This is a genomic window from Micromonospora sp. TSRI0369 (genome assembly GCF_001905625.1).
Taxonomy (GTDB): Bacteria; Actinomycetota; Actinomycetes; order Mycobacteriales; family Micromonosporaceae; genus Micromonospora; species Micromonospora echinospora_A.
This window is the reverse complement of sequence record NZ_LIVU01000005.1, coordinates 675,435-733,105: the sequence shown is the minus strand read 5'-3', so window position 1 is coordinate 733,105 and position 57,671 is coordinate 675,435. Positions and strand designations below refer to the sequence as shown.

General features: G+C 73.5%; 35 protein-coding genes (2 of these 35 cut by a window edge). 23 read left to right on the top strand and 12 right to left on the bottom strand.

Annotated features, from left to right (window positions below; translation table 11 throughout):
• Nucleotides 1–593 carry the 3' portion of a maleylpyruvate isomerase N-terminal domain-containing protein gene (locus AMK25_RS20610; protein WP_073829947.1) on the top strand. It extends 28 nt beyond the left edge of the window, so the window shows 593 of its 621 coding nt (coding positions 29–621); its start codon lies off the left edge, out of view; its stop codon occupies nt 591–593.
• A gap of 4 nt (nt 594–597) precedes the next feature.
• Here AMK25_RS20610 and AMK25_RS20605 read toward each other — a convergent pair whose 3' ends face one another.
• Nucleotides 598–1,533, bottom strand: a complete 936-nt coding sequence (locus AMK25_RS20605; RefSeq protein WP_073829946.1) for an LLM class flavin-dependent oxidoreductase — start codon at nt 1,531–1,533, stop codon at nt 598–600.
• Nucleotides 1,534–1,589: 56 nt separating this feature from the next.
• On the opposite strand from AMK25_RS20605, the gene AMK25_RS20600 reads away from it, so the two are divergent.
• The 3 genes from AMK25_RS20600 to AMK25_RS20590 are packed head-to-tail and all read left to right on the top strand — an operon-like array spanning nt 1,590 to nt 3,838.
• Complete coding sequence (locus AMK25_RS20600; RefSeq protein WP_073829945.1) at nt 1,590–2,762, top strand: acyl-CoA dehydrogenase family protein; 1,173 nt, start codon at nt 1,590–1,592, stop codon at nt 2,760–2,762.
• Nucleotides 2,755–3,201 (top strand): acyl-CoA thioesterase, encoded by a 447-nt coding sequence (locus tag AMK25_RS20595; RefSeq protein ID WP_073829944.1) that lies wholly within the window; start codon nt 2,755–2,757, stop codon nt 3,199–3,201. The genes AMK25_RS20600 and AMK25_RS20595 overlap by 8 nt, the downstream gene beginning before the upstream one ends.
• Nucleotides 3,191–3,838 (top strand): carboxymuconolactone decarboxylase family protein, encoded by a 648-nt coding sequence (locus tag AMK25_RS20590; RefSeq protein ID WP_073829943.1) that lies wholly within the window; start codon nt 3,191–3,193, stop codon nt 3,836–3,838. Before AMK25_RS20595 ends, AMK25_RS20590 begins: the two co-directional genes overlap by 11 nt.
• An 11-nt stretch (nt 3,839–3,849) precedes the next feature.
• Here AMK25_RS20590 and AMK25_RS20585 read toward each other — a convergent pair whose 3' ends face one another.
• A complete protein-coding gene (locus tag AMK25_RS20585) occupies nt 3,850–4,518 on the bottom strand; it encodes a GntR family transcriptional regulator (RefSeq protein ID WP_158070672.1) in 669 nt (222 codons plus the stop codon).
• A gap of 133 nt (nt 4,519–4,651) precedes the next feature.
• Between AMK25_RS20585 and AMK25_RS20580 the strand changes: the two genes are divergently transcribed.
• The 8 genes from AMK25_RS20580 to AMK25_RS20545 all read left to right on the top strand — a co-directional run bounded on the left by AMK25_RS20580 (nt 4,652) and on the right by AMK25_RS20545 (nt 11,773).
• On the top strand, nt 4,652–5,815 hold the full coding sequence (locus AMK25_RS20580; protein ID WP_198937595.1) for an acyl-CoA dehydrogenase family protein: 1,164 nt from the start codon (nt 4,652–4,654) through the stop codon (nt 5,813–5,815).
• Nucleotides 5,812–6,642 (top strand): SDR family NAD(P)-dependent oxidoreductase, encoded by an 831-nt coding sequence (locus AMK25_RS20575; RefSeq protein WP_073829941.1) that lies wholly within the window; start codon nt 5,812–5,814, stop codon nt 6,640–6,642. Before AMK25_RS20580 ends, AMK25_RS20575 begins: the two co-directional genes overlap by 4 nt.
• An 18-nt stretch (nt 6,643–6,660) precedes the next feature.
• Nucleotides 6,661–7,509, top strand: a complete 849-nt coding sequence (locus tag AMK25_RS20570; protein ID WP_073829940.1) for an amidohydrolase family protein — start codon at nt 6,661–6,663, stop codon at nt 7,507–7,509.
• 12 nt (nt 7,510–7,521) lie between these two features.
• Nucleotides 7,522–8,991 (top strand): class I adenylate-forming enzyme family protein, encoded by a 1,470-nt coding sequence (locus tag AMK25_RS20565; protein ID WP_073829939.1) that lies wholly within the window; start codon nt 7,522–7,524, stop codon nt 8,989–8,991.
• 406 nt (nt 8,992–9,397) lie between these two features.
• Nucleotides 9,398–9,913: a hypothetical protein gene (locus AMK25_RS20560; RefSeq protein ID WP_073829938.1), complete on the top strand. Its 516-nt coding sequence runs from the start codon at nt 9,398–9,400 to the stop codon at nt 9,911–9,913.
• A 289-nt stretch (nt 9,914–10,202) separates the two neighbouring features.
• Nucleotides 10,203–10,688: a hypothetical protein gene (locus AMK25_RS20555; RefSeq protein WP_073829937.1), complete on the top strand. Its 486-nt coding sequence runs from the start codon at nt 10,203–10,205 to the stop codon at nt 10,686–10,688.
• A 121-nt stretch (nt 10,689–10,809) separates the two neighbouring features.
• On the top strand, nt 10,810–11,274 hold the full coding sequence (locus AMK25_RS20550) for a hypothetical protein (protein ID WP_073829936.1): 465 nt from the start codon (nt 10,810–10,812) through the stop codon (nt 11,272–11,274).
• A gap of 82 nt (nt 11,275–11,356) precedes the next feature.
• Entirely contained in the window at nt 11,357–11,773 is a 417-nt protein-coding gene (locus tag AMK25_RS20545; protein ID WP_073829935.1) for a hypothetical protein, read from the top strand.
• A gap of 49 nt (nt 11,774–11,822) precedes the next feature.
• On the opposite strand, the gene AMK25_RS20540 is transcribed toward AMK25_RS20545, so the two are convergent.
• Nucleotides 11,823–12,086: a TetR/AcrR family transcriptional regulator gene (locus tag AMK25_RS20540; protein WP_073829934.1), complete on the bottom strand. Its 264-nt coding sequence runs from the start codon at nt 12,084–12,086 to the stop codon at nt 11,823–11,825.
• A 280-nt stretch (nt 12,087–12,366) separates the two neighbouring features.
• Here AMK25_RS20540 and AMK25_RS20535 point away from each other — a divergent pair, with 280 nt between their 5' ends.
• Nucleotides 12,367–13,116 (top strand): alpha/beta fold hydrolase, encoded by a 750-nt coding sequence (locus tag AMK25_RS20535; RefSeq protein ID WP_083664774.1) that lies wholly within the window; start codon nt 12,367–12,369, stop codon nt 13,114–13,116.
• A 41-nt stretch (nt 13,117–13,157) separates the two neighbouring features.
• Here the strand turns inward: AMK25_RS20535 and AMK25_RS20530 are convergent, their stop codons facing one another.
• The 9 genes from AMK25_RS20530 to AMK25_RS20485 all read right to left on the bottom strand — a co-directional run bounded on the left by AMK25_RS20530 (nt 13,158) and on the right by AMK25_RS20485 (nt 39,981).
• Nucleotides 13,158–14,057 (bottom strand): GlcNAc-transferase family protein, encoded by a 900-nt coding sequence (locus AMK25_RS20530; protein ID WP_073829933.1) that lies wholly within the window; start codon nt 14,055–14,057, stop codon nt 13,158–13,160.
• Complete coding sequence (locus tag AMK25_RS20525) at nt 14,054–14,986, bottom strand: hypothetical protein (RefSeq protein WP_073829932.1); 933 nt, start codon at nt 14,984–14,986, stop codon at nt 14,054–14,056. The genes AMK25_RS20530 and AMK25_RS20525 overlap by 4 nt, the downstream gene beginning before the upstream one ends.
• A gap of 122 nt (nt 14,987–15,108) precedes the next feature.
• A complete protein-coding gene (locus tag AMK25_RS20520; protein WP_073829931.1) occupies nt 15,109–16,032 on the bottom strand; it encodes a hypothetical protein in 924 nt (307 codons plus the stop codon).
• Nucleotides 16,029–16,523: a type VII secretion system-associated protein gene (locus AMK25_RS20515; protein ID WP_073829930.1), complete on the bottom strand. Its 495-nt coding sequence runs from the start codon at nt 16,521–16,523 to the stop codon at nt 16,029–16,031. Before AMK25_RS20515 ends, AMK25_RS20520 begins: the two co-directional genes overlap by 4 nt.
• Nucleotides 16,520–16,897, bottom strand: coding sequence for a hypothetical protein (locus AMK25_RS20510; RefSeq protein ID WP_073829929.1), 378 nt, complete (start codon nt 16,895–16,897; stop codon nt 16,520–16,522). The genes AMK25_RS20515 and AMK25_RS20510 overlap by 4 nt, the downstream gene beginning before the upstream one ends.
• A gap of 64 nt (nt 16,898–16,961) precedes the next feature.
• Entirely contained in the window at nt 16,962–17,285 is a 324-nt protein-coding gene (locus tag AMK25_RS20505; protein ID WP_073829928.1) for a YrhB family protein, read from the bottom strand.
• Between the two features lie 77 nt (nt 17,286–17,362).
• On the bottom strand, nt 17,363–38,662 hold the full coding sequence (locus AMK25_RS20500) for a DUF6531 domain-containing protein (protein WP_158070671.1): 21,300 nt from the start codon (nt 38,660–38,662) through the stop codon (nt 17,363–17,365).
• Between the two features lie 27 nt (nt 38,663–38,689).
• Nucleotides 38,690–39,574, bottom strand: a complete 885-nt coding sequence (locus AMK25_RS20490; RefSeq protein WP_073829925.1) for a WXG100 family type VII secretion target — start codon at nt 39,572–39,574, stop codon at nt 38,690–38,692.
• Nucleotides 39,571–39,981, bottom strand: coding sequence for a YbaB/EbfC family nucleoid-associated protein (locus tag AMK25_RS20485; RefSeq protein WP_073829924.1), 411 nt, complete (start codon nt 39,979–39,981; stop codon nt 39,571–39,573). The genes AMK25_RS20490 and AMK25_RS20485 overlap by 4 nt, the downstream gene beginning before the upstream one ends.
• A 254-nt stretch (nt 39,982–40,235) precedes the next feature.
• On the opposite strand from AMK25_RS20485, the gene AMK25_RS20480 reads away from it, so the two are divergent.
• From AMK25_RS20480 to AMK25_RS20435, 10 genes are all read left to right on the top strand, one after another.
• Nucleotides 40,236–40,556 carry a WXG100 family type VII secretion target gene (locus AMK25_RS20480; RefSeq protein ID WP_073829923.1) on the top strand — a complete coding sequence of 107 codons (321 nt, stop codon included), beginning with the start codon at nt 40,236–40,238 and terminating at the stop codon, nt 40,554–40,556.
• 39 nt (nt 40,557–40,595) lie between these two features.
• Complete coding sequence (locus tag AMK25_RS20475; RefSeq protein ID WP_073829922.1) at nt 40,596–40,898, top strand: WXG100 family type VII secretion target; 303 nt, start codon at nt 40,596–40,598, stop codon at nt 40,896–40,898.
• Nucleotides 40,899–41,030: 132 nt separating this feature from the next.
• The gene (locus AMK25_RS20470) at nt 41,031–41,870 is read left to right on the top strand and encodes a hypothetical protein (protein WP_073829921.1); all 840 of its coding nucleotides are present in this window, start codon (nt 41,031–41,033) and stop codon (nt 41,868–41,870) included.
• A gap of 42 nt (nt 41,871–41,912) precedes the next feature.
• On the top strand, nt 41,913–44,789 hold the full coding sequence (locus AMK25_RS20465; RefSeq protein WP_073829920.1) for a hypothetical protein: 2,877 nt from the start codon (nt 41,913–41,915) through the stop codon (nt 44,787–44,789).
• 2 nt (nt 44,790–44,791) lie between these two features.
• Entirely contained in the window at nt 44,792–45,190 is a 399-nt protein-coding gene (locus AMK25_RS20460) for a hypothetical protein (protein ID WP_073829919.1), read from the top strand.
• On the top strand, nt 45,151–49,146 hold the full coding sequence (eccCa, locus tag AMK25_RS20455; RefSeq protein WP_198937612.1) for a type VII secretion protein EccCa: 3,996 nt from the start codon (nt 45,151–45,153) through the stop codon (nt 49,144–49,146). The genes AMK25_RS20460 and eccCa overlap by 40 nt, the downstream gene beginning before the upstream one ends.
• Nucleotides 49,147–49,159: 13 nt before the next feature.
• The gene (eccD, locus tag AMK25_RS20450) at nt 49,160–50,569 is read left to right on the top strand and encodes a type VII secretion integral membrane protein EccD (protein WP_073829917.1); all 1,410 of its coding nucleotides are present in this window, start codon (nt 49,160–49,162) and stop codon (nt 50,567–50,569) included.
• Between the two features lie 6 nt (nt 50,570–50,575).
• Entirely contained in the window at nt 50,576–51,931 is a 1,356-nt protein-coding gene (gene eccB, locus AMK25_RS20445; protein WP_073829916.1) for a type VII secretion protein EccB, read from the top strand.
• A gap of 7 nt (nt 51,932–51,938) precedes the next feature.
• Nucleotides 51,939–55,004 (top strand): hypothetical protein, encoded by a 3,066-nt coding sequence (locus tag AMK25_RS20440; protein WP_073829915.1) that lies wholly within the window; start codon nt 51,939–51,941, stop codon nt 55,002–55,004.
• A 4-nt stretch (nt 55,005–55,008) separates the two neighbouring features.
• Nucleotides 55,009–57,671, top strand: partial view of a right-handed parallel beta-helix repeat-containing protein gene (locus tag AMK25_RS20435; protein WP_073830071.1) — the 5' portion only. Its footprint extends 619 nt past the window's final position; 2,663 of the gene's 3,282 nt are visible here — the first part of the coding sequence; the start codon lies at nt 55,009–55,011; its stop codon lies beyond the right edge, outside the window.

Here is a 57,671-nt window from a genome sequence, read left to right as displayed (position 1 = left end):
ACCTGTGGCGGGTCTGGGGCGCCTGGGGCGCGGACCTCGACGAGGCGCAGTGGACGGCGCCGACGCGCTGCGCCGGCTGGGACGTGGCCGCGCTCTACGCCCACGTCTCGCAGGGCGTCGGCGGGCTGACGGCGCTGGCGCAGCGGCGCCGGGCCGAGGGACCGCCGGAGCACGGCGACGCCGTGGCCCTGCTGCGTGCCCTCAAACCGGACGGGCGCGTGGCGGCGGATCTCGCCGCCCGCAACGCGGATGCGGCGGTGGCGGACGCCCGCGCGGCCGGTACCGCGGAGCTGGTGCGCCGGCTGGCCGTGGACGGCCCGGCGGCGGTGGCGCTGGCCGCGGCCGGGCCCGACCAGACGGTCGAGTACTTCCGCCGGGGCACCACGACAGTGCGCGCCGCGGCCGTCGTGCGGCTCGTGGAGGCCACCGTCCACCTGCTCGACCTCGCGGTGGCGCTGAGCCGCGAACCGGATCTGCCGGACGGGGCCACCGAGCACACGCTGCGCTTCCTGACCGGCATGGCGCCGCCACTCGCGCTCATCGAGGTGGCCACCGGCCGGCGGGCGCCGGACATCTTTCCGGTGTTCGGCTGACGGGTCAGCGCAGCGCCGGCACGACCTCGGCCGCGAGCCGGCGCAGCTGCCCGCGCGGGTCCGGCCCGGCGATGTTGAACACGACGTCGGTCATGCCGGCCTCGACGTACGGAGCCAGGTACTCGCGGATGTCGTCGGCGGTGCCGTAGGCGCTGTACCGCTCGAAGCTGTCGAACGGCAGCCCGTACGCCGTGGCGAGGTGGGTCGACACGGCGTCGCGGGCCGCCTCGCGGGTGTCGGCGATGGTGGTGAAGAGATTCAGCGCGAAGGCGAAGCCAGAGAGGTCGCCGCGGATCGTGCCCACGGTGTCCGCAGCCGCCCGGAAGCGGCCGGCGCTGACCCACACCGGGAACCAGCCCTCGGCGCCGCGGGCCGCGCGCTCGACGACGGCGGACGCGCGCCCGCCGAGCCACAGTGGCACAGGTTGCTGCACCGGCAGCGGCTCCATCGTGAACGCCGGCAGGTCGACGAGGCGCCCCTGGTACGGCTGGCCGCTGCCGGCCAGCAGGCCACGGACGGCGGCGGCCGTCTCCTCGAAGCGGCGGGCCCGCTGGCCCGGGTCGACGCCCAGGGCCCGGTACTCCTCGGGGTTGTCGCCGCCGATGCCGGCGCCGAGCACCAGCCGGCCGCCGGAGAGCACGTCCACTGTTGCGACGTCCTTCGCGGTCAGCGCCGGATGCCGCAGGTTCAGCAGGTAGACGCCGGTTCCGAGGCGGACCCGCCGGGTCACCGCGGCAACCGCGGCCAGCGCCGGCAGCGGCGAGAGCATGCCGACGTTCCAGAGATAGTGGTCGCCCACCCAGACATGGTCGAGGCCGAGTTCCTCCACGTCACGGGCCATGTCGAGCACCGACGCGGGCTCGATCGGACCACTCGCGGAGTAGGTGGGCAGGAAGCATCCGACGTTCACCATGACGACCCCCTTCAGCAAAAACAGCATACGGGATACAGTATGTCGACCGCTAGGAGCCGTCTCATCGACCGACGGAGGCCCCCATGACCCTCGTACCGTCCGCGGCCCCCGCCGAGCAGGTCCTCGAGCCGCTCGACGGACCTGAGCACGACGCGGTGAACCGCGCCCGGGAACTCGTCGCCCGGATCGACGACGAGACGGCCGCCGACCTGGCCGCCCGCACCGAGTTTCCCGCCGACCTGTGGGACTGGGTCGCGGAGCACTCCCTGCACCGGGTCGGGATCGCCGAGGAGCACGGCGGTGAACCGGCCGACATCGTCGCGAAGATGCGCATCGCCGAGGTGCTGGCCGAGCGGGTCGGCGTGCTGGCCTGGGTGTGGGGCATCTCCAACTGCTTCGCCGCGCCGCTGCTGGCCGAGCTGGCCGACGAGCCCACCCGCAAGGAGCTGCTGCCGGGGCTGGCCGCCGGCCGCCGGCGCTTCGCGTTCGGGGTCACCGAGCCGGGTGGCGGATCGGACCTGTTCGGAGCGCTGGACACCACGCTGGCCGACGGGCGGGTCAGCGGTCGCAAGCGTTACTGCACCGCCGCCGCCTCGGCCGACCACCTCTTCCTGCTGGTCCGGGAGGCCGGGGCGCCCGCCGGCGGGACGAGCGGGCTGGCGTTCGCGCTCGTGCGCACGAACGCGCCCGGGCTGTCGATGTCCCGGGTGCCGACGCCCAGCTTCGCGTCCTCGTTCGGCACGTACGAGGTCGACCTCGACGGCGTTGCAGTCGACCACGCGTTCACCGGCCCGGCGGTCAAGGCGGCGCTGCGCACGGTGCTGGTGGAGGAGCGGCTGCTGATTCCGGCCATCGTGATCGGCGCCGCGCACGGCGCGCTGCGGCGCGCGCTGGCCTACGCGGCCCGGCGTACCGCGTTCGGCACCCGTGTGGACAGCTACCAGGCGCTTCAGCATCAGGTCGCCGACGCGGTCATGGACCTCGAGACGGCCCGCCACTACGCGTACGCCATGGCGCGGCGGTGGGCGGCCGGCGAGCCGGTCACGATTGGCGCGGACGTCGCGAAGTCGCGCAGCGTGGACGCGGCGCAGCGGGTCGCCGACGTCGCGGTGCAGCTGATGGGCGGCATCGGCTTCACTCGCTGGGGCGGCGTCGAGCACGTGTGGCGGGACCTGCGCGCCTTCCGCCTCGCACCGATCACCGAGGAACTCGTGCGCAACCGGGTGGCCCGGTCGCTGGGGATGGGCCGTGACTGACGGCGTCGCGCCGCTGCTCGCCCGGCTCGGGCTGCGGGTGCCGATGCGCGACGTCGATCAGGCCGGTGTCATCTACTACCCGGCCCCGCTGGCCTGGCACGAGCAGCTCTACACCGGCTGGCTCGACGCGATCGGCCATCCGCTGAGCGGCCTGCTGCGGGCCGGCGAGGCGACGGCCACGGTGAGCGCGAACGCCGACTACCTCGCGCCGGTCAGTCTCGACGACCGGGTCGACCTGGAGCTGTGGTCCGGGCCGGTGGGGCGCAGCTCGTTCACGCTCTGTTCGACCGCATTCCGCCGGCCCGACCGGTGCGAGGCGGTGCGCGTGCGCACGGTGCACGTGTGGTCGCGGCTGGACGGTGGCCGGCTGAGGGCCGACCCGATGCCGGACTGGCTGCGCGAGGCGCTGTCCGGCGGGGCGGTGCCCGATGTCAGCTGACCGCACCCTGGCCGACCGCTACCTGGGCGGACGGTGGACGCCGGCCTTCGACGCGATCGCGGTCGAGGCGCCACAGGTGCTGGAGGCGTACCTGCGCCTGGCGGCCGTGCCGTGGCGCGGGCGGGAGCTGCCGGTGGCGCTCAAGGAGCTGATCTGCGTCGCGTTGAGCGCGGCGCCGGGTCACCTCTATCCGGCCGGGGTGCGCATGCACGTCGCCGGCGCGCTGCGCGCCGGTGCGCCACGCGCGCACGTCATGCACGCGGCGGCGGTGGCCGGCTCGGTCGGCATCCGGGCCGCGACGCTGGCGCTGCCGATCCTCGCCGACCTCGCCGGCCCGGCCGGGGACGGCGACGCCGGACCGCCACCGGTCGGCGCCGGGCTCGCCGCGGCCCACGCCGAGGTGGTCGACGCGGGCGGAGCGGCGGGGTTGCCGGCCGTCGACCGGGAGCTGATCGCGGTCGCCGTCGCGGCGGCGGTCACCCTCGCCGACGCGGACGTCGTCCGCGAGCACATCCGGACCGCCCTGGACCTGGGCGCCACGCCGGGGCAGGTCGCCGAGGCCGTCGCGTTGGCCTGCGGCATCGGCCTGCACGGGTGCCTGCTCGTCGCCGACGAACTCGCGGCGGCAGTGCCATGACCGCCACCGGCTCAGGTCAGGTCGACGCCCTTCTTCTCCAGGTAGCGGACGAGGTCGCGGCCGGCCTCGGCCACGTGGTCGCGCATGAGGTCGGCGGCCTGCTCGCCGCGGCCCGCCGCGACCGCCGCGATGATCTGCGCGTGCTCGTCGTTGGCCCGGTCGATCCACTGCGGGAACTCCAGGAGCAGGTCGCGGGGGATCGTGACCGCCAGGGCCCGCAGCGCGACGATCAGCCGGCGCGACTGCGCCATCTGGTTGATCCGCCGGTGCAGGTGCCAGTTCAGATCGGCGGCCAGCTGGGCGTCCTCGGCGGCGCCGCACATCTGCGCGTGCCGCTCGGCCAGTTCGGCCAGGTGGGCCGGGTCGCCCCGCTCGGCCACCCGGCGGGTGGCGATGCCGTGCAGTTGGCCCTCGATGAGGAAGCTGTCCTCGATGTCGTGCCGGCGCAGGGGCGCCACGACGCTGTGCCCGCCGCCGTCGCCGGTCAGGAAGCCCTCGTACGTCAGCTGCCGCAGCGCGTCGCGGACCGGCATCCGGCTGGTGCCGAACCGCTCGCACACCTGCAGCTGGGCCAGCTTGGTGCCCGGCGCGAGCCGCCCGAACAGGATGTCGTGCCGCAGCGCGTCGGCGATCCGCCGGCCGAGCGGCGTGCGGTCGAGCCGTTCCGACGTGACACTCACAGGTCCTCCTCTGCGGCCGGTTTGTTCGTTTCCGCCGCTTACTGCCATTTTGCCGCACCGCGCCCGGAGTCGCGGTCATCCCGTCCCTTCCAATATCCCGTATACCGGCGCTTGAGCTGAAAGGGATCCCCACGTGTTCTTCGACATGTTGCCAACGGAGCTACGGGACCTCGCGGCGGTCGCCCGCGACGTCGCGACGGAGCGGATCGCGCCGCTCGTACCCGAACTCGAGCGCGGCCGCACGTTCTCACCGGAGCTGCGCAAGATCCTGGCCGGCGCCGGCTTCACCGGCCTCGTGGTGCCCGAGCGGTTCGGCGGCGTCGACACCGACGTCCGGGCCGAGGTCGTCGTCCTCGAGGAGATCTCCAAGGTCTACCCGAGCGCGTCCACCGTGCTGACCGCGACCTGGTTCCCGACCAAGGTGATGGTGCGGGCGGCCGACCGGCCCGACGCGCCGGCCTGGCTGCCCGGCGTGCTGCGGGACGTCGCGGCCGGGGACCGGCTCGGCGCGATCGCGGCCACCGAACCCGAAGCCGGCTCGGACCTCGGCGGCGTGGCGACCACCGCGCGGCGCGACGGCGACGAGTGGGTGATCAACGGCAGCAAGCGGTTCATTACCAACGGCGGCCACGCCGACTTCTACGTCGTCGTCGCCCGGACCGGTGGCCCCGGGCCGCGCGGCGTGTCCGCCTTCTACGTGGAGGCGGACACGCCCGGAGTGGAGGCGGTGCGGTTCGAGGAGAAGATGGGCCTGCACGCCTCGGCGACCGCCGAGATGGTCTTCGCCGACGTCCGGGTGCCGGCCGACCACCTGCTCGGGCCGGAGAACGGCGGCTTCCCCCTGCTGATGCAGGGCTTCGACGAGGGCCGCATCGTCGTCGCGGCCCTCGCGCTCGGCATCGCCGAGGGCGCGTTCGACGCGGCCGTCCGGTACGCCGGCGAACGGCGGCAGTTCGGCCGGCCGATCGCCGCGTTCCAGGGCATGCAGTTCCTCATCGCCGACATGGCGATCCCGTTGCACGCCGCCCGGTCGCTGGTCTACGACGCGGCGCAGGCATACGTCGACGGCCATCCGGACGCCGCCCGGCTGGCCTCGATCGCCAAGACGTACGCGAGCGACATGGCGATGGCGGTCACGACCGACGCGGTCCAGGTGCACGGCGGCTACGGCTACGTCACCGACTTCCCGGTCGAGATGTTCATGCGCGACGCGAAGATCAACCAGATCTACGAGGGCACCAACCAGATCCAGCGGATGATCATCGCGCGCTCCTACTTCCCGGACGTCGCCCGATGACCGCGCCGGCCCCCGAAGCACGCGGCGACGTCACCGGGCGGCTGCGCGACCGCGTCGCGATCGTCACCGGGGCCGGGTCGCTCGGCCCCGGATGGGGCAACGGGAAGGCGGCAACCGTGCTGTTCGCCCGGGCCGGCGCCCGCCTCCTCGCCGTCGACCGGCGCGCCGACGCGGCCGAGCAGACGGCCGCGATCGTGCGGGCCGAAGGCGGCGAGTGCGAGCCGTTCACCGCCGACGTGTCCCGCCCGGACGGGGTGGCCGCGCTGGTCGAGGCCTGCCTGCGCCGGTACGGGCGGGTCGACGTGCTGCTCAACAACGTCGGTGTCGGCGTCGTCGCGGGTATCGAGGACACCGAGCCGCGGCACTGGGACCTGGTCCACCGGATCAACCTCACCTCCGCGTACCTCACCACGCGGGCCGTCGTTCCGCACATGCGCGAACAGGGCGGCGGCGCGATCGTCAACGTCTCGTCGGTCGCCTCGCTCGGCGCGACCGGCGACCGGCTGACCGCGTACGGCGTGAGCAAAGCCGGTCTCAACCACCTCACCCGTGCCGTCGCCGCCGAGCACGCGGCGACCGGTGTCCGCTGCAACGCCGTCGTGGTGGGTCTGGTGGACACGCCGACGGTGTACGCCGGCCAGCCGGACGCCGACCCGGCGGTCCTGCGCGCGCGCCGGGCCCGGCGCTGCCCGACCGGCGCCATGGGTGACGCGTGGGACGTCGCCCACGCGGCGCTGTTCCTGGCGAGCGAGGAGGCCCGGTACGTGACCGGCGCCCTGCTCGTCGTCGACGGAGGACTGTCGCTGCGCTTCGGCGCGGCGGTGTGAGCAACGAGAGGAGCACAGATGAGCGAACGCCCGTACGGCATCGTGGACGCCTGGGCGATGCCCTGCCACCCGCCGATCTCCGACCGGTGGAACGCCGACCCCAAACGGACCCACGGAATGTCGTTGTTCGGCGCGTCCGGCTTCGGCGGCTGGTCGATCGACGAGCAGGTCGAGGAGATGGACCGGTGGGGCGTCGAGATCGCCGTGCTGTCCGCCATCCGTGAGGCCGACGACGTGAAGATCAGCAACGAGGAGGTCGCCGCCTGCGTCGAGAAGTACCCGACGCGGTTCCGCGGCAGCCTGGCCGTCGACCCGCGCCGGCCGATGGCCGCGCTGCGCGAGATGCAGACATGGGTACGTGACTACGGCTTCGTGAACGTGAAGGTGTGCCCGTACGCGTACGGCTACGACAACCCGCCGAACAGCAAGCTGTGGTACCCCATCTACGCGAAGGCCTGCGAGCTCGGCGTCTCCGTCACCATCCAGGTGGGACACACCGGGCCACTGCTGCCGTCGGAGCCCGGCCGGCCGATCTACCTCGACGAGGTGGCGCTCACGTTTCCCGAACTGACCATCGTCGGGGCGCACATCGGGTGGCCGTGGGAGGAGGAGATGGGCATGCTCGCGTGGAAACACGACAACGTGTACGTCGACACGTCGGCCCACGCGCCCACCCGCTACCCGGAGCGGTTCGTCCGATTCCTCAAGCGCCGGGCCCCGCACAAGGTGCTGTTCGGCACCGACTACCCGGCGCTCCGCTACGACCGCGCGGTCGGCGAGGTGTCGACCCTGGACCTTCCGGCCGATGTCGAGCGGATGTTCCTGCGCGACAACGCCTGGAAGGTGTTCGGCCTGGACCGGAGCTGAGGAGGGGGACAGGTGCTGCATCCGTACGCCCACTACCTGCGGCGCGCCGCGCTGCTGTTCCCGGACCGGCCGGCGGTAGCGGATCCGGCCCGGGACGTCGAGCTGACCTGGCGCGAGCTGGCCGACCGGGTGGCCCGCCGCGCCGCCACCCTGGCGCGGGCCGGCGTCGGCCCCGGCGACCGTGTCCTCGTCCGGCAGGCGAACACGCACGGCTACCTGGAGGCGGTGCTGGCGGCGGCCTGGCGGGGGGCCGCGTACGTGCCGGTGCTGGGGGTGCTCTCCGCGGGGGAGCGCCACTACATCGAGGAGACGGTGGAGCCGGCGGCAGTGCTCGACGCCGCCGACCCCGGCCCGCCCGGCGATCACGGCGGTGAGGCGCCGGTGGACGTGCCGCCGGGCGCCGTCTCCCAGGTCCTGTTCACGTCCGGCTCGTCCGGCCGGCCCAAGGGCGTGGTGCACAGCTTCGACAGCACGGCCGGGGCGATGGGGGCCTGGGCCGCGGTGACGAAGGCAGGCCCCGACCAGGTCGTCCTGGTGACGACCCCGATGAGCCATGCCGCCGGCCGGCTGGTGGAGTCCGCCCTGGTCGCCGGCGGACGGGTGGTGATCGCCGAGTCGCCCCGGCCCGGCCCGGTCGCCGCCGCGATCGAGCGGTACGGCGTGACCCACATGCTGCTGGTTCCGACGGTGCTCCAGGACCTGGTCGACGGCTCCGCCGGCGCCGACCTGTCGTCGTTGCGGCAGGTGGTGTACTCGTCGGCTCCGGCGTCCCCGTCGTTGGTGCGGCGGGCACACGAGCGGCTCGGCCCGGTCGTGGCGTCGGTGTACGGCTCGACAGAGGTGCCGGCTCCGGTGACGGTGCTGGACACGACCGACCACGAGCGGGCGATGGCCGGCGCCGCGCATCTGCTGACCTCGTGCGGGCGGGAACACCCGTGGGGCGTGCAGACGCGCATCGTCGACGACGACCTGCGCGAGGTGCCGCACGGTGAGGTCGGGCAGCTCGCCCTCTGCACGCCGTGGCTGGCGTCCGGCTACTGGCACCAGCAGGAGGCCTGGGCCGAACGGCACCGGGACGGCTGGTTCCTGACCGGCGACCTCGGCCGGTACGAGGACGGCTACCTCTACCTGGTCGACAGGCGTGACGACATGATCATCTCCGGCGGCTACAACGTGTTCCCGACCGAGGTCGAGCACGTGCTCGGCGAACACCCGAGCGTGCGCGAGGTGGCGGTGTTCGGCGCGCCCGACGGACGGTGGGGCGAGGCAGTCGTGGCCGCGGTGGCGCTGCGGCAGCCCGCGCCCGCCGACCCGCCGGCCGCGCTGATCGCCCATTGCCGCGACCACCTGCCGCGCTACAAGGTGCCGAAGCGGATCGTCGTGCTCGACGACCTGCCCAAGTCGGGGCACGGCAAACTCTCCCGCCGTCTGACCCGGCAGCGTGTCGTCGGCGACAGCGCGGTCGTCCATGGCGCGGAGTGAGGTTTGCGTTTCGCTGTCAGGTCCTCAGTACTCGCTGCTGATGGGCGCACGAGGGGGCATGGAGCAGGGGCGCCTATTGCCGAGGGCGCCCGTACGCGCCGATGTCCTGCTGGAATGCCGGTATCGAGTGTATGTTCGGCCGGCCTGCTGCCAGGCGTGAGGTGGGCTGGAAAACCGGTATCACGCGGAGTCTAACTAGTCAGTTGATAAGGGCTCATGACGGTAATTTCATCTGTCGTACAGAATGCATGGTCAGTGCTTGCCGCAACGCTCCCGCGGCGCGCGGAGGTGGCCTTGTCGCCGACCCTCGCAAAGCCCGCGGTCGGCGACGCTTACATGAGGTCCTGGAACGTGCTCGTGTGTCCGCTGCCCTGGTTGCGTTGACGGAGTCGGCGACAATGCGGGTATGGACATACCGGCTTTGATCTTCAATGCTCTTGCCGTGTTCACCGCCTTCGCTGCGCTTGCGGTATCGCTGATCATGTCGAGCAGGCAGAACGATCTCGGCCACAATGCGAATCAGCTGCCGGTGGTGGTGGAGCTGTTCTCAGAGATCAGGTCGTATGAGTTCTTGCGGAAAGAAGAGCAGTTGTGGCGTGATCTGCCAAAAATTTCCGCGCCGGTGCCCCTCTCGGAGTTGCCCGCACCGTTGAAGGAATACGCCTTCAACGTTGCCAACTTCTATTCGATGATTGCCTATCTCTGGATGCTCCAGGCTGTTGATGAGCGGCTAGCCATCTGGCCGGTGCACTTTCGTGCCGTCAAGACGTGGGAGACCATTAGACCGTTCGTGCAGGCGGAGCGAGCTGCGCGTGGTGCGGAGCATTCCTTTCTGAACGTTCTCGAGACATTCATCGCCAAGATTGAAGAAACGGACATCCGGCGCTATCTGGGTTCTCTGCAGGGTCGAGTCCATGGATGAATGCCGGAACTGCGGCAATTCCGGTGTTCGGGCTGCTTGGTCGGGTGGGCTGGCCACTGCTGCCCCGCCGGATTATCTGTCATGAGTGGCGGTTCAGGTCGCCAGCCTGTGCGTCAGCTATCGGAGTGGGCCGATCGTCTAAACCGTGCCATACGATCATGTAGTCGCCTCCCCGACCTGACGTCGCACTGAGCCGAAACAAGTGATCCCGGCAGCCGCTGCGCGCGTGGCATCATTCGGGTGCTCCGAAGTGGAGCCACATTGTTTCGGCGACGCCGGTGGAGGAGCGATGAGTACGCGCAGCGTTCAGAACGAGGAGAGCAACTGGGGTAGTCGCGTTATCGAGGGGGCCCTCTATCCTTTCGCGCAGGTCGCAGCTCCTGGTCTCCTGCTCATCCTGATGATCTGGTTCGTGGCACGAGGATTCATGGATGGTGTAGGGGACGGCATTCGGAGCTTCGCGGGCGTCTTGCTCCCGCTGATGGCTCTCACCTTCCTTGTGAAGACAACGCAGAGGGCGGAGCGGGGTCCAAAGTCGGGCATCATGGCTGTTCCGTCATGGGTTTCCTTTCTGGTGATGCTGATCATTGCCGGGGTCACGATGCGGCTCCTTTCCGTCTCGACCACGATACCGATCGTGGAGCTTGTCGTGTCCGCCGCCTTCTCGATTATTACCTTTATGCGCACGTCGCGGACTCACTACGTCTCGTACTGTCTGGGGACGGTGCTGGGTGCTCTCGGCTACCTGGTGTTGTTCGGCGTGCCTTCGTTGTAAGGGCTCGGTCTGGCGCCCTGGTCGGCCCGCTGAGCCAGTACCGCGCGACTCTTCGCGTCGAGTGGACCGAGCCGTGGCCCCCACCAAGGAATCAAAGCGCCTGGATGTACGGTCCATCGTCATGAGCTATGACCTGATCTTCGTACCCCGAGGCGACGACCAGTCCTGGGAGGACGCGCTGAAGGCGGCGGCGGAGGCCGACGGCGCCGAGCGCCCGCGCGCCGAGGCGTGGGACCGGATCGTGGCGGCGGCGCGGCAGGTGCTCGGTGAGGTCTCCGTGTTCGAGGGGGCCGACAACTACGAGCTGACGCACGAGCCGACCGGCGTCCAGGTCAGCTACTACGCGGACGAGGTCGGCGTCACCGTCCCGTACTGGTACCGGGGCGGTGGCGCCCGGGCAGTCGTCACGGCGGTGTATCAACTCGGCGCGGCCGTCGAGTCGGTCACCGGCCTGTCCGGGTACGACCCCCAGGTGGAGCTGCCGTTGGCCGAGGCCGCCGCGCGGCCGGAGCTGGCCGTCGCGGCCTTCGACGAGGTCGCCGAGTCCTTCGCGAGGCGCGGGATCTCCAGTCCCAGCAACGGCTGAGCGCCTGCCCGGGCGCCGACAAGTCGCAGCGGCGGGCCGGGAGGGCGCGGTCGGATCGGCTGCGGCGTGCGACGCTCGTGGCGTGCGTAGCGTCTTCGTCTTTCCGGACCTGGAGCGGGCCGCCGTCGTCGCCCTGCTCGACCGGCTGTCGCCGGATCAGAGACATCCGTGGCTGGTGTACGGATGCCTGTACCCGGATCTGACCGGCGAGGACGAGCACCTGTACACGGACTGGGAGCCGGCGGCGGTGCGGGCCCTGAGTGACGCCTGCGGCGGGCGGCCGAGCTGGGCAGTGCACGTCGACGTCTCGGGCCGGATCGACGGGACCGCGGAGGTCCGCCGCCTGACGTCGGCGCTGATCGGTCGGGGCGGCGTCGCGATGGACGACTACTCCGACCATGTCTGGACGGCGGAGCAGATCGCTGCCGACGTGACAGTGGACGGCTTGCGCTTCTTCGACTTCAGAGGCCACTACGAGCGGAACCGGCTCACCCGGTAGCCGGCCGACCGGGCAGGTCTCCCGTTGCCCGGATATTCCGCCGCCGCGTTCAGGAAAGCGCATCCACGAAACCCGGGGACCGGATTGCCTGAGCGATGGAGCGGGCCGCCGCCAAGGGTCGCTCGACCGGCGACGGGCCGGCGGCGATCGCCGTGTCGACGAGGTCGCGCTCCATCTCGTGCGGCTTGCGCAAATAGGCGAGAATGAGCTCCTCATTGCCCGGGAAATGCCGGTAGAAGGTGGCCCGGGTCACTTTTGCTTCGGCGATGATCCGATCGACGCCGACGGGATGGACGCCCTCCGCGTAGAACACTCTGGTCGCCGCCGCGCCGGACTCTCAGCTTCTTCTCAGGTGAAGAATTGTGGGAATCGGTTGCGAAGGGTTTGTGGCCCTCGTATGGCGGCGTGGGGCCGGATGAGCTTTGCGGCGGCGTTTTCCGAATCCCGCTGACAGACGTTCCGTCCGTGCCGGATATTGGATTCCGCAAGCATCGAACCGGCGTCGCTACCCGGTGCGCATTGCTGGCGAATCCGTCCCGATCGCCTTTTGCCGTCCGGATCTCCGTACGGCAGCCACCCGAAAGGAACGTCAGATGAACGCTGCGTCCGACACGCCCACCTCGGCGACCGGAATGCCCACCGTCGTCCTCGTTCACGGGGCATTCGTGGACGGGTCCAGCTGGAACGGGGTGACCGCCGACCTCCAGCGCCGCGGCTACCCGGTCATCGCGGTCGCGAATCCGCTGCGCAGCGTGCAGGGGGACGCCGCCTACCTGCGCGCGCTCGTGGACAGCCTGCCCGGGCCGGTCGTGCTCGCCGCCCACTCGTACGGCGGCGCGATCATCACCGAGGCCGCGGACGGCGCGGCCAACGTCCGGGCCCTGGTGTACGTCGCCAGCTTCAGCCCGGACGTCGGCGAGTCGGTGGCCGACCTGAACGCCCGGTTCCCCGGCAGCCAGCTCGCCGACAACATCCACGCGGTGCCGATCCCCGCCCAGGACGGCAGCGCGGACATGGACCAGTACGTCAAGCAGGAGACCTACCCGGACTTCTTCGCCCCCGACGTCCCCCGGGACGCCGCCGGGGTGATGGCGGCCACGCAGCGGCCGGCCGCGGCGAACACGCTGACCGACAGCGTGACGCGGGCCGCCTGGCGGAGCATCCCGTCCTGGACGCTGATCACCGCCCAGGACCTGGCGATCCCGCCGGATCTGCAGCGCTTCCTCGCCGAGCGGGCCGGATCCACGACGATCGAGGTCGCCGCCTCGCACGCGGTGACGGTCTCCCAGCCGGGCGCCGTCGCGGACCTCATCGACACCGCCGCCGGCGCCACGTCGATGTGACGTCACCCGGTCGGCAAGCCGGTGTCGGTGGCGGGCGCTGGTCAGAGCAGCACGAGTTCCTGGGCCAGCATGTCGGTCCAGGTGCGGCGGGTGAAGTTGCAGCCGGTGTGTGCCACGAACTGCCGCAGCGTGCGTACCGGGCCGATGCCGAGCCGGTCGACGGGCGGCGTGTGCAGCATGTAGAGCACCCGCCGGCGGCTCAGCTCCTCGTAGCGGGCCCAGTCGGACTCGACGTGGTCGCTCCAGTGCCGCGGCTTGTCCTGGCGGATGTAGTAGTGCCAGGCCAGCACCTCGGTGGGGTGGAACAGGTCGTAGCCCCACGTGTAGGCGCGCAACGCCAGGGTGATCTCCTCGCCGTGGAAGTAGATGCCCGGGTCGTACGGCACCTCGACCGCGAACGAGCCGGGCGCGAAGAGGAAACCGGCGGCCAGGAACAGCGCCGGCTTGGGCGGCACGCCGGGCGCAGCGCCCTCGATGGGACGCTGACCGAAGATCGGTATGCCGAACGAGGTCCAGTCGCTGACGACGATCTCGGCCGGTACGCCCTCGCCGGTGAACTCCCGCTCGGGCTCGTAACTCGCCGGGTACGCGGTCAGGATCGGCTTCTCCGCGCCGGTCTCCCGCGCCATCCGGATCAGCCGCACGTCCCAGTCCGGCGCGAACCGGGTGTGACTGTCGACCTGCAACAGCCAGTCCTCACCGCGGTACCGCCGGAACGTCTGATCGCGGGCCCAGCAGGCGCCCCGGCTGTCGCGGGCGTCGTGCTCCTGCACGTCCACCCCCGGCAGGTCCCGGATGGCGGAGATGTCCTCGTCGCCGAGGTGCTGCCAGCAGACCGCGACGCGGACGTCCTGTGGGCGCGCCGCCTTCGCCAGGCAGTCCAGCACCGTCGGCACCAGCTCCCGGTCCCGGTACGACGCGATCGCCACGAAGATCGTCATGCGTCCGGCGCCGCCGGCACGAGGGCGTACGACTGGAACAGCAGGGCCAGCGCGCGGTGCTCGTCGGCGGGATCGGTGACCGGGAGCAGGTCACCGTGCGAGCGGATGTGGGCCAGCAGGTCCGGCTCCGGCGCCAGCCCGTACGCCTGCAGGTAGTAGGCGACCGACTCGGGCCAGAGCCAGCGGCCGTCCGTGCGATAGGTCATCGGCACGACCCGGCCGCGTTCGGGCCGGACCACGTCCGGTCCCCGCGCGGTGGTGGCCAGCACCGGGGTGCCCGCGTCGAGGTACGCCGCCACCCGGGCCAGTTCCGGGCCCGACAGCCGCTCCCGGCCGGGCGCGAAGCGTGCCCCGTCGTCGTCCACCTCGTCGTGGACCCGGGCGATCCGCAGCGGCTCGGCGTCCCGGTCGGCCCAGAGCAGCGCCCCGGAGGCGCGGGCCGCCGCCGCGTACGGCGGAAGCTTGTCACCGGAGCGGTACACCTCGACCAGCGGAGCGGTGAGCCCGGCCCCGGCCAGCGCCCGCATCACGTTCGCCGCCGTCACCGCCTGCGGCCCGTTCGCCTCCAGCACGTAGACCGGCGCGGGCGGGATCACCGAGGCTGCCCACTCCGGAGCGATCCGCCAGGCGCGCCACAGCGCCACTGCTTCGGGTTGCCGCCGTACCGCCGCGACGGCGACCCGGTCGGTGTCGTCCATCAGGCCCTCGCGGCCGGTGAGGTCCGCCAGCGGCGGCACCCGCCCACCGAAGACCCGGGGATTCGGTACGGCCGAGGCGAACGTGAACGCCAGGTCGAGGGCGCCGGGCGGCTCGGGCAGGGACACCGTGCCGGTGTCGGCGAGCCGCAGCCGCGCCTCGGCCAGCATCGCGTCGGGCACCTGCCCGCCGAGCCGCAGCAGCGCGACGTGCAGCTGGTCCTGCTCCGTCATTCCCGGCCTCCTCGCGTCCTCGTCGGCGGCGCTCGGCGCATTCGACCACGCCGGGTGCCGCGAACGCCGGTCCCGCCGGACGGTCGTGCCCTAAGGACACCCCGACCGAAGCCGTTCGTGCATCAGCGCGGCAGGTCGGCCCGTACCAGCGCGGCGAGCGCCCGGTGCACGGCGACCGCGTCGGCCGGCGGCCCCGGCTCGGCCCGGCGCAGCCGCAGGTGCCGGCGCAGGCCCTCGTCGGCCAGCGCGCCCTCGTCGAGCACCCGGTCGGCCAGGTCGGCCGGCCAGATCCAGTCGCCGTCGGTGCGCAGGCGCTCGGTCATGGCGGGCGCGGACCGCAGGTAGGTGACGAACGGCGCGACCTCGTCGTCGTCCAGCGGGAACCGTCCGTCCCCGTCGGCCGCCACCTGGACCTCGCCGGGTGGGCGCGGGGCCCAGATCAGCGCCGACCGGGACCGGGCCGCCCACTGGTACGCGGGCAGCGGCAGGCCGAGCCGGTAGACCTCGACCGGCGCTGCGTGACCGGCGGCGGCGAGTGCCCGCTGCCCTCGGTCGGCGACGTCGGGCAGCTCGTCGTCGGGCAGCGTCGCCTCGACCAGGTAGACCCGCACGGCGCTCGCCGTGTCGTCCGGCCCGGCGGTGATCCGCCAGCAGCGCCACACCCCGGCGGTGTGCGCCGGATCCAGCACGTCGAGCAGGGCCCGGTCGAGGTCGTCCACGGCGCCGCCCGCGGTCTCGTCCACCACGAGCGGCGCGGCGGTCGCGTACAGCGGCAGGTCGGCCGGCGGGAACGGGACGAACGGGGTGCGCGGCTCGATGTCCACATCGTCGTCGGCCGCCGGGTCGGGCGGCAGTGGCGTCTCCGGGGGCAGCAGCGCGGCCAGCGCCGCGATCTCCGCCGCGGACTGCGGGAACGCGCCGAGCAGCCGGGCCGCGCAGGCGCCCCGGTCGCCGTCGGCGAGCAGCGCGCGCAGACGGAAGAGGTCGTCGTCCGGGATGCGCCCCGCGGCGCGCAGCAGGAGCAGGTGCAGCGTCCCGGCGCTCACGGCGCCGTCTCGCGCAGGAAGGCGGCGGACAGGCGGGCCGGCGCCGGGCAGCCCGGGTTGACGATCGTGTCGTACGCGCCGGCCACGGTGGCCAGTTCCGCCAGGTCGATCAGCCGCCATCCGGGGGCCGGCACCCGATCCCGGTGCGCCGTGCTCGTGGTGACCACCACGCAGTTCCCGTCCTCGGCGTCGGGCAGGACGAGTGGCCGCCCGTCGCCGTTCGTCGCCAGGTGGAACGTGGCGTCCCGCAGGACCGCGAGCAGGTCCGCCGGCTCGGCCTCGCCGGCCGCGGTCAGCCGCAGCAGGGCGTCGGCCGGGTCGGTGGGGGAGTCCGGGAAGCGGGGACGGTACTCCGGGTTGCTCCGGAACCGGCCGACCTCGCCGTCCGGGCCGACCGGCCACATTCCGACGACCGCCTCGAACGGCGGTTCGTCGTCCTCGCCGTCGGTCCACTCCGGGTCGAGCAGCAGGAGGAACTCGTCGTCGCTCATCCGGTGCCCTCCTCGTCGGCGGGCAGCAGGGCGTGCCAGACGATCGCGGCGGCCAGCCGTACCGGCTCGGGGCCGTCCGGGTCGACGAGCAGGTCGATGCCGTCGGGCAGCAGTTCGGCGAGTTCGGCCAGCTCGACCGGGCGCCACCCGGGGGCGAACGTGGCTGCGCGCCTGGCCGCCGAGGTGGCCACCACCACGCAGGGCATGTCGTCGAAGGAGCGCACGACCAGCGGCCGGCCGTCGCCGTTCATCGCGAGGTCGAGCCGGGCGTCGCGCAGCGCCGAACCGATCCGCTCCACCGGTTCGTCGCCGCGCATCATCCGGCGCAGCAGATCGGCCAGCGGCGGTCCGGGCGGGAAGGGGCGGTCCGTCATGGTCCCTCCAGGTGGCGGGTGGTCCGCCGCGACCGTGGCGCCGGTCGCGGCGGACCGTCCGGGCTCAGGCGAACGGGTCCGGTGCGGCCGGAACCGGCACCGCTGGCAGTCCCTCGCGTGCGGCGTACTCGTTGAGCCAGCGCTCCAGCGGCGGGCCGGACGGGGCCACCCAGGGCTCGGCGCCGTTCTTCGGCACGACGAGCGGGCCCACCGCGAGCGTGTCCATGATGCTGCCGGTCTCGGTGGCCCGGACCGTGTTGAACGGGTAGACCCAGCACCAGGAGTACTCGGCCGGGGCGTCCGGGGCGAGCAGCGTCAGCGGCTGCGCCGGGTTCTCCAGCCGGCGCAGCGCGTCCTGCGCCCGGGTGCGGGCGTCGTCGGCGTCCATCAGGTTGTCCTTGTCTGTCGATGGTGGTCGGGCGGGTGCCCGCCCCGGCCGCCGTGACGGCCGGGGCGGGCGGTGGGTCAGCGCTGGGGTACGGGGTCACGCTCCGGCCGGACCTGCGAGTCGTCGCCCTCGGCGGAGACGGCCCGCCCCGCCGCGTCGTACGCGAAGCGCGTCACCGCCTCGCCGGTGCGCCGCTCCACGACCCGGCCGAGCAGGTCGTACGCGTAGTGCGTGACAGCGCCGGCCGCGTCGGTGCGCTCGACGAGCTGCCCGGCGGCGTCGTAGACGTACCGCTGGGTGCGGCCGTCGAAGTCGGTCTCGGACACCATCCGGCCGTTCGGGTCGTACGTGTAGCTCCACGTCGCACCCGCCGGGTTGGTGACCCGGACCAGCCGCAGCTCGGTGTCGTACGCGTACTCGGTGCGGTTGCCCTCGTCGTCGATCTCGGCCGTGACCAGGTCGAACGCGCCGTACTCGCGGATCGTCCGGCGGCCGGTGGCGTCAACCCACTCGACCAGGTTGCCCTCGCCGTCGTAGCGGAACTCCTCGACGGAGCCGTCCGGGTTCTCCCGCCAGGCCAGGTCACCCTCCAGCGTCCAGCCGAACTCGGTGAGACCGGTGTCGTCCTGCATGCTGAACAGGCGGCCGAGCGCGTCGTAGACGTATTCCGTCTCGCCCTGCCCGGTGCTCACCGAGGTGATCTGCCCGGCCGGGTCGCGCACGACGGCGGTCGGGCCGACGTGTGTGGTCGTGCCCTGGCCGTCGGCGGCCGGCTGCTCGTACCGGACCACCTCGCCGGAGGCGTCCACCTCGGCGACCATCAGGCCGTCCGGGCCGAACTGGCGGTTGCGGGTGCTCCCGTCGAAGTCGGTCCAGGACACCGCGCGACCGAGGTCGTCGTACGTGGTGGTGGACCGGCTGCCGTCCGGCCTGGTGACCGAGACCAGCCGCCCGAGCGCGTCGTACTCGCTGGAGGTGGTGCGGCCCAGCGGGTCGGTCGTGGACCGCAGGCGGTACGCCTCGTCCCAGACGTTGCGCGTGGTGGCGCCGAGCGCGTCTGTCTCGGCGACCACCTGGAAGCGGTCGTTGAGCTCGTAGACGCGCACCGCGCCGAGCGAGTCGGTCACCACCGTGCGGCCCGGCTGGTAGTCGAACCGGTAGCGCAGGTAACCGCCCTTGCCGTCGGTGGCGACGCACCGGCCGGCCTCGTCGTAGGTGTACGTGTACCACTCGCCGTTGCGGTCCTCCCAGCGCACCAGCCGCCCGTCGGCGTACGTGAAGCGTTCGGGGTCGCCCGAGGAGTTCGTCACCTCGATCAGGTTGAGGTCGCCGTCGTAGCCGAACTGCGACGCCGCCATCAGGTCACCCGCCGCGTTCGGCAGGGAGACCATCGTGATCAGCCCTGCGGACGAGGTGAGCGCGATCACGGCGCCGGTGGACGACAGCAGCCGCGTCGGGGTGCCCCGGCGGTCGCGGCCGATCGTCCAGCGGACGCCACCGCCGGTGATGTCGGTCAGCAGCGACTCGGTGCGCGACGCCGCGGCGAACAGCAGGCTGCGGCCGGACGTCGGATCGGTCAGCAGCCAGCCGCCGCCCACCAGCCGGCGCAGCGGCAGCGTGCGGCCGGTCTCCGGCTGCGCCACCTCGCCCTCGGCGGGCAGCGGGTACGTGAGCAGCGAGCCGTCGGCTGCCAGGTAGCGGACCTGCTCGCCGTCGACGATGATCCGCTGGTCGAGCGTCGAGGCCCAGGCCCGGCCGAACGACCGGCCCCACCGGTAGTCGGAGCGGTAGGTCCGCTCCAGCGTGAGCCCCGGCAGGACCGCGTCGGTGTGGGTGAGGATCATCCGGCCGGTGGTGACGTCGATCGGGTCGCCCACAGTGGGCGTCTGCGCGGTGGTCTTCGCCACCGCCTCGGGCGCCACACCGGCGAACGTCTCGGTGGTCGGCGAGAAGTCCGCCATGTCCACGTCGCTGTCGGCGTCGCGGACCGACACCATGTCGACGTCGCTGTCGGCGTCGCGCACGGAGGCCATGTCGACGTCGGAGTCGCTGTCGCGGACCGAGGCCATGTCGACGTCGCTGCCGGGAGCCGGGTCACTGGTCCGGATGACGACGACCGAGCCGTCCGGGGAGATCGCCGGGAGCGTGGCGAGTCCGGGGACCTGGGCGTCCTCGAAGGTGACACGGCCCTGCCCGTCCTTCGACACGTTGATGACGTGTCCGACGGTCCCCGGACCATCGGGCCGCAGGCCGACGATTGCGGTCGTGCCGTTCGGCATGGCGCCGAGGGCCTCCATCAGGCCGCGGATGCTGCCGACCTCGTCCACACTCCGGCCCGGGTACCGCTTCATGACCTCGCCGATCTCCATCGGCTGGGTCTGCGCCGGCACCTGGGTGACCGCGCCGGTCTGCCGGTACGCGTCGACGGCCAGGGTGAGCGGCACACAGTCGACGTTGGCGGCGACGCTGCCGGCGTCCCGGTGGTCGTTGATCCAGCGCAGGTGCTCGCGGTCCGCGGCGTTCAGCGTGGCCAGGTCGGCGCCGGTGTTGGCGGTGTCGCCGTGCAGGTTGGCGGCCAGCACCCGCAGCGTCGAGCCGTTGTCCAACGTGTACTCGTACGACAGTTGGTCCCGGAACGAGTCGAGAATCCGGACCTGCGCGCGCGGGTCGCTCTGCGCCGCCGTCAACTGGTCGGCGAGCGGCGTACGGAACGGGTCGGTGACCGGCGCGGCGGCGCCGCGGACGTCGGTGGTGCCGGTCTGCGGGCCCTGGAAGCCGTACTGGTAGCGCCCACGGCTGCTGCCGCCGCGGCGCTCCGGGCTTCGCGACCGGTAGTCGCGCTGCCGGCTCGGCCCGGCCTGGGCATTCGAGGAGCTCGCCGGTGGAGGCGCGTCGGTTATCTCGACCATGTTGTAGTACGACCCGGTCTGCGTGACCCCGTCGGGCCGTTGCGGCGGCATGATGCTGGCCACCGGAGGCCGGCTCTCGCGCGGCACGAACTCGTCGCTGGCAAATCCTTGCGCGGCCGGGGGGAACCACGACTGGATGGTCCGCCATTGGGCGGCGGTACCCGACGTGGTTGTCGCGTTGGCGAGGTGATCCAGCGCGATGGGCAGTGTACTGACCTCGGACTCGTAGCCGCGGGCGTTCTCCGCGAAGATCACGATCCGGGCGAATTCCCGTCCGGGCGCGGATCCGATCTGGTCGAGCTCGATCTCGCCGCGCAGATAGCTGGCGATCTGACGTGCGGTCTCCTGGCCACCGTCGGCTTCGCCGGCGATCCGGTCACCGACACCGATGTGCGTTCGCGACACGCCCCGACGGTTGGTCGTGGTGGTGGTGTTGTAGTAGTTGAGCCCGCCGACGAGCGGCTCGTTCAGGTGGCCCACCGTGTCCCTGCGGGCACCCGTGTAGGGGCGGGTTCCGAGGTGCGGGTAGACCTCGTCGCGGATCTCCTGGTAGGTCTGCGACCCCAGGGAGTTCGGGTTCCGGAGCTCGGTACGCGACGCCGGCGCGACGTCGTCGAACCACTGACGGGCGTGATATCCCACGGCGCCGGCCGGGGTGGAGACCGCCGGCGGCGACGGGGTGTCACGCATGACGGTCTCGTACCTCAGGAACTGCCCGTACTCGTCCACGACTCTGACCTGCAACTGGTACGGCATGCCGTAGAGCGCGCTCGGCGGCGGCGGTGCCGCGTTCGTGGGCAGGCTGCTGGGCGTCTGGTCGGTGGGCGCGGCGAGCGCCGGTTCCACGGTGGCCAGCGGGTGCGGCGTCGCCGGGGCGGGCGTGCAACTGGTCAGGCCCAGCGGGTCGGCGACGGTGAGCGGGTCGGCGACGTACGCGGTCGGGTTCGGGCCGCCGGTCAGGCCGAGCGGGTCGGGGCTGACGTACCGGCCGGTCGCCGGGTCGTAGTAGCGGAACCGGTTGTAGTGCAGGCCGGTCTCGGCGTCGACGTACTGGCCGGGGAAGGCCAGCGGCGTCACGGTGCGGTCGGCGCCGCGTCCCCACAGGTCGCCCCGCGACCACCAGCGCAGCCCGCCGCCCGGCTCGACCAGGTGGGTCGGGGTGCCGATGGTGTCGGTGATCACCGCGCGGAGCGTGCCGTCGTCGGTCTGCGCGACCGGCACCGCCGCGTCCGGCCGGTAGTCCCACGTGGTCGTGGTGGTCGCGCCGGTGACGTCGCGGTGCGTCTGCTCCAGCATCAGGTCGCCGGACCAGGCGAAGGACACCTCCTCCAGCACCCGGCCGCCGTCGCCGAGGCGCTGCTTGGCGATGCGCCGGCCGAAGCCGTCGTAGCGGTAGCGCCAGCGGTCGCCGCCGGGGGTGACGGCCAGCACCAGCCGGTCCTCGGCGTCCCACTCGAAGCGCCACGCGCCCGCGGCGTCGACCCGGCCGGTGAGGCGGCCCTTCGCGTCGTAGGAGAACGTCGCGTCGTCGGAGCGCACCAGCATCGTGCCGGTGAACTCCCAGCGCCCGCCGCCGGCGCCGACCAGGTTGCCGGCCTCGTCGTAGTCGTACCGCTGCGGGACGTCCCCGTCGACGGCCCGGATGCGGCCGGTGTCGTCGGCGGTGAAGGACTGGTCACCGGCGAGCGAGTCGGCGATCGCGGTGACCCGGTCGGCGGCGTCGTAGCTGTAGCGGCGCTCGGCGGCGTCGGCGATGTGCTGCCCGGTGAGCCGGCCCGCCGCGTCGAAGGTCTGCCGCAGCGCGACCAGGCCGCCGATGGTCCGGCCGATCTCCCGGCCGGCGTCGTCGTGCGTGAAGCCGAGCAGGTGCTCCCCGGCGGTCAGGCGCTCCGGGCGGCCGGCGGCGTCGAACGTCCACCGGCTCGACCGGCCCGACGGCGTGGTGCGCGTCGCGACCGCCCCGGAATCGGTGTACGAGGTGTGCACCGTCCGGCCGTTGATCGTCTCGGACAGCACCCGGCCCTCGGCGTCCCGGGTGAACCGCACCTGCGCGTCCGGGCTGGTCACGGCTGCGACGCGGCCGTCGGCGTCGTACTCGACGCGGGTGACGGCGTCACCGACGCGACGTTCGACGACCCGGCCCAGCGCGTCCCACAGGTAGTGGGTGACGGTGCCGGCGGCGTCGGTGTGCGCGATCAGCTGTCCCGCGTCGTCGTGCTCGTAGCGCTGGGTACGGCCGTCGAAGTCGGTCTGCCCGCACAGGCGGCCGGCCGCGTCGTACTCGTAGCGCCACGTCCGGCCCGCCGGGTTCGTCACGGCGGTCAGCCGCAGTTCCGTGTCGTACGTGAACTCGGTGCGGTTCCCCGCCTGATCCACCCGGGCCGTGGGCAGATCGAAGGGGCCGTACTCGAAGCTCACCGCCCTTCCTGATGCGTCGATGACGTCCACCAGATTCCCTTCACCGTCGTAGAACCACCGTTGCGTGGAGCCGTCCGGGCGGACCCGCCACGCGAGGTCCCCCTCGGCGGTCCAGCCGTACGTCGTGACCGCCCCGTCCGGGGCCCGGGTCGTCCGGACCCGTCCGAGCGCGTCGAACTCGATGCCGCCCGCGGGCGCGGGCCGGCGCGGCGGGACCCGGTGGGTCGAGCCGTCCGGCAGGGTGAGCGTGCGCGCGTCGTGGTCGAACCGGGTGACGCGCCCGAGCGGGTCGGTACGCGACAGCAGCCGGTTCGCCGAGTCCCACTCCTGCCGGATGGTCGCGCCCAGCGGATCGACGATCGCGGTGACCTGGCGGCGTTCGTTGATCTCGTACCGGGTCACCTGGCCCAGTGAGTTCGTCACGGACGTGACGCCGTCGTCGTACCGCAGGCGGTAGCGCAGCCAGTCACCGGCGCCGCCGGCGCGGACGCAGCGGCCCGCCTCGTCGTAGTCGTAGCCGAACCACTCGCCGTTGCGGTCCTGCCAGCGCACCAGCCGGCCCGCCTCGTCGTAGCGCAGCCGCGTGGCGTGGCCGGAGGAGTTGCGTACCTCGACCAGGTGCCGCCTGTCGTCGTAGCCGAAGGTGGGCAGGTGGACCGCCTCGGCGGCGGTGTCGCCGGGCGCCCGTACGTGCGCGCCGACGACCAGGCCGCCGGCCAGGTGCGGGACCACGACCACGCCGGAGGTCGAGGTCAGCAGCTCGGGCGTGCCGTCGGCGGCGCGCTCAATGTGCCAGCCGACGTCGTCGGTGACCACGTCGCTGAGCCAGGAGTCGCCGTGCTCGGCGGCCGGGGCGAACAGCAGCCGCCGGTCCGGCCCGGTGAGCAGCCAGCCGCCGCCGGTCAGCCGGCGCAGCGGCCCGCCGGGGCCCAGGACCGGCCGGGCCTCGTCGCCCTCGGCGGGCAGCGGGTACGTGTGGACGGAGCCGTCGGCGGCCAGGAACCGCGCGTGCGTGGCGTCGGTGACGACGCGCTGGTCCAGCGTGGAGGCCCAGGCCGGGCCGAAGCAGCGGCCCCAGCGGTAGTCGGAGCGGTGGGTCCGCTCCAGGGTGAGCCCGGGGAGCCGGGCGTCCTCCTCGGTGTAGATCACCCGGCCGGTGGCGACGTCGACCGGATCGCCGACGAGCGGGGTCTGCGCGGTCGGGGTGGCGACGGCGGCGGCCGGCACGGCAGCGGGCGGGACCGGGACCGGCGGCCGGGTCACCTCGGTCTCGTGCGCGTGGTAAGCGTCCCACCAGGTCTTCTCGGCGTCCGCCACGGCCCGTTCGGCCCCGGCGACCTCCTCCGGGTCCGCGTCCGCCCGGGACGTCAGGCCGTCCAGGCGGGCCGTCGCCTCGGACAGCGTCTTCGCCGCGTCGGCGACGGCGAGCGCGGACGCGCGCAGCCCCGGGGAGAGGTCCCGGCCGGTGACGGCCCGGGCCGCCTCCTCGTCCAGCCGGACCACGTAGCCGCCCGGCACCCGGACCTCGGCGCCGCCCCGGTGCTTGCCGGCGGCGTCGCGGGAACGTGCGACGAAGCGGAACTCGACGTCGTACTCCACCGCGGCGGTGAGCTTGTCGTCCGGGTCGGTGCGCCGGGTCGGCTTGCCGGTCGTGCTGACGGCGACCTTGCCCTCGTCCTTCACCTGGGTGGCCGGGTCGGTGCGGTAGAGCTGATGCTCGACGAGCGTCGCGGCGTTCACCGCGTTGAAGGCCTCCCGCTCGCCCACCCGGCTCGCGCCACCCGGATGACCGACGCCGCCGACGACCAGCGGCCCGGCTGTCCTCAGCGCGAACGAATGGCCGCTGGTCTGCTCGAACTCGGTGTCGGCGCTCCGCTTCGCCGAGCCGCCGATCTTCACCGTGGCGTCCGCGCGCAGCAGCTTCGGGCGGGCCACCAGGCGGGCGTCGAGGTACAGGTCGCGGCCCAGCCGGGCCGGCATCGGCAGCGGGAACGCGCCGGCCAGCATGGCCGGCAGCGCCTTCATCCGGGTGACGGTCAGTGTGTCGCGCAGCGCCGCGGTGACGTCGCGGCCGGGTTCGACGCCCGACGCGACAAGCGCCTGCCGGGCCGCCTCGTGCAGGTCGGGCAGGTGGACCAGGACGTCCTCGACGGCGAAGCGGCCCGGCTCGGGCAGCGGATCGAAGCCGGTGGCACCGCGCCACAGTTGCCGCCCCCCATCGGTGGTCTGCGCGGCGGGCACCGTCGTGACCGGCCCGGAGACGGCCTGCGACCGGCCCTGCGTGGCCGAGTACGTGGTGACGTCGCGGATGGTCTGGATCGACACGCCGTCCTCGGGCAGCCCCTTGCCGGTGACGGTCATGGTCAGGCGGACCGCCCCGCGGTACGTCGGCACCGGCCCGGAGACGGTGAGCGTCTGCTCGAACGTGCGGCCGGTGCGTTCGGTCGCCTTGGTGGCCCGGTTGCCGAGGGCGGCGGTGCCGGTGAGGCCGGCGGCGACGGTGCCGGAGGCCGGGCCGTGCCCGGTGGTCCGGGTGGCGTCGTCCTCGACCCGTTCGGTCTCGGTGCCCTGCGCCCGCGCGGTCAGCGTCACCTGTGCCGCCGTCCGGGAGGTGGTGCGGCTGTGCGCCTCGCCGACGACCGAGCGGTCGGTGACCGACATCTCGTCGACCAGCTCGATGCCGGTGAAGCTCGGCTCGCCGACCGGCTCGGCGGTCAGCGTGACGTGGTAGGTGGAGCCCCGGAAGCGCCGCTCCACGCGGATCGGCTCGCTCCGGCCGCCGTTGAGCGCGTCCGCCAGGTGCAGGTGGGCGGCGCCGAGGAAACCGGAGCTGCCGAGCCCGCGTACCGGGTCGAAGGGGCTGCGGTCCTGGCCGGACGGCAGGATCGCCTGGGCGAGTTCCTCGCTCGACGCCCGGGCCAGGGCCCGCCGCAGGTGCGGGATGCGATCGGTGAGGTCGACGTGGGTGGTGACGCCGCCGATGCCGAACGACCGCTGCGGTCCGGGCCGGAACGCTGGTTGTTCCCTGTCGGCCGGTGTGCCGGGGTCGGCCGCGGCCTCGTCCTGCCGCTGCTGTTCCTGCCGGACGATGTCGCGCTCGCGCTGCTGGTGTTCGGCCTGCGCGGCCCGCTGGCGTTCCTGCGCCTGAAGCAGCGCCCGCGTGGCCTCGTCGTGCGTCGCGGTCAGCTCCGCGAGCTCGCGCCGGTGCCGCTCCTCCTGCGCGGCGAAGGACTGGTCGACGCGCCGCCGCTCCGTTTCGCCGACGGCGCGGCGCCTGCGCACCCGGTCGACGTAGTCGGAGGCGTCGCGGCGCTCGGTGTGCTGCCGCCGCAGCAGTTCCCCACGCTCAGCGGCCTGTGCCCGCGCCATGCGGGCGCGCTGCTCGCGCTGGTCGGCGCGTACCGTCTCGGCGTTCTCGGCGTGTCGCAGCTGCAGCCGTACGTCGGCGCTCTGGTGCCGGCGGGCCCGGTCGCGGTCCTGGAGCCGCTTCAGCTCCGTCGGCGTCATCCGCATGACCACAGCGCCCGGCAGGGTGAGCCGCCGGCCGGCGCGGCGGGCCGGGGAGGCGGGCCAGAGGCCCAGCGGAAGCAGGTTGGTGTCGTGCCGTGCCTCGGCGACCACCTCCGCCTCCACGTCGACCCGCACCAGCAGCTCGCGTTCGGGCCGGCCGCCGACGCGCAGCTTGGAGATGCCCGAGACGCTGCGCTCGCTGATCCGGCCCCAGGCGCGCCGCCACGGCGTGACGGACAGGACGACGGCGCCCGCCGGCCGGCCGGTGCTGCCGCCGTGGTCGGCGGCCGGGCCGCTCACCGTGGCGACGCCGGTGGCGGAGAGGCTCAGCTCGACCGAGCGTCCGTGCGTGGTCTTGCGCGCGGTGCCGCTGGCGAAGGTCCGCTTGATCCGGGCGAACTCGTCCGCATCGTCGAGCACCACCGGGTTCGTCGGTCGCAGCCGTACCCGCACGTCGGCGCGGGCGTCCGCGGCCCGGCGGCCGTGCCACAGGTTGCTCAGCGCCAGCGGGCGGCTGAACAGCTCGGCGTCACCCGTGAGGCGCTCCGGCGACAGCTCGTCCGCGACGACAGTGGAGATCCGGCCGTCCTCGACGGTGTAGATGTCGTCGCCGCTGGCCTCGTGGAGCGTGTCGACCACGGCTTCCTGCAGCCGGCCGGCGCCGACGAAGGACTCCACCCGGCGCCCGTCGAGGTCGTGCGGGCCGCCGGTCATCCGGCTCAGCGGGGGCGGGTACGCGATGGTCTGCTCGTCCCGTGCGGCGGGGCCGGGATCGGGAGCGGGGCGCTGCCGGGAGACCCGCGTCTCGGGGACGAGCATGCGCACGTCGAGGCGGTGGGTACGGGGGCGCTGCTCGGACGTCGCGACGACGGTGGGCACGTCCCGGCCGTACGCCCCGACGGACAGCTGCCGGCCCGCCTGGTTGACCCGCACGCTCGACCGGGCCGTGACGGTGAGGTCGAGGGTGGCGGCGAACTCGCGCAGCCGTACGCCAGTGGGTTTGCCCTCGCCGTCGAGGTTCGGCCCGTGGCTGCTCTCGGCGGCCTGCCGGCCGGTGATCGCGCTCTCGTCGGTGGCGCTCCAGGTGACGGCGGCGCGGGGGCCGCCGAGCATCGCCGAGGCGGCCTGGCCGAGCGGGCCGAGGATGCGGGGCTCCAGGCTGATCTCGGCCGATGTACTGCGGTCGCGCCCGCTGGTGACTGTGGACCGGGCGTCCTGTTTGGCGTCGGTGCCGATCTTCTCGCGGTCGAGCAGGTCGCCGTCGGACACGTCGCGCAGGGTGCCCCGGATGGTCACCACAGTGACGTGGTCGTGGAACGTGCCGGTGCGGATCAGTGGGATCTTCAGCCCGGGGCCGACGATCCGGTCCGCCAGGTGGCGCAGCTGGTCGGGGGAGAGCTGGGTACGCAGGTCCGCGTCGCGGCTCAGCGCGGCCTGCAGTTGCGGGGTCAGCCCGTCGGCGAGCCGCGGGTCGTCGAAGTGCCGCAGCATCTCGTCCCGGGTGGCCAGGCGGAACCGGTCGTGACCGGGCACCGACCGCACCGCCTCGGCGACCGTCTCGTAGAGCCCCCGGTCGCCGAACCGGGTCAGGTGCGCGCCGCCGAACGACTCGCCCCGCTCGATGCGGGCCGGCGCGAAGTGGGTCCGGGCGGCGCCGCGCCGTCCGTGCCATTCCCGGCCGCCCGGGTCGAGGGCGGTGCCCGGCAGCCGGTCCCGGGTGGTCCACTGGAGAGCCTCGACGGAACCGGCCAGCATCCGCGGCTCGCGGCCCAGGACGCGCACCTGGACGCCGTACTCGACGCGGTACCGGATGCCGGGGGCGGTGCCCGTCACGGTCTGCTTGGCGCCGGTCCGCTCGGTGACCATCCGGCTGACGCCGACCTCCCGGCTGCCGCCGACCCGGGGCGCGACGACCAGGCTGAGCGGCCCCGCGTCCACGCCGGGGCCGGCGGTGGCCCAGCCGCCCCACAGCCGCTTGGCGGTGGCGCCGGCGCTGCTCTCGGCCGCGAGCGCGGACGTGTCGACGTGGGCGGTCCCGTCGACGCTCTCCACCTGCTCGATGCGGCGGGCGACCAGGCGGACCTCGACCTGCTGGCTGCGGCCCGGGAAGAAGCGCCGCCAGCCCGTGCGCGCGCCGCGCGGCAGCGAACCGGACCGGACCCAGCCGTCGTGCCGGTTCGCCGGGTCGGTGACGACCGTCGTCGGCAACGTGCCGGCGAACGCCGCGTCGCTGAGCAGCTTCTGCACGGCCGGCCGGCCGGGCGCGCCGATGCGGACCACGTCGGCCATGCCGTCCTCGGCGAGGATCGCCTCGACCTGCTCGAAGAACGTGGCGCCCGGATCGGCCGGGCGGCTGCGTACGCTCTCCACCGCGAACCGGGCCGGGACCGGTCCGTCGAGCGCCGGGTCCGCGGCGGACGTCGCGGTCGTACCGACCGGACGCAACCCGGTCGGTACGGCGAGAGCGACGGTGCCGGCGGCCCGGACCGGTCCGGTGTCGGGACGGCCGGGCCGGACGAGCCGGGCGACGAAGCGGACCGGCACGCTCACCTCGGCCAGGTCGGTGACCTTGACAGTGGTGGTGGACGTGTAGGTGCCCTTGTGGGCGGTGGAGTGTTCGGTGGTGGGCGCCGTCGGCACCGAGCCGCCCACGCCGACGACGACGCCCGGCAGCGCGGTCACAGTCACCTTCGGCTCGACGTGCCGGTCACGGTTGTGCCGCAGCGTGTGGGTGAGGTTCTCTCGGGTCTTGGTGGTGACCTTGCGCGGATCGTCGTGGAGCCGGTCGACTGTCAGCCGGTCCCAGTCGAGGACGGCGGTCACCACCAGTTCGGCGGGGCGGCCGCCGACGGTGACCGGGTAGGGGCGGCCCGCGCCGAGGAACTGGTCGATGTCGTCGCGGCTGTCGGCCTCCACCGCGGCGACGACGTCGGCCGGCAGGCGGGGGTCGAGGGTCCGCAGCGCCGCGCCGAGCGCCGCGTCCCGGGTGGCCCGTAGCTGCTCGGCTATGCCGAGGGTGTGGCTGTCCCGCAGGTAGGTGGGCAGGCGACGGCGTACCGCCTCGGGTGACGGCAGCGCCACCTCGCCCTCGGTGGTCAGCGCCGTGCCGATCTCCTCGGCGGCGGCCTCGCCCTGGGCGGCCTCGCCCGCTGTGGTCTCGTCGGTGCGGGTCTCCGGCGGCGAGAACGGCGCCAGGCCCGCCGGTCCGGTCTCCACCAGCAGGTCGGCCGGCGGCTCCAGGTCGGAGTCGGCGTCGTCCTGCGGCGTCGTCGCATCCGGCGCGTCGGCCGGCGCCGGCGCGGGCGACGGGGTCCGGGGCGGCACGCCGAGCCGCTCGGCTAGGTCGTAGACGTCGTTCAGTCGTTCCTCCGACTCGGTCAGCGAGTCGTGGGCGTCGTCCATGTGCGACAACGCGGCCGTGTGCGCGGCGGACGCGCCGGGCGCCTTGGACGCCACGTCGGCGACCAGCCGGTCGGCCTGGGCGGCGGCATCGCGCCGGTCCCGCACCGCGGCCGGCAGGTCACCGAGCGGGGCCAGCTCGGCGGTGATCCGGTCGAGGTCGGCCCGCCGCCGCGCGGTCGCGTTCACCGCCGGGTACGCCCGCAGCAGCGCGTCCGCGAGCGCCAGGTCCCGTCGCGGACCGGGCGGCAGGCCGAGCGCCGCGGTGGCGTCGGCAGCCGCCCGGGCGGCCTGGTCCGCCCAGTGCCGGGTCTCCGCCCGCAGGACGGCGAGCCGGTCGTGCCGCTCCCGCAGGAACCGCAGGTCCTCGTCCGCGCGCGCCGCCGTCGTCTCGGCCCACGCGGCGTCGTCGCGCAGGTCGCGTACGGTGGCCACCTCGGCGGCCGAGGCGGCGAGCGAGGCGCGTACCCCGTCGTCCTGGTCGCGGATGTGCTCCTCGGTCCGTCCGGCGATCTCGCGCAGCCGCCGCGCGTCGGCCGTGTCCCCGGCGCGGGCCGCCGCGTCGACGCCGGCCCGCGCCAGCTTCGGCGCCTCGTCGGCGCGCTGGTCGAGCTGGAACTGGCTCGCCGACAGGTCGGCCAGCCGGTTCGCCGCGTCGCGGTGCAGCCCGGCGGCGCGCCGGTGCGTGGCGTCGGCCCGGGTGGCGTCGTCGAGGGCGGGCGTGAGCGCGTCGAGCGCCGGCCCGGTCCGGGCCTCGACCTCGGTGACGTCGGACTGCGCCCAGGCGAAGAGCTGCGCGACGGACCGGGCGGTCCGGTCGGCGTCGACCTGACCGACCGGGGTGTACGCGTCGAGGACGTGGGAGAGCTCGGTGACGGTGAGCCGGCCGGGGTCGGTGGGCGACGCCTCGAACTCGACGAACCGGGTGTCCCCGGTCGGCGGGGTGAGGGCCTCGCCGTCCGGGCCGCGACTGTCGCTCCCGGTGACGATCGCGTGTCCGGTCGACCCGGCCCACACCACGCCGCCCGGCGCGATGATCCTCGTGCCGGGCAGCTCCCGGGCGAGCTGCGCGGCGAAGCCGTTGCTGCGGTCGGTGCCGCTGTCGCAGACGATCAGGACGATCGGGCGTCCCTGCCAGCGGTCGCGGTCCTCGCGGATGCGCGCGGCGAGCTGCGCCGGGGTGATCCGGGCGTCGCCGACCCGGATCGCGTCCGTCTCGCCGTGTCCGAACACGTGGTAGCGGTCGGGCCGGTCCGGGAAGTCCCGGGCGGTTGACCTGGTGGCGCGGTCGCCGGGCGCGGCGAACACCAGGCCGGAGTCGACGGCGCCGGCCACCGGCGGCGAGGCGGCGCCGCTTGTCGTGGCGCTCGTGGTCGCGGTGCCGGCCGGCGCGGTGGCGGTCGGCGCGAACGTGGCGAGGCCGGCCACGTCGCCGAACATCCCGAAGTCACCGGACTCGCTGTCGCTGCCGTCGCTGTCGTCGCCGGTGTCACTCGCCGGGGGCGGCGGTGGCACGTACGGCGCGTAGGTGACCCGGCCCCACGCATCGATCGTGCGGACCAGCGCCAGCCGGCCCTGCGGCCTGGCGCCGCGCACCGGGTACTCCCGGACCGGGCCGCCCGCACCGTCGTGCACGGTGAGGTGCACCCGGCTGCCCCGGGCGGCGGCGAACTCGACCACGTCGTGCGCGTTGCCGGTCCGCTGCCGTTCGGCGTCGTCGATCGGGGTGCCGCGGCGCTGCGTGCCGGGGTCGGGTGCGAGGGCCGCCTTCACGAAGTGCCCGTTGTCGTACGGGCGCTGCTGCCGCATCGCCGCGGCGTCGTCCAGCACGATCGTGTCCCGGCCGGCCCGCAGGGTGTCGATCCGCAGGGTGTTCGCGTCGGCGCCCGGCAGCCCGGCGGCGATCGCGTCGTAGAGCGAGTCCGGCTGCCGGCTGAGCCCGCCACGATCGGCGATGGCGGTGGCGGCGGCGAACTCCTGCTGGATGGTCCCGGAGTCGTTGGACGTGGCGACCAGGTGCGCTGCGACGAGGCGCTGGCTGGTCGGCAGACCCACGGTCCGGGCCGGCTTCGACGGGTCCAGGTCGGGGTCGACTGTGACCTCGCCGCTGGGCTCCGGCGCGGGACCCGCCCCGGGCGGCGGCAGCGAGACGGTGGTGACGAGCCGGTTGTGCGGCTGTGCGCCGAGCTGCTGGAGCTGCTCCGGCGTCAGCGACTCCTGCCACGTCCTCGGCGGCTCGCCCGGGGCGCGCGCCACCCCCGCGCGGCGGGGCACCACGTCGGTGGGGGCGGCGAAGGGCTTGCCGGCGGCGATGCCGGGCTTGCGCAGCTCGGCCCGGTACTCCTTGAAGCCGGTGCCCTCGGTGTAGAACAGCTGCCGGTTGGCGTTCGTGGGCACGGCGTGCGACTGGGGCAGGAAGTTGCCGGCGGCGAAGTCGGCCGCCAGCCGGGACAGGTCGGTGGGCGTGGCGGCGCCCACGAAGTCCGTCATGAACCCCAGGTCGCGGTCGGGATGCCTGTTGTTCTGCGACTCGACCTGGACGTCTGTGGTGAGGACGTCCGGGGGCAGGTCGGCCGGCGTCGCCGCGCCGTGGGCGACGGCCAGCTCGTCGCCGTACGCCTGGTGCAGGCTCTCGGCCAGCAGGAGGAACTCGGCGCCCGCGTCACCGAACCGGACCTCGGGCCGGCCGAGGACGAGCAGGCCGTCGACGAAGAGATTCGGCTCCGGCGAGTACGGCAGCATGGGGTGGACGGTGGCCTGCCGGTCCCGGGAGCGCATGTCCTCGTCCACGGCCGTGGCGAAGTCCCGGACGAACGTGTCCTGCCCGGCCCGGGTGGCGAGCTTGCCGAGCCCGCCGTGGACGGCGGCCAGCTTCTGCCGCTCGATCCCGAGTTCCCTGCGCGCGTCCTTGTCGTCGCGCGTGGCGAGTTCGGTGATCCTCGCCTCGTGGTCGCGGGCGCGTCGTTCCAGCCGTTCCCGGGTACGCCGGACCAGGTCCGCGGCGTCACCGACGCGGTAGCCGCCGGAGATCATCAAGGGCCGGGCCGGGGAGTCGGTCTGCGACCCGGTCGCCTCCGGATCGAACCGGGTCGCCCGGTTGATGCGGTCGAAGACGTGGGTGCCGTCGGCGATCGTCCGGGCGCCCCGGTCGAAGTCCTGGATCGAGACGTACGGGTAGCGGCGGTCCGCGCCGTCCGGGCCGCCCTGCGCGAGACCCTGGATCGCGGCCACCGTGTCGCTGTCGCGCAGCACCTGGTTGCGGGTGCGGCCGTACGGGAACTTGTCGTTCTTCGTGCCGACCGCGTAGCCGTTGACCGCCACCGGCACGTCGAGGCCCTCGGCGAGCCGGGCCGCCCGGGCGACCGCGTCCCGGAACGCCAGGTCCGGCACCTCGGCGGTGGTGTTGACGCCGAAGACGAACGCGACCCGGGTGCCCGGGGCGAGGCCCTCGGTGACGGCCCGGACCACCTCGGGGATCTGGTCGACGTCGGCGGCCGGGAGCATCGAGTTGACGACGAACCCGATCGGCGCCGCCTCGTTCTTGAGGTCGATCGTCGCCTGCCGGTAGGTGCCCGGGTTGACGTCGCGGGTGTGCCCGGCCAGCTCGTCGAACCGCGCGTTGCGGCCGCCGGCCACCCGTACCGGCTCGAACCGGGACGGCCGCGTCCGTGGCGGCAACGCGCCGCGATCGGGCGAGAGCACGTCGTGCCGCAGGCCGGCGATCTGCTCGACGCCACGGGCCAGCAGCCGCGGCTCGTTGCCGGGCTGCGGGGTGGTGGTCGCCATCAGCGAGTTGTCGTCGCGGACCAGCGCGCGCTCCAGGGCCCGGCCCTGTACCGCGTACTCGTCGCGCAGGCCCAGGAAGTGCCCGATCTCGTGCGCCAGGTCCAGGTCGGACGAATGCGTCGACCAGGCGGTCTGCGTGGCCGGCGACGGGGTGCCGTGCAGCGCGACGACGGCGTGCGCCTCGCCGGGCCGGGTCACGAACTCGACGGTGACGTTCAGTTGGTCGCGGTCTCCGATGCGGAAGCCCTGGTTGTAGATCCGGTCGACCGCCTCGGTCACCCGGGCCTCGACGTCGCCCCGGGCGGACTCGGCCGTGGCGTCGCGCGGGTCCAGGAAGACCTTGACCGTGAAGTCCTGCACGTTCCGGTCGCCGAGGTCGAGCACCCGGTGGTCGTACGCGATCCGGTTGTCGACCGCGTCGAGGCGCAGGCGGGGCCGGCCGGCCGGCGGGAGGGCCAGGCCGGCCCGCTCGTAGGAGCGCGCGACCACGTCCGGCACCCGGGTGTCCGGACTCGGGTCGCGGACGATGACGTCGTACGCGCTGGTGTTCGCGATCCGGCGCGGCGCGGTGTCGCGCTGCTCGTGGCGCGCCCGGGCGATCTCGTCGCGGGTCTTGGGTACGTCGAGCCGGGTCGGCGGGGTCCCGGCCGTGCGCGCGGTGGTGTCCATCGGGGGCGCGCCCGGCGCGGCCTCGGCACGCTGGCGGGCCTCCGGGTCCAACGGCAGGCCGGTGACCGTGGCGAGAGCCTGGTCGACCTGGTCGGAGCCGACATGATCGAGAGCCTGCTGCCACCGGTCGAAGTACGCGCGGACGCTGCCGTCGTCGTCCCGCACGAAGCCTCGCACCGTGTCGGGGTCACCGCCGAGCCGTAGGTACTCCGACGCCGCCAACAGCCGGTCGCGGCCTCCGGTGGAGCCGGAGGCCGCGACCGGCGCGGGCTCGTGCTTCCACGGCTGGGTGTCACCCGCGGACGCCGTCACCGAGAGCGTGGGCCTGCCCGCCGCGAGGGACTCCTGCCAGGTGTTGGCGCCCTCGGTGACCACGAGCGTGGCGCGGTCGCGGAGCCCGGCCATCTGCTCCGGCGAGATGCGGGGCAGCGGCGCGACGTGGACGTCGGGGTTGCCTGTCGTGAAGCTCCGGTCGGCGTCGCCGACCACCAGGACGACAGTCGGCCGCTCGGGCCGGGCGGCGGCGGCCAGCCGGCCGACCACGTCGCTGTGCTCAGGAGTGACCTCGGTCCTGCCGTAGTAGACGAGCACCACGTCGGTGTCCGGGTCGTCGACCAGGTTCGCGAGAGCGTCGGCCCCGGGAACGCGGTTGGCCCTGATGACCTCGGCGGCGGTCGGCGGCGGGGTGGCCGGTGGCCGGCCACGGTAGGTCGGAACACCGGTCAGGATCTCGTCCAGATTCTTGACCGTCCCGTTTGTGCTGCGGAACTGGCGGGGGAACTTGTCCCACAGGAACGGCTGGAGCGTGAGCACGTCGTGGTTGCCGTTGTGGGCGGTGCGCAGCCCGCGCTCCCAGTTCTCCTGGAACCACTCCTCCTTCTTCTCCCCGGGCACCTCCGAGCCGTCGTCGTTCTTCGCGTCGACGGCCGGCAGGACGATCAGGACGGCGCCCGGAGGTGGCGTTTCGGCGCGGACCAGGTCGAGGCGCAGGCCCTGGCCAACTTCCTGAGCGGTGGTCTCCGCCTCTTTCCGGAACGACGGCTGCAGCTTCCGTCGCCAGTCGGGCAGATCGCTGCCGCCGGCGCCGGGCCACTGCATCTCCTTCCAGTTCTGCTCCTTGCGTCGGTCGTCGGCGGGCGTCTGTTTCCGCCCCTGGCCCGGGTCGACGGGCTTCTGCTGCGGTCGCATGACGACGTCCATCCCGCCCCGGCGCCCGGTCCACTCGCTGTGGAACAGGTCGTACGAGCCCACCGGGCTGTCGAAGTCGGCCTGCCGGCCGAGCTGCCCGGCGTAGTACGGCGTCTTGTTGCTGGGATAGGTCAGGACCACGGTGCCCTGGTAGCCGGTCGCGGCCAGCCCGTCGAGCATGGCGACCGTCGCCGCCTGGTGGCCCAGGCCCGGGGAGCCCTGGTCGATGACGTGCACCATCTCGTACTTGTCGGTGAGCGCTCGCCCGATCGCCGTCGGCACGGGCCGCTGCCGGGGCGGCAGCGTGGCAGCGGAGAGGTCCGCCCGCTGCGGGACGGTATTCCGGGTCGGCGCCCCGGCCGGCCGCGGCGGGCGACCGGGCGCGGCCGGTGGTGGTGGCGGCGGAGGGCCGGGCACCCCGGGGGGAGGCGGCGGGGCCGGCGCACGCGACGGGACCTGCGGGTTCGGGTACGGGTCCGGTGCCTGCTCGCGCGCCGCCGGCGGGATCGGAAGCTCGCGCACCGGTCCCGCGGTCAGCGCGGCGTCGTGGATCGTCGCCAGATCCACAGCCGTGAGATAGTCGACCGGCCCGGTCGAGGTCGCAGCCTGCTTCGACGACGTCGGCAGGGTGTCGACCTCGAGGCCCATCACCCCCGGACGCTCGCGGGTGGTGAACAGGTGATCGACGGCCTGGTGACCCTCCTTGGCGCCGAGGTAGTGCATCACCTCGTGCACCATCACCGAGAGGCGGTCGCCGGCGTTCCACCGGTGCTGGTCGGTTCTCACCCCGGTCTCCGAGGTCACCTCGACCGGCGGGTTGCGGCGCGGATCGGCCTGCCAGTCGCGGGTCATGCCGTCGCGCCACGGCGGCGTGTCGACGACCAGGTCGATGTGGAGCAGCCGGCCGTCGGGCAGCGTGTACCTGTCGTTGACCATCTCGTCGACGGTGCGCTGCACCGCGTCGGCGAAGTCCCGCAATTCCTGCGGGGACATCTGGTCGTTCTTCGAGACCAGATCCAGGTGTACGTCGAACGACCGGTAGTCGCGCCCGTCGGCGGTGAACTCCCGCGTGGTGAAGTCGATGGTCGTGATCTCGCCGCGCAGCAGGTGCGTGCCGGGGACGACGGTGTCCTTCCACGGGACGTACCGCTCGGTGCGCAGCCGTTTCGGTTCCGCGTCCGACTTCGCCCGCTGGAACTGCGGGCTCGGCGTGGCCCGGGCGGGCGTTCCGGCGGCCGGGGCGACGGGTTGAGTCGTTCCCGGGTCGCCGGTCCGGTCCGGTCCGGGGTGGGAACCGGCCTGCGCGAGGTCGTTCCGGGGGCCGGTGCCGTCCGCGTCCATCGGGGCGTGGGCGGTCGTCGCACCGTCCACGGGGACGGCCGGCCCGGTGGTCGGGCCGTCAGCGGTGACGACCGGGCCGGTCGGTGTGGACGCCGCAGTCGCCGGTGCCGGGGTGGCCGGCGCGTCGATGCCCACTGCGGGACCGGCCGCCGGCGGCACGCCGACCGCAGCGACCTCCACCGAGACGCCGCCCGCCTGCTCCCGTGCCGGTGGCAGCACAGGCGTGGCACCGGTGCTGTCGGCCCGCCCTGCCGCGGGCGTGGCCGCCGACGGCGAGTTCGGCGAGGACGTACCGGTGGCGGGTGCGGCCGGTGCGGGCGTGGCGGCCGACGGCGTGGCCGGGGAGGGCGTAGCGGGGGACGGCGCGGTCGTGGACGGCGCGGTCGTGGACGGCGCCGCCGGTCCGGCCTGGGCGCCCGGTGGTGAGCCGGAGGCGGTGGGCGGCTGCGTCGCCGACGCCAACGGCGTGGTGGTGTCGAACCCCGGCAGCCCACCACCCGACGTCGAGCCGTCCGGTCCGGCCAGGGCGCCGCCGCGCGTCGTCGTGGCGTCGGTGACCACCGTCGCGGGGGCGGCCGAGGGCGCGCCGGTGGCGATCGGCGGGCTTCCGGCCGCAGTACCCGTCGAGTCCCCGCGCGCGGACCCGTCCCCGGTGGAGACAGGGGCGTCCGTCCCGACGGCCGTGTTGCCGGTCCCGGCCGTGTTGCCGCTGCCGGCGGGGTTGCCGGCGCCCTGGCTCCCGGTGCCGTCGCGACCCGCGCCTTGGCCATTGGAGACCGGACCGTCGGCGCCGTTCTGTCCACCGGCCGTCGCGCTTCCAGCGCCGGTCTGCCCGCCCGTCGTGGAACCCCCGCCCGCCTGGACGCCCGGGCTTCCCGCGCCCGGGCTTCCCGCGCCCTGCTGCCCGGCGCCCTGGCCCGGTGGCACCTGGCCTCCCGCGCCCTGCTGCCCCGGCCCCTGGCTGCCTGGACCCTGACCGGAACTGCCCTGACCGGCACTGCCCTGACCGGAACTGCCCTGACTCCCGGAGCCCTGGCTGCCGGAGCCCGACCGGCCCGGACCCGGGTCGCCGACGGCGCCACCCGCGGTGCCGGAGCCGTCCGAGGGCCGGCCACCGGCGCCCTGGTTCCCGGCAGCGCCGTGACCTGCGGGGCCGACCGCCCCGGTGGGGGAGCCGACGGGCGGGGGAACAGGTGGTCCGTCCACGCTCGTCGTCGGCGGCGGCGCGGACGGCGTGGTGGTGAGGCTGTTCGTCTCGATCTTCGGCGGCGCCTTGGCGCCGGCGCCGGGACCGTAGCTGTTGCCGACCACTGTGGCGTAGTGGTGCGCCATCCCGCCGATCAGCGAGGAGGACATGGTGGCCCACGGGTTGAATCCGCCGCCGCCGACCATCATGGTGAACAGGCCCTCGAACAGCGTCTCGGCGAGCGCCGACAACCCTTCCCGGGACAGAACGCTGTCGTTGATCTTCGGGAAGAACTTGCCGCCGATCATCTGCACGCCGCTGACGCCCGCGCCGATGAAGGCGCCACCGGCGAACGCGATCGCCAGGTCCTTGTAGTCCAGGGACTTGCGGTTTCCCTCGATGATCTGGGTCACCTGGGCGGCGGCGCTCTGCCAGAGTTCCTCCAGGCCCTCCTGGAACGCCTCCCAGGCCAGCCGCATCAGCATGTGCCGCAGGCGCTGCCGGAACAGGTCGATCAGGGCCTTGACGATCTCCTGACCGATCTTGATCAGCGCGGGAACCGCTGCGGCGCCGAAGCCGGAGGCCAGCGCGATGGCGATCTCGACGACCTGGGTGAAGGCCGCGATGACGATGTTGTACTGGGTGTTCTCCGAGTCCAGCGCGAAGTTGTAGGCCGAGCCGCCCAGCGCCAGCGCGATGTTGCCGCCGGCCGGCACATTCCTGGTGATGCCGACCTGGTACTGCTGGAACGCGTCCATCGCCGGGCCGGACAGGCTCCCGGCCAGCCCGTAGCCGAGGTTGGCGGTGGCGCCCATCCCGTTGAGGATGGTGCTGCTGAGCGCGTACAACTCGTCGCCCATGGCCCGCAGGGCGGTGGGGTCGGCCTTCGGGTACTCCTCGCCGACGGCGACGAGGATGAGGTCGTACGCCCACTGCCACTGCGGGTCGTTGGGAATGTGGAAGTCGGGCATGTCCTACCGGCGGCGGGTGGTGGTGGCTCAGGCGCCGGGGATGATCGGTGTGGGCGTGCCGTCCGGCGCGTAGCTCAGGTACAGCGGCTGGTAGCCGGGGACGGTGGGGTCGGCGGCCGGGTTCTCCTTGACGACGAAGAACCGGCCCTGTCCGGGATCGATCACCCTGCCGTCCGGGGTGGTGACGGGCGTTCCGGCCAGCGGGGTGATCGAGTCGTAGAGGTTCGCGTCCACCCGGGTGCTGCCGTCCTCGAACGGGTTGAGCGCGATCAGCCGGTACCCGTCGGGCAGCGGCCGGCCGCCGACGTGCGCGGTCGCGTACTCCGGCCTGGAGAAGTAGGACGAGATGGCCGGCTGGGCGGCGGTGAGCGGGATCAGCGGCTCGGCGGGCTCCACCGGCAGCAGCGGCGTGCCCTGCTGCCGCGGAAGGAGCCTGGCCTGCTCGGCGACCGGCTCGCCGACCGCCCGGCGGCGGGACAGCAGATGAGGCCGGCGAGGCTCACCCTCCGCGGCAGGTTCCGGCACGTCGCCGGTGACCGCCGCCCGGATCGGGTACGCGGGGCGCCGCAGGCCGTCGAAGTCCTTGGCCAGCATCCGGCTGACGTCGGCGGCGTCCTCGTCGGCCTCGCGGTACGCCCGGCCGCTCTCCTTCAGGCCCTCGGCGGTGTAGTGCAGGGTGCCCTTGACGCCGCCGATGATCGCTTCGAGGTTGTCCATGCCCTGCAGGAACTTCGTCGAGAACTCCTTGCCCATGTCGTCGTCGCCCCAGGCGTTGGAGTACCGGGCGCGCAGCGCGGTCACCTGGGCGAGGTAGCTCTCGTAGAGCTGGACGTGCGACTCGTACGCCTTGCCGAGCCCTTCCACACCGTCCGGGTCGACCCACAGCCGGCCGCCGGGATTGTTGCTGGTCATTCGGGTCCCCGGGTCAGGAGTTCCCGCACGCTCGTCACCATGCGCGGCTCCTTCGGCAGGAACGCCTCGGCGCCGGCCTGGCCCCGGACCAGCTTGTGGGCGTCGAGACCGTCCGGCAGCATCGGCGCCAGCAGGTCGGCCGCCTGATTCATGACCTGTTCCTTGGCGTCGGCGTAGGTGTCGAGGATGAGCCGGGTCAGGTCGGCGGTGGTGAGCCGCTTGTGGGCGCCCGAGGGGAACTGGATGTCGGTGAGCACGCCGTTCTGGCCCACTGTGACGCTCACCTCGCGCCGCGGCGACGACGCGGTGGCCGAGAGCGCGCTCATCCGGGCCTGCATCTCCGTGAGGCTGTTGCGCTGCCGCTCGTACTCCTGGAACAGGCCTTCGATGCGCTCGCTGTAGTTCAAGCCGGACCACTCCCTCGACGTCGCGCGCTCCAGTGAAGACGCGCCGGTCCGGCGGCCGGAACTCGGATCGGGGATCAGTGCATGAAAGTGCAACCACTTTTCCCGGCCTCCCGGCCGTGGCCGCCGGGCGCGGGGGCGCTGCCGTGCAATGTTGGGTGACGTTCGGACATGGCGGCGCGACGGAGTTGCGCCCGTACGGGGCGGCGGATCAACACTCTTCCCTGCCACCTTTCCCTGACATGAGGAGTCCGGCCGTGACGATGCCGACCGTCAGCACCACCGAAGCGGGTATGCAGCGGGCTGCCCAGGAGTTCTCCGACAAGGCCACCGAATTCACCGGCCAGCTGCGCGCGGTCAACGGGCAGATGGCCGTCCTGATCTCCTCCTGGACCGGCCAGGCGTCGCAGGGCTTCAACCAGGCCATGGACAACTGGGAGAACGCGTTCCAGCGGGTGATCAACGAGCTGCTGAACATGCTCGAGGTCATGGGCGTGACCACCAAGGGCTACCAGGCGGCCGAGGACGAGGCGTCGAGCGTGGCCAACTCCTTCGGCGCGGCCCTGCCGGGCATCTGAGCCGTACCCCCGATCCCCTGATCCCCCGAGAGGACTGACGTGTCCAACTACACCTTCGACTTCGTGCAGGCAGACGCCGTGCTGACCGACATGCACCGCATCAACGGCCAGATCCAGTCGTCGCTGGAGGAGATGGAGCGCACGGTCGAGGCGAGCCTCGCCGAGTGGACCGGCGCCGCCCAGCAGCAGTACCACGTCTCGAAGGCGGCCTGGAACCAGGCGGCCGACTCGATGGTGGGCTACCTGGAGCAGGCCCGGCAGACGCTGCTGCGCATCTCGGACAACTACGGGACCACCGAGCAGCGCCACGCCATGATCTGGAACGACGTCCGCGGCGGTTGATCCGCCGGGCGGCTGCCGCGGACGCGGTGCGGCAGTCTCCGTCGTCCGTCCCCGGCCCGGTGAGCTAGACGACCCGGGCCGCTGGGGTCTGCGCCTTCGTCCCGCCGTCGACAACCGAGTGGAGTGAGTTCCTTGGCCCGCATTGACTGGGGATACGCCAGCCCCGAAGCCATCGCCGCGATGAACGCCTACGGCATGGGCGACGCCGCCATCGGGAAGCCGGAAGGCACCACTCAGGCGGCGTACGACTCCTGGATGGCCTTCTACAACAAGCACCAGAACCGGCGTACCGGGGTCGATTTCGACAAGTGGAAGGACGAGGTCCGCGCCGAGCACCCGGAGTGGATCGAAGCCCGCGAGTGGTACGACAAGAACGTCCTCGACATCGACGGCTGGCGGAACCTCGTCAAGGAGTACAAGGCCAACATCACCGACCCGTCGAACGTGAAGCCGCCCGCGTTCACGGACAAGCCCGACTGGATCGACGAGACGAAGACGCCGACGAACTCGGGCTTCACCCCGCCGGGCATCAATCCGACGTTCAAGGGCGACACCGCCTCGACCAGTGGCGTGGCCGTGAACACCGCCGCGCTGGAGTGGTTCGCCAACGAGGTGCTGGGCCGGATCACCGGTCCCGGGAACGTCCTTCTCACCACTGTGGACCAGCTGAACGCGGTCGACCCGCGGCCCGGCGCGTTCGCCCGCGCGGAGGTGCTGCGGCAGGCGGTGGTCGGGGCGACCGCCCAGGACGGCGGCGTCAAGGGCGACACGAAGGACATGCTCGTCGACATGAACACGGCCCTCCTCGCCGTGCAGCACGCCCTGCTGAAGATGGCCGCCCAGTACAAGAACCTCGAAGAGCTGAACTCGCTGACCACGGAGAAGCTCACCGAGGTCATGGGTGACTCCTTCAAGGGCCTCGACAACCTGAGCACGTACGGCCAGAAGATCATCAAGACCGACGGCAACTAGCGCGGGCGAGCGGCTCTCGCCGCTCGCGAAGAGGGACGGGGCATGGGCAACGGTCTCGGTGAGAGCAAACTCGACGGGTGGAACGACCCGGCGGAGGAGGCAGGAACCTTCCCGCCGAAGGTGATTCCCGTCGGCGACCTGTACGACTACCGGACCTGGGCGACCGAGACCCGGGGCTGGCGCAAGCTCGAGGCCGCGGTCAACGGCGGCGCCGCGGTGTTCAGCGAGGCGGGACTGCAGTACGCCGCCTCGCGCGTCAACGTCGCGTCGGTGGTCGAGGCGGCCCGGGCCTTCCAGGCGACGCAGGACCTGCTGATCTGGCTGGAACAGACCCTCCGTACCGCTGTCGCCTCCATGGTCGGTGACGAGAAGGCGTGGAAGGGGCCCGCCGCCAGCGCTTTCCGCGACAAGATGAACTTCTACGCGGACCTGCTCGGCAAGCAGGCCGAACACCTCGCCGGCGGCAAGGTTCCGGACTCCACCACCGCGGCGAACTCCATCAACTCCTCGCCGAACCTCACGTCGCTGCCGTCGCAGCTCTACGACGCCGCCAACCACCTCTCCTGGGCCCAGCAGACGATCGCCTACCTCGACGGCGCCTGGGCGACGATCGCCTCCCAGAACGGCGTCGGCAGCGGCAGCGGCCCGGTGCCGATCAGCGGCACCGAGTACGAGAAGCCGATGGCGCAGCAGATGGCCGAGGTCGTCCACACGGTCGCCGAGCAGTACCGGATCACCACCGACAAGGCGAAGACGGCCGGGGTCACCATGCCGACGACCGGCATCAGCATGCCGACGACGTCGCCGTTCCCGACGCAGAACATCACCACGATGAACCTGTCGGCACCCCCGACGCTCACCCCGCCGGTGTTCACCACGCCCTCCATCGGCGGCATCACCACCGCGCCCGTCACCGCGCCGCCGAACATCACGGTTCCCACGATCACGCCGCCGAACCTCAGCGGCATCGGCGGCCCGGGTCCCGGCCAGGGCCCGGGGAACATCACCCCGCCGTCGTTCTCGGGCCCGGGTGAGATCGGTGGCCCCACCCCGGGCGGAGGTGGCGCCGGCGGCGGGCTGCCCGGATTCGACGCCCCGGTGTTCAACGGCCCGGGCGGCATCGGCGCGGGCGGTGGTGGTCTCGGCGGTGGCGGCGTCCCGGGCGGGTTGCCCGCGGTCGTGCCGCCGGGCATCAAGCCACCCGGCTCGGCCAACCTCGGCGGCGGCTCGGCCGGCGGCGGTTCGGTGAAGCCGCCGTCGTTCTCCGGCCCGGGCGAGGTCGGCGGTCCGAAGCCCGGGGGCGGAGTCGGCGGGGGTACCGCCGGCGGTGGGTTCACCCCGCCCGGCGTGCCGGGACTCGGCTCACCCGGCGGCGTCGGCAACGGCGCCGGCGGCAGCCCTGGCCTGCCGGAGAAACCGGACGCGAACGGGCTGCTGGGCAACGGCAAGGACTTCACTCCCGGCGCGATCAGCGGCGTGGACATCCCGGCCGCCCCCGGTGGCGCGGTGCCCGGTGGTGGCGGTTTCCAGTCGCCGATGATGCCGGGCATGCCCGGCGCCGGTGCTCCCGGCACCGGTGGCGGTGGCGTCCCCGGTGCTCCCGAGGCGCCGGACGCCAAGGGCTTGGTGCAGGGGGACGCGGCCGACTGGCAGTCGCCCGGGTTCGACGGCGTGCAGGTTCCCGGCGCCCCGGCCGGTGTGTCGTCCGGCGGCGCCGGGCTGGGCGCGCCGATGCCGGCCATGCCCGGCATGCCGGGCCCCGCCGGCGGCGGGAACAATCCCGGCGCGGCCGAGTCGCCCGACGCCCGGGGGCTGGTCAGCGGTGACGCCGACGACTGGCGGCCCGGTGTCGACGCCGGTGTGCCGGACGGGTCCGGCGGCGCTCCGGCCGGTGGCGACGGGCTCGGCGGCGTCGACGGGCCGCAGCTTCCCGCCGTGTCACCAGTGACCCCGGACGTCGGTGTCGAATCGCCGGTGGCGACGACGCCGGCCGGCGTCGGCATGCCGATGATGCCCGGAGCGCCGGGCGCTCCCGGCGCGGGTACGCCCGCCGGTGGCGTGCCGGACGCGCCGGACGCCTCCGGGTTGATCGAGGCGGATCCCGGCGACTGGAGCCCGTCCGCCCCCGACACCGCAGCGCCGGACGCGCCGTCGGGCACGGGAGCGGGCGGCGCGGGGCTGGAGAAGCCGGTCCGGGCGACGCCGGACGTGCCGCCGCCGCTCGCCGGAGACTCGTCCACCGGCGGGGTCGTCGTACCCGAGGGGACCCTGCCCGGCCGGACGGAGACGATGCCGGTGGCCGTCGGGACGCTGCCGCCGATGCCCGGCCCGGCGGGCGGCCACGCGCCTGCCGGAACCTCACCCGCGGGCAGGCCCGGCGCGCCCGGGCCGGTCCGGCCGGGCGGGGCCGACCGGATCCCGGCAGGGCCGGAGGGCTGCTCGCCGGACGCGGACGCGGACGTGGTGGTGGGGGAGCCGCGCGACACCGACGGCGCCGAGCCGCCGGGCGCGTCCGTGGCCGAGGTGGTCGCGCCGCCCACTGTGGTGGAGGTGGCGGACGTCGAGACCGTCGTGCTCCCCGGGGCGCTCGGGCCGGCGGGCGCCGCCGTCGTGGCCGGTCTCGCCGGCCGGGGTCCTCAGCCGGGCGGCCCCGACGACCCGGCCCGGGCCGGTGCGCTGCGGCGCCGCTCCGGACGCGACGGTGACCGGGAGCCCGCGGACGGCGCCGACAGCACCGTCGAGCTGCGCGAGGACGACGCCGTCTGGGGCGGCGACGGCGACACCCGCCACCGCCCCGCCGACGACCACGTCCCGCTGGTCCGGCCGGACGAGGACCCGGACGACAAGGCCGGGTGGGACGACCTCAGCGACGCCGACTGGCTGACCGGCGCGCCCGCCGACCAGGGCCCGGAAAGGTGACCATGTCCGAGACACCGGGGCCGCGGCGTGCCGTGTGGCGGCGGGTCGCGCCCGCGAAGGCCCCCCGGCCGGCCGACGGCACGTTCGACTTCTTCGGCGCCGACCTGGACAAGATGCGCCGGTGCGGCGAGCCCGGGGCCGGCGACGCGGAGTTCATGGAGGCGCTCGCCACGGCGGAGAAGGAGGAGGCCGAACGCGCCGAGGCGTTCTGGGCCGAGCAGGACCGCCGCCGCAAGGAGGAGCAGGAGCGGGCGGAGAAGGAGAAGAAGCGCCAGGCCGACGAGGACGACGACGTCAAGGTGGCCGAGCGTTACCGCAACGACCGGTACGCCGTGAAGCTGCTGCGCCAGGAGAACACCGCCTGGGGCGGCGACGACACCGGGGTGGGGAAGCTCGGATGAGTACGGTCACCGTCAAGCGCCCGCCCCGCGCCACCGGTCCGGAGGCGCCGGAGGGCTCGATCGAGCTCCAGGAGCCGCCGCTGATGGCCGAGGAGGCCCCGCTCGACTTCCGCTCGTTCGCGATGGTCGTGCCGATGGGCCTCGGCATGGGCGCGATGCTCGCCATGTTCGGCCTCTACAACCGCGCCCCGATCATGTACGTGATGGGCGGCGCGATGGCCGGCGGCATGCTGCTCATGGGCGTCATGCAGATCGGCCGGGCGGCCTCCGAGCGCAAGCGCAAGATGCGCGGCGAGCGGCGCGACTTCCTGCGCTACATCGGGCAGCTGCGCAAGCAGGCCCGCGACGCGGCCGACCAGCAGCGCCGGCACGTCCTCTGGAACAACCCGCAGCCGGGCTGGCTCTGGTCGATCGCGATGGGCAGCCGGCTGTGGGAGCGGCGGCCCAGCCACGACGACTTCGGCCGGGTCCGCATCGGTCTCGGCCGGCAGGCCGCGATGCTGAAGTTCAACCCGCCGTCCACCAAGCCGATCGAGGACCTGGAACCGCTGTCGTCGATCTCGTTGCGGCGCTTCTCCGAGGCGTACCGGACGGTGTCGGGCATTCCGACCTCCGTCGGCCTGCCGAGCTTCACCAGCGTCGAGTTCGAGGGGGCCATCGACCCGGCCATCGACCTGGCCCGCGCCATGGTGGCGCAGCTCGCCACCTTCCACGCCCCGGACGAGCTGCGGATCGCCGTGCTCGCCGCCGAGGTGCACCGGGGCCCCTGGGAGTGGGTCAAGTGGCTGCCGCACAACGCGCACCCGACGGCGTACGACGCGGCGGGCCCGGTCCGGATGTTCGCCGGCAGCCACGACGCGCTGATGGACATGCTCGGCCCCGAGATCACCGACCGGGGCGACCACGACCGGGCCGTGAAGCCGACCACGAGCGAGCCGTTCCTGGTGATCGTCGCGCACCTGGTGGACCTGCCGGACAGCTCCCGCCTGCTCGGCGCGGGCATCCGCAACGTGGTGCTGCTGGACCTGACCGGCGCGATGCCCGGCGGCCCCAAGGTGCTGCGGCTCACCGTCACCGACGACGCGGTGGAGTTCCCGGCCGGCGCGACCACCGGCACGGCCAAGCGTGACGGGCTCGACGAGACCCAGTGCGAGGCGCTCGCGCGGATCATCGCGCCCAAACGGACCAGCGGCACGCTGGACGTCTCCGACGAGCCGCTGGACACCAGCTTCGAGCTGACCACGCTGCTCGGCATCCGCGACGCGATGACCTTCGACGTGCAGGCGCTGTGGCGCACCCGGACCCCGCAGCGCAACCGCCTCATGGTGCCGATCGGCGTCACCGAGGAGGGCGAGGTCATCGAGCTGGATCTGAAGGAGTCCGCGCAGGGCGGCATGGGACCGCACGGGCTGCTCATCGGCGCCACCGGTTCCGGCAAGTCGGAGCTGCTGCGTACCCTCGTCTGCGGCCTCGCCGCGACGCACAGCTCGGAGATCCTCAACCTGGTGCTCGTCGACTTCAAGGGCGGCGCCACGTTCCTCGGCATGGACAAGCTGCCGCACACCTCGGCGGTGATCACCAACCTGGCCGACGAGCTGCCGCTTGTGGACCGGATGCAGGACGCGCTCAACGGCGAGATGACCCGGCGGCAGGAGATGCTGCGCGCCAGCGGCTACGCCTCGCTGTTCGACTACGAGAAGGCGCGCGGCAACGGCGCGCAGCTCGTGCCGTTCCCGGTGCTGCTGATCATCGTGGACGAGTTCAGCGAGCTGCTGTCCAGCAAGAGCGAGTTCATGGACCTGTTCGTCTCCATCGGCCGCCTCGGCCGGTCGCTCGGCGTGCACCTGCTGCTCGCCTCGCAGCGCTTGGACGAGGGGCGGATCAACCGGGTCGAGGGCCACCTGTCGTACCGGCTGGCGCTGCGCACGTTCTCCTCGATGGAGTCCCGGTCGGTCATCGGCGTGGGCGCGGCGTACGAGCTGCCGCCCGAGCCCGGCAACGGCTACCTGAAGGTCGACACCACGAACCTGGTGCGCTTCAAGGCGGCGTACGTCTCCGGCGCGTACACCGGAAGCGGCCGCCTCAGCGGCGTCGTCGACGCCGACGACGAGCTGACCGCCGACGTGGTGCCGTTCACCACCCGGCAGGTCGCCGCGCGCCACGACCCCGGCCGGGACCGCCCGGTCGAGCAGGCCGAGGAGCCCGCCGTGGACGCGGGCGGGCCGAGCCTGGTCGAGGTGCTGCTGGACCGGCTCGCCGGCTCCGGCCCGCCGGCCCGCCAGGTCTGGTTGCCGCCGCTGTCCAGCGCGCCCAGCCTGGACTCGCTGATGCCGAGCGTGCTGCCCGACCCGGTCCGCGGCATGACCATCGACGACCCGCAGGTCCAGGGCGGTCTGCGGGTGCCGGTCGGCGTGGTGGACCGGCCCGCCGAGCAGTTGCGCGAGCTGCTGGTGGTGGACCTCAACGGCGCGGACGGCCACGTCGGCATCGCCGGCGCGCCGCAGAGCGGCAAGTCGACGCTGCTGCGCAGCCTGATCCTCGCGCTGTCGCTGGCGAACACGCCCCGGGAGGTGCAGTTCTACGGCCTCGACTTCGGCGGTGGCGGTCTCGCCTCGATCTCCGGCCTGCCGCACGTCGGCTCGGTGGCGACGCGGATGGAACGCGACCGCGTCGTCCGTACCGTCGAAGAGGTCCTCCAGGTCATGGAGAAGCGGGAGGCCGAGTTCGCCCGGCACGGGCTCGACTCCATGTCCAGCTACCTCGCGAAGGTCACCGAGGGGGTGATCGAGGACAGCTTCGGGCACGTCTTCCTGGTCATCGACGGCTGGTACACGATGAAGCAGGACTTCCAGGAACTGGAGCAGAAGTTCCAGGAGCTCGCCTCGCGCGGCCTGTCCTTCGGCGTGCACGTGATCGTCACCGCGACCCGCTGGTCGGAGCTGCGCACCTGGATGCGGGACCTGCTCGGCACCAAGCTGGAGCTGCGGCTCGGCGACGCTATGGAGTCCGAGCACGGCTCCCGCAAGGCGGCCACGGTGCCGAACCAGGTCGGCCGCGGCCTGACCGAGGGCGCGCTGCACTTCCTGGCCGCGCTGCCCCGGATGGACGGCAGCTCCGCGGTGGGCGACCTGGCCGAGGCGACCAAGTCGGTGGTCGAGGAGATCAGCACGTTCTGGCCCGGTCCGACCGCCCCGCCGGTACGGATGCTCCCGGCGCACCTGATGGTCGAGACGCTGCCGCCGCCCGGGTCCGAGTTCAAGGTGGTCATCGGCCAGGACGAGCAGCGTCTCGCCCCGGTCTGGCACGACTTCATGGCCACCCCGCACATGCTGGTGTTCGGCGACAGCGAGACCGGCAAGACCAACATGCTCCGGCTCGTGCTGCGGGCCATCCAGCAGCACTACCCGCCGGAGCGGGCGAAGGTCGTGCTCGGCGACTCCCGCCGCGACCTGGACACCGCGATCGGCGCCGCGTACCAGGTGGGCTTCGCGTTCACCGGCGACAAGATGTTCGAGCTGGCCGGCCAGACGTCGGTCTCGATGAACCGGCGGCTGCCCGGCGCGGACGTCTCGTCGGAGCGGATGCGCAAGCGCGACTGGTGGGAGGGGCCGGAGCTGTTCGTCATCGTGGACGACTACGACCTGATGACCAAGGGCACCGGGATGGGCTCGACGCTCGACCCGCTCCTGCCGTTGCTGGCCCAGGGCACCTTCATCGGCCTGCACGTGATCGTGGCCCGGAGCACCTCCGGCGCGATGCGGGCCATGATGGACCCGGTGATCCGGCGGATGTGGGAGCTGGGCACGCCCGCGACGCTCTTCTCCTACCCCAAGGAGGAGGGCAAGTTCCTCGGCGAGGCGAAGGCCCGCCAACTGCCGCCCGGGCGCGCCCAGCTCGTCACCCGGCGCGGCGTACGTCTGATGCAGACCGGTTTCGTGTCGGACACGGCCCGATGAGAGAGGCTCGCTGGTGAGCGCAGCGCTTGACGACCAACTGTGCCGGATCACCGTGGTCGGGCCGGCCCGCCGGGCCGACCTGGCCGTGCCGGCCCGGATGCCGGTGGCGAACCTGATGCCGCTGCTGGTGCGGCACACCACCGACCTGGCCCGGGTACCGGACGGCGACGTGCCGGACGAGTCGTGGGTGCTGCAACGTCTCGGCCAGGCGCCGTTCGAGCTGTCCGGCACGCCGGAGAGCCTGGACTGGCTGGAGGGCGAGGAGCTGCACCTGCGCCCGGCCGAGGATCCGCTGCCCGAACTCGACTTCGACGATCTCGCCGAGGGCGTCGCCACCGTGGTGAACCGGCGCGCGGACCGGTGGCAGCCGGAGTACCGGCGGGTGTTGTTCCTGGTGCTGTCCCTGGTGGCGATGGGGCTGCTCGCCGCCGTACTCGTCGACCGTGGCCCGGTGCTGCCCCAGGTGATCGGCGGCGCGGTGCTCGCGGCCGGTCTGTTCACCGCCGCGATGGTCAGCGCGCGCCAGCAGACCGACGGCGCGTTCCCGCTGCTGTTCGGCGGCGGCGCGGCGTTCTTCGCGGCGGTCGCCGCGTCCAGCGCCGTCGACGGCGACCCCGACGGCGTCGCCTGGAACGCCGACGCCGCGCTGGCCGCGGCCGTCGCGATCGTCGCGGTCACCGCGTTCCTGCTCGTCGCGCAGCGTACGGTCACGCCGGTCATGCCGTTCGCCCCGCTGCTGATCGTCGCGCTGACCGCCGCAATGGTGGTGCTCGTGCTGCTGTCCGGCGCCGGCTTCCAGCTCACCGCGCCGGAGGTCTCCGCCGTCGCCGTCTCGGTGATCCTCGTGCTGATCGTGATCGCTCCCCGCGCGGCGGTGAAGCTGGCCCGGCTGCGCGGACCGCAGTTGCCCAAGACCGGCGCCGACATGTCCTACGACATCGAGCCGGAGGACTCCGACCTGGTCAAGGCGCGGGCCGACGAGGCGGACACCTACCTGACCGCCTGCATGACCGCCTCCGCGCTGGTCCTGCCGGTGCTGCTGCACCACACCATGCAGGTCCCGGGCTGGTCCGGGTGGACGCTGGTGCTCGTGACATCGAGTGCAATCCTGTTGCGCTCGCGTACCTTCTTCGGTTTCTGGCAGCGGATCGCCCTGGTGGCGGCCGGTACCGTCGGCTACCTCATGGTGGCCCTGATGTTCTCCGACACGCTCGCCCCGGCCGGCCGGTACGTCCTGCTCGGCGGGCTCGTCGCCCTCCTGGTCCCGTTGGTGATGGCCGCGCTGCGGCCGTGGCCGCGGCGCATGCTGCCGTTCTGGGAGTACACCGCGGGCGGGCTGGACGTCGCCACCGGGCTGGTCGTGCTGCCGGTGCTGGCCCAGGTGCTGGGGCTCTACGCCTGGGCCCGCGGACTGTTCGGGTAGCCGAGAGTGCAGACCCAGCGCGACCATGTGCACGCCCACCAGTTCATGATGGGCCGGCTGAGTTCCGCCCTGGTGCAGGGCGACCCGTCGACGGCGGAGATCCCCGGCCGGCGCGCCGTCACCGGCCTGGCCTTCGGCGTGCTCATCAGCGTGCTGGTCGTGGCCGGGTTCGCCGTCTACGGCTGGATCGTGCCCGGCGGCAGCAAGGCGTACACCAAGGCCGGCGTGATCCTGGTGGAGAAGGAGAGCGGCACAAGGTACGTCTACCTCGACGGGAGGCTGCGGCCGACGCCGAACCTCACCTCGGCCATGCTGATCCAGGGCGGCGCGGCCACCGTGAAGCTGATCTCCCAGGAGTCGATCAAGGACGTGCCGCGCGGACCGTCGATCGGCATCGACGGCGCGCCGCAGTCGATCGCCACCGGCTCGATGGTCGCCGGGCCGTGGCTGGCCTGCCTGCCCGGCTCGGTCGCCGACACCCCCGGCGACCGGCTCGGCCTCAACCTCGACCCGCGCGCGGAAGCCACTGCGGTGCCCGCCGACCGTTTCGTGGTGGTCCGCGGCGCCGACGGGCCGACCTACCTGGTGACCGCCGAGCGCAAGTACCGGGTCGGCGACCCGGCAGTGCTCGTCGCGCTCGGCGCCACCACGACCCGCCGGGTGCCCGCGCCGGAGAACTGGCTCGCCTTCCTGCCCGACGGGCCGGCCCTGGCGCCGGCCACGATCCCCGGCGAAGGCCAGTCCGGCCGCGTCGGCGACCGTACGTACCCGGTCGGCACGCTGTTCCGCCAGCAGCCCGACACCGGCGCGGAGCAGCTGCTGGTGCTGCGCCGCGACGGCCTGGCGCCGCTGAGCCGCACCGAGTTCCTGCTCGCCACGGCCACCACCGGCGCGAAGGCGGTCGAGCTGACCGCCGCCGACCTCGCCGCGGCGCGGATGTCGACCGACCGGTCGCTGCTGACCCGGCTGCCCGACCTGACCGGCCTGACCCCGCAGGAGCCCGCACCGAACGCGCTGTGCCTGCGGCAGAACGCGGTGGACGGCACGCGGTTCGCCAGCACCGCCGTCCTCGTCCCGCTGGACCGCTCCGGCGTCGGCCCCGCCGGGCAGACCTCGGTACGCACCCGGCCGGGCAGCGGCATGGCAGTGCTCCCGGCGCCGTTCGACTCGGACACGGTGCCGCCCCTGCCCACGTACATCGCGGACGACGGAAAGGCGTACCCGGTCGGCGACCAGGACTCGGCGAAGGCGCTGAAGCTCGACCGGGTCACGCACGTGCCCTTCCCGAAGGAGTTGCTCGCGTTGCTGCCGCAGGGCCCGGCGCTGAGCCTGAGGGCCATCGCGGCCGCGGAAGTGGGGTAGGTCGACCATGGCGACCCGGATCCGGGACCTGTTCGGCGGCGGCAAGGACCGCCCCGGCGGCGTCGTGCAGCACACGGTCGGCAACGCCCTCGTGGTGCACGTCGAGGACGCGATCAGCCCCGAGGCGCAGTCGCTGGCGCTGTCCATGATCGAGGACGCGGAGAACGACGTCGTCGTGCTCGACCTCGGCGACGGCATGCCGATCAGCGCGTGGGAGTCGATGGCGGGAGTGCTGCCGCGCCGCCGCCGGGGCATCCGCCTGGTCGCCTGCGGCCGGCACGGCAACTCCGCGGCGATGGCCGGCCAGTGGCTCTCCGAGCGGCTCAACCGCACCGTCATCGCCCCGGACGGCGACCTGGTACGCGGCTCGGCCGGCACACTGTTCGTCCACTCCGTCCCGGGCAGCGGCTGGGTGCGCTTCCGGCCCGGCCGTCCGCCGGCCTGGGACGCCAAGCGCTACCCGACGCCGGCGTGGGACCGGGCCGCTGTCGACACCCGGCCGTCCAGCGCCGTCGCCGAGATCGAGCCGATCCCCGCCGGGGTCTGGATCCACAGCAACCGCGACCCGCAGGTGGTCGACCCGCAGCGGCGGCGGCTGACCGCGTACGTGCCGTGCCAGGCGGAAACCATGTCGGTGCTGCTGGGTTGCCCCGGCACGCCGCCGCTGTCGCTCGACGACGTGGTGCGCTTCTGGCGCGGGCTCGACGAGGAGCACCGGCAGCGGGTGCGCTTCGTGCAGTTCGGCGAGGTCCGCATGCCGGAGGGCGAGGCGTTCGGTCAGGCGATCGCCGACCTGCTCAACACCGAGGTCACCTGCTACACCGGCGTGCCGATCGGCAGCCCGCAGAAGTACGAGATCCGCACCGTGCTGCCGGACGGCGCGTTCGGCTGGGCCCCGTACGCGCTGGAACTGTCCTACTCGCCCCGGGCGCACCCCAACTCGCGGGCCCGCCGTCCCACCGTGCTGCGCCACCGCCCGCCGCTGACCGGCGCCGAGGAGCTCGCGCCCCGCGTCTACTGGTTCGCCCCGGGCGCGGTGGTCGAGGTGGTGCAGAGCGGGCTCTGGGTACGGGCCACCGCCGAGCCGAAGAACGCCGAGCAGGTCCGGGCCGCGATGCTCGACGCCCGCAGCGGCACGCTCGTCTTCGACGACACCGTCCACGCCGCCGCCGAGCGGATGCGGGAACTGGCCGCCGACCTGGCCGCACGGGTGGACGGCATGGCGGGCACGGGCCGCACGCTGCTGCCGGCGTCGGTGCTCGTACCCGGCGCGAAGCCGTCCAGCCCGGCGCAGGTGGTCGTCGACCTGGAGGCCGGGACGCGCGTGGTGGGCGCTCCCGCTCCGATGCCGGCGTACGTGGAGGTGGCCCCGCCCGCGCCGCTCGCCCCGGTGTCGGCGGACAGCGTGGTGGTAGCCGTTCCCGCGCCGACCGCCGGGCACGAGGTCGCCGCGCCGGACCTGCTCGCGAACACGCCCACGTTGCCGCCACCGCCTGTGGTGCCGCGTCCGGTCGCGCCCACGCTGCCACCTCCGCCCGTGCTGCCGTTGGCGTCCGAGCTGCCGGCCCCTCCCGTGGTGCCGTTGGCGTCCGAGTTGCCGGCGCCGCCGTCGGCGACCTCCACGTCCGACCTGCCGTCGCCGCCGTGGGCGCCCTCCGTGTCGGATCTGCCGGCGCCGCCGTCGGTGCCGCTCGCGCCGGAGCTGCCGTCGCCGCCCGTGGTGCCGCTCGTGTCGAACCTGCCGGCGCCGCCGGTGGTGCCGCTCGTGTCGGAGCTGCCGGCGCCGCCGGTGGTGCCGCCGTCGGTCGAGCCGGTGCTGCCGGCCGTCCCTGGCGAGCGGGCCGCCACCGGCCTGACCTCCGCCGTGTCCGCTGCCACCGGCCCGTCGCCTGTGCCGCCGGCCGCCCCGGCCGGGCCGAGCACTCCGGGCCGGTCGGTCACCTCCGGCGGAGCAGGGGAGCCGGCGGGCCAGGACGGGCGGCCCGCGCTGCCCGAGCCGCCCACCATGCCGGCTGGCTTCGGCGAGCCGGAGCCGCCTACCATGCCGGCCGGTTTCGGCCAGGCGCTCGCGACGCCGCCACCGGTCGCGCCCGCTGTGCCGTCGCTGACGGTCCACGCCGTCGACCCGATCCCCACCCCGACGGCTGCTCCGGCCGCCGCACCGGCTCCGGCCACTGCCGCGGGGAAGGCCGAGCCGTCGGCGGAGGCCGAGCCGGCCGACGGAGCCGAGCCGGCCGACCGGGCCGAGGACAGCGCCGAGGCCCGGGTGCAACCGGTGCCCTCCGCCGGCGCGGGCGCGCTGCTGTCGGAGAAGAAGGGGCTCGCCGACGAGCGGGCCTGGCTGCGCCGTACGCTCAGCCGCGAGTTCGACGTGATGGCCAGCTCGGTGTCGCGGATCATGTCGCAGCACCCGGGCATGCAGGGATCCGGCGTGTCCAAGGAGGACGTGCTCGCCGACTCGGTCGCGCTTCGGCTCTACCTGACCGGCCGGGGCCCGGGCGTCGACGCCGGCCTGCGTTCCGGCCGCAAGGGACCGCACGTGCCGTTCGCGCGTTGCGTGGTCGCCGGGGTCTCCCGGATGCCGTCCTTCCGGGGAACCACCGTCTACCGGCTGTCCCCGACCGACCGGGAGTGGGAGCTCTACCGGGATCGCCGGCTGGTCACCGACTGGAGCTTCGTCAACGCGCTTACCCAGCCGTGCGCGACCGAGGACGGCGACACCGACGTGCTGATCTGGTCGATGACGGCCCGCCGCACCAGCCTGCTGGAGCCGGAGGGGGACGAGCACGTCGAGGACCGGGTGCTGTTCCTGCCGGGCACCAACTTCAAGGTGCTGGACCTGCGCCGGCCCTCGGCGGACGAGCGCGGCGCGGTCCTGCTGCGGGAGATCGGCGCCAACGAGATCGACGACACCGGCCGGGTCGACTCCAACCGGGTGTCGCTCGACGAGCTGGCGGTCACGTCGCTGCGACGCAGCCTGGACCGGTGGGCCACGGCCGAGCCCCGGGAGCGGATCGGCGCCGGGGCCCGTGGCCGCCTCCGGGTGCTGCCCGGACTGGACCGGAAGGGGTGACGCCGTGAGTCGGCAGGTTCTCGTGGTGGGAGACCGCAAGGCGGGCTCCTATCCGACCATCGGCTCGGCGCTGTCCCGGGCCGAGCCCGGCGCCACCATCAACGTCCACCCCGGCCGGTACGTCGAGAAGCTGGTGGTCGGCGACCGGGTGACGATCAGCGCGGTCCAGCCCGGCACCGTCGAGGTGCACGTGGAGGAGGGCAGCGTCCTCGTCGTCCGCGGTGAGGGCGCCCAGTTGCGCGGCATCACGCTGGGCAGCGCCGACGCCACGCTGGCCGCCGTCGACGTGTACGCGGGCGAGGTGGCGCTGGACGACTGCCGGGTCAGCGGCGCCTCCTGGGTCACGCTGCTGGCGCGTATGCAGGGCAGTGTGGCCCTGCGCGGCTGCGACGTGACCAGCTCGGCCGGCGCGGGCGTGGTGGTGATGTCGGCCGGGTCCAGCACGATCGAGGACACTGTCGTCCACGACGTCGCCACGAGCAGCGTCGTGGCGGGGGAGAGCAGCGCCCTGACCCTGCGCCGCTGCCGCCTGCGGACGGCCGGCGCGAACAGCGTCTGCGTGGGCGGCGACGCCCGGCTCACCGTCGAGCAGTGCGAGATCGCCGGGGCGGGCAAGCCGGCTCTCGTGGTCGAGCAGCGCGCCTGGGCCCGCATCCGCGGCCTGACCGTCACCGGAAGCGGAAACGTCGACGTCTTCGTCCGTGGCGAGGCCGACGTGCAGATCAGCGACTCGACGTTCACCGGCGCCGCGGTGCAGTCGGCGCACATCGCCGAGGGCGCGTCGCCGTCGTTCCGGAACTGCACGTTCGGCGGGGCCGGGCACACCGCCGTGCAGGTGCTCGGCGCCGGGCGGCCGACCTTCACCGACTGCACCGTCCTGGACTCGCCGGTCGGCGTCGCGGTCAGCGGCGGCGCTCCGCGTTTCCTCGGGCTGACGGTCCGGGGCACGCGGGAGCACGTCGCCGTGCTCACCGGTGAGTCGACTGTCGTCATGCAGCGGCTGCGAGCCGAGATCACCGCGGGCGCCGGGCTGCTGGTCCAGGACGGGGCCTCGCTGGAGGGCGCCGACCTGGCCGTCGACGCCGGGGACGCGTCCGCGCTCACGCTGACCGGCCCCGCGCGGGCCGTCGTGCGGGAGGCCCGCTTCACCGGTACGGGGGCCGCCTGCGTGCGGGTGGGCCCCGGCGCCGACCTGACGCTGCGCGCGGCCCTGCTGCGGGGCTCCGGCGTACTCGTCGAGGGTGCTCTCCAGTTGGGCGACAGCGAGATCGCCGACGCGGCCCGGGACGGCCTGCGGGTGACCGGCTCGGCGACAGTCACCCAGGTCCGGGTGCGCGACGCCCGGGCGGACGGTGTGGTCTTCGAGGCGGGGTCCCGCGGGTCCGTCACCGACGGCGAGGTGCTCGGCAGCGGCGCGGCCGGCATCGGCGTGGACACCGAGGAGCCGATCGCGCTCACCCGCTGCGTGGTGCGCGACAGCGGCGGCGAGGACGTGCGCCGGGCGCCCGGCGCCACGGTGACCGCCGAGGCGCTGACGGTGGGCCGTCAGCAGGCCACGCCGCCGCCGGTCCCCGGCCCGGTGCCCGTCCCGCCGGCCGGCGACGGCGGTACGGCGGAGGAGAGCGGCGGCGACGAGCTGAGCGAGCCGTTGCGCGAGTTGAACGGGCTGATCGGTCTGCGCGGGGTGAAGCAGGAGGTCACCGCGCTGATCAACCTGATCAAGATGTCGCAGGTGCGGCTCCAGATGGGCCTGCCGATGCCGCCGATGAGCCGGCACCTGGTCTTCGCCGGTCCGCCCGGTACGGGCAAGACCACAGTGGCCCGCCTCTACGGCTCCGTGCTCAAGGAACTGGGGATCCTGTCCAAGGGCCACATGGTGGAGGCGGCGCGGGCCGACCTGGTGGGCCAGTACATCGGCTCCACCGCGATCAAGACCACCGAGCTGGTGACCAAGGCGCTCGGCGGCGTGCTGTTCATCGACGAGGCGTACACGCTGTCCAGCGGCTCGGGCGGCTCGGGCCCGGACTTCGGCCAGGAGGCCATCGACGCGCTGATGAAGATGATGGAGGACCACCGCGACGAACTGGTGGTCATCGTGGCCGGGTACTCCGAGCTGATGGAGCAGTTCCTCGCCTCCAACCCCGGTATGGCGTCCCGCTTCACGCGCACCATCGAGTTCCCGAACTACTCGGTCGAGGAGCTCGTCACCATCACCTCGAACCTGGTCAGCAAGCACTACTACGAGCTGACCGACGACGCGGTGGACGCGCTGACCGCGTACTTCACCCGGGTGCCGAGGAACGCGACGTTCGGCAACGGCCGGGTCGCCCGCAAGCTGTTCGAGGCGCTGATCAACAACCAGGCGTCCCGGCTGGCGGCCAACCCGCCGACGAAGGACAACGAGCTGAACCGGCTCACCGCCGCCGATGTCGAGCCCGAGCTGGCGCTGCTGGAGGACCTGCCGGTCGAGCCCGGTGAGCAGCCCGACGCGGCGACCGACCCCACCGGCGCCATAAACGCGGCCCGTAGCTGGAAGCGGATCTGCGGGCTGGTCGGCGGGCAGCGGGTGAAGGAGGCGGCCGGGCAGACGCTGTTGCGGCTCTGCGAGGGACGCAACCGCCGGCGCGGCCCCGGCCGTACCGGAAACGTGCTGATCGGCGGCGTGGC

What these genes read in the sequence shown, in the direction of transcription:
- AMK25_RS20600 (WP_073829945.1), top strand. Translation starts at nt 1,590, where the DNA reads ATGACCCTCGTACCGTCCGCGGCCCCCGCCGAGCAGGTCCTCGAGCCG.
- AMK25_RS20535 (WP_083664774.1), top strand. Translation starts at nt 12,367, where the DNA reads ATGAACGCTGCGTCCGACACGCCCACCTCGGCGACCGGAATGCCCACC.
- AMK25_RS20575 (WP_073829941.1), top strand. Translation starts at nt 5,812, where the DNA reads ATGACCGCGCCGGCCCCCGAAGCACGCGGCGACGTCACCGGGCGGCTG.
- AMK25_RS20460 (WP_073829919.1), top strand. Translation starts at nt 44,792, where the DNA reads ATGTCCGAGACACCGGGGCCGCGGCGTGCCGTGTGGCGGCGGGTCGCG.
- AMK25_RS20605 (WP_073829946.1), bottom strand. Translation starts at nt 1,533, where the DNA reads ATGCTGTTTTTGCTGAAGGGGGTCGTCATGGTGAACGTCGGATGCTTC.
- AMK25_RS20525 (WP_073829932.1), bottom strand. Translation starts at nt 14,986, where the DNA reads ATGACGGAGCAGGACCAGCTGCACGTCGCGCTGCTGCGGCTCGGCGGG.
- AMK25_RS20530 (WP_073829933.1), bottom strand. Translation starts at nt 14,057, where the DNA reads ATGACGATCTTCGTGGCGATCGCGTCGTACCGGGACCGGGAGCTGGTG.
- AMK25_RS20570 (WP_073829940.1), top strand. Translation starts at nt 6,661, where the DNA reads ATGAGCGAACGCCCGTACGGCATCGTGGACGCCTGGGCGATGCCCTGC.
- AMK25_RS20510 (WP_073829929.1), bottom strand. Translation starts at nt 16,897, where the DNA reads ATGACGGACCGCCCCTTCCCGCCCGGACCGCCGCTGGCCGATCTGCTG.
- AMK25_RS20550 (WP_073829936.1), top strand. Translation starts at nt 10,810, where the DNA reads ATGAGCTATGACCTGATCTTCGTACCCCGAGGCGACGACCAGTCCTGG.
- AMK25_RS20560 (WP_073829938.1), top strand. Translation starts at nt 9,398, where the DNA reads ATGGACATACCGGCTTTGATCTTCAATGCTCTTGCCGTGTTCACCGCC.
- AMK25_RS20500 (WP_158070671.1), bottom strand. Translation starts at nt 38,662, where the DNA reads ATGCCCGACTTCCACATTCCCAACGACCCGCAGTGGCAGTGGGCGTAC.
- AMK25_RS20555 (WP_073829937.1), top strand. Translation starts at nt 10,203, where the DNA reads ATGAGTACGCGCAGCGTTCAGAACGAGGAGAGCAACTGGGGTAGTCGC.
- AMK25_RS20590 (WP_073829943.1), top strand. Translation starts at nt 3,191, where the DNA reads ATGTCAGCTGACCGCACCCTGGCCGACCGCTACCTGGGCGGACGGTGG.
- AMK25_RS20440 (WP_073829915.1), top strand. Translation starts at nt 51,939, where the DNA reads ATGGCGACCCGGATCCGGGACCTGTTCGGCGGCGGCAAGGACCGCCCC.
- AMK25_RS20465 (WP_073829920.1), top strand. Translation starts at nt 41,913, where the DNA reads ATGGGCAACGGTCTCGGTGAGAGCAAACTCGACGGGTGGAACGACCCG.
- AMK25_RS20515 (WP_073829930.1), bottom strand. Translation starts at nt 16,523, where the DNA reads ATGAGCGACGACGAGTTCCTCCTGCTGCTCGACCCGGAGTGGACCGAC.
- AMK25_RS20490 (WP_073829925.1), bottom strand. Translation starts at nt 39,574, where the DNA reads ATGACCAGCAACAATCCCGGCGGCCGGCTGTGGGTCGACCCGGACGGT.
- AMK25_RS20505 (WP_073829928.1), bottom strand. Translation starts at nt 17,285, where the DNA reads ATGGACGCCGACGACGCCCGCACCCGGGCGCAGGACGCGCTGCGCCGG.